A 57,671-nucleotide genomic window follows, 5' to 3' on the forward strand; every position below is an offset into this window, starting at 1 on the left:
ATGCAGCGTTTATATCCAAGCTTAACCTAGCAAAATTGCCTTGGCAGACTACTAGCTCAGAATATCCTCCTCAAGAGTTTGTTGAGTATTGATTCTGAAGACAAAATTTCCGAGATGAATCAAGCATGGGATACTGCTTACGAGTATCTTAGTAGTCAACTATGGGCAGTCTTCAAACTACCTCTATGGATACCCACACCGAAAAACCGCGCCTTTGTGCAAGCGATGGGAACACTAGATAGAATCGTCTATCGGATTATTCGCTCCCGCCGGGAAAATAGTAATAGTCCTGACGACCTGCTCTCTATGCTGATGGATACTTACGATGAAGAATCTGGTCAGAGAATGAGCGATGAACAACTGCGCGATGAGATTATGACCATCTTTACCGGTGGATTTGAAACGTCAGCAGCTGTACTTGCATGGACTTGGTACTTGCTCTCTCTTCATCCTCACGTCGAAAGTCGGCTCCAAGATGAACTCAAGAGTGTTTTAAATGGGCGTACTCCGACTCTTGAAGATTTACCAAACTTGAAATATACCAGGATGGTACTGGAAGAATCGATGCGGCTTTATCCTGGTGCATGGGTCTATACTCGTACTAACTTACAGGCCGACCAGGTTGGAGGCTATCACATACCAGCTAACTCTGTAATCATAATTAGCCCTTATGTCACCCATCGCCTACCGGCTTTTTGGGAGAATCCCGAAGACTTTGACCCTGAGCGCTTTACAAAAGAACAAGCGGCTGCGCGTCCCCGCTATGCTTACTACCCCTTCGGCGGCGGCCCACGCCAATGCATAGGTGAGATATTTGCGATGACTGAAATGCAGTTGATAGTTGCAATGGTAGCTCAAAAATATCGGCTGCACTTAGTATCTGGACATCCAGTTGAAGAGGAGCCAATGTTCACATTACGTCCCCGTTACGGCATCCTCATGACATTGGAACCACAAATCAGTTTTGGTGATGTTTACACACCAAATATTCAGAAAGGAATCACACTAAGATAAACGCAAACCTTGAATTTAACTGGCCTTTGGGTGTAGGGAAAAACATCACAATACTTGGCGCGGTAGTGCTTCACTTACACCCAGCCTTAGCAATGATTTTACTTTTGATTCGTGCCATTCTATTCCAAAAGTTTTGTTAACTTAATTTGTTGCCATACTCAGATGAAAGAGAGACTTTTAAGTTATGAATATCGCCAATCATATCGAGCGCGGTCATTTATTATTTCCTGAGAAAATCGCCCTGATTTTTGAAGATAAATCTTTTACTTACAGCCATCTAGATCGGTTAGTAAATCGAGTAGCTAATAGTTTACAAGGATTGGGAATAAGAAGAGGCGATCGCGTGGCCTTGTTTTTGCCAAATATTCCAGAGTTCATTACTTCTTATCTTGGCATTCTCAAAATTGGTGCGATCGCTGTTTCTGTAAATGTGATGTTGAAAAGTTCTGAAGTCAGCTATATTCTTCACGATTGTGCTGCTAAAGCCATCATCACCACAGAGTCAGGTAGTTTGGAGGTATTAGAGGCAGATTTACCCGAATTACAACACATTTTGATTGCAGAAGGTAGCGCCAAAAAGGGGATAATTTTAGCTCAACTAATAGAAACCTCTTCCCCAAATGCCCGCGCTGTGAAAATGGATCGCCATGCTCCTGCTAGCATAGTCTACACATCAGGAACCACAGGTTTTCCTAAAGGAGCTACTCTTTCTCACGGCAATATCATCTCTAATATGTATTCCCAAAATCGTTGTTGTGGAATGCAAGCTAATGACCAATTATTACTTTTTCTACCATTATTTCATTGCTTTGGTCAAAATGCAATTCTCAATGCTGCACTCAATACTTGTTCCACCCTCGTCCTGCAACGGCGGTTCGATCTGACACAAGTTTTAAATGCGATCGCTACTCATAAAATCACCATGTTCTTTGGTGTGCCGACAGTATTCATCAAAATCTTAAATAGCGACATACCTCAGCAAACCTTTGAGAGCATACGTTATTACTTTTCTGCTGCGGCACCTATGCCAATTGAAATAGCTCAAATTTGGCAGAAAAAGTATGGAAAAGTGATTCATGAAGGCTATGGTTTAACTGAAACATCACCATGTGCATGTTATAACCACGACTTGAAATACAAACTCGGTTCCATTGGCGCTCCCATTGAAAATGTAGAAATGAAAATTGTTGATGCTGACGATCATCAGGTACAGCCTGGTGAATTGGGTGAGATTGTCATCCGCGGCCCCAACGTCATGCTTGGTTATTGGAATCGCCCATTTGAAACTGCTGAAGTCATTAAAAATGGTTGGTTATATACTGGCGATATTGGTCGAATGGATGAAGACGGTTTTTTCTACATCGTCGATCGCTTAAAAGACATGATTAATGTCTCTGGATTTAAAGTATATCCAACTGAAGTTGAAAATGTCATTTATCAGCATCCAGCAGTTGCCGAAGTAGCTATTTATGGCATCCCTGATAGTTTCAAAGGTGAGATAATCCAGGCGAATATCGTAGCTAAATCTGGTAAAGAAGTTACAGAAAAGCAAATTATTGAATTCTGTCGGCAAAGGATGGCAGTCTACAAAATCCCCCATGTAATTAACTTCGTGGATTCAATTCCTAAAAATCCTACAGGTAAAGTACTCAAGCGAGTTTTACGTAAGCAATCAACATCTCAATTCGCCACTATTACCTATTAGTTGACAACCCAAACAAACTACCAAAATAAAAAAATAAATAGAGGTTTCATCGATGCGTCATACTAATGTTAGAACTAATCATAAGTCAGTTGAACATACAATAGCTGAATCTGCTATTGGATCGCAATCCACAAGCTCTTCTTTGCTATCCCCTCATGGAAAGCCCAGCTACTCAGAATCAACTGAAATAACAGTTGCAGCAGCTATAGTCAAAATGCTGGAAGATTTGGGAGTACGCCAAGCTTTTGGTCTATTTGGAGGTGGAATTACGCCACTGGTAGCTATGCTAGAGCAAAGCTCAATCCAGGTGCTGCAATTTCGTCACGAAACCGGAGCAGCCTTTGCAGCTATTGAGTCGTATTTTGCCAATGGTCGTCCTGTGGTAGTATTCACCACAACCGGGCCAGGAATTACCAACGCCCTGACTGGAATGTTTGCTGCACGCTGGGAAGGTGCAAAGGTAATTTTTCTCTCTCCTTCTACCTCAACACAGCAACGTGGACGCTGGGCTTTTCAAGAAACTAGTGCCTACACAATGTCCAATACAAGTATTTTTACTTCAGGAAAGCTTTTCCATTATGCAACGACTATTGAATGCAGCGATGAACTTCCAGTAACTGCTCGCAGACTTGCCCTCGGTCTAGGACAACCTGGTAGCTTTGTTGCACATTTAAGTGTCCCCCCGGTGATTCAGACAAGTTTTCTCAAGGCATCAATACCCCGTATAACTAGCTCACTAATTCTGCCATCTGCGGGAGAAGATACTGTTTGGAAATCTGTACAATTGTTATCTGAAGGGCCGTTTGCTATTTGGGTGGGCTTTGGTGCCAGGGATGCCGGAGAAGAAATCCGCCAACTTGCCGAGAGAACCGGATCTGCCGTAATGTGTTCGCCTCGTGCTAAGGGTATATTTCCTGAAGATCATCCTCAGTTTGTGGGTGTGACAGGCTTCGGTGGACATTCCTCAGTTCTGACATATATGCAATCACAAAGTCCTCTGCGCGTACTGGTTTTGGGAACAAAATTGAGTGAATTTACCTCATTCTGGAATCTGGAAATGATTCCCTCACGCGGTTTTATACATGTCGATATTGACCCAGAAGTACCTGGAGTTGCTTATCCATCTGTTGAGACAGTGCCTATTCAGTCTGATGTCGGAGAATTTGTTAAAGCATTATTGAAGCATTTTCCCAAGCGTTCCGATCGATTACCAGTCTCATCGCTGCCCCGACCCAAATTCGATCCGATTGATTCTCAGAATGATGGTTTAATTAGACCAGAAATACTGATGGATCGGATTCAACGTGTAATTGTCGAAAATAGTGATGCAATAGTAATTACCGAGGCGGGTAACTCCTTTGCTTGGGGAACCCACTGGCTACGGTTTAACACCTCTAGACGATATCGAGTCAGTACTGGTTTTGGCTCAATGGGTCATGCTGCCACAGGTGTTGTCGGTGCTGCACTGGCACGCAATAGTAAAGCTGTTGCTATTCTTGGGGACGGAGCTATGCTCATGAACAGCGAGATTAGTACTGCTGTCAAATACAAAATTCCTGCCGTTTGGATTGTACTCAACGATGGCCATTACAATATGTGCGACCAGGGGATGAACTTGTTGGGATTTAACGGTGTAGACGCAGAGATACCCAGTACCGATTTCGTCATGATTGCTCGTGGGATGGGAGCTGATGGCATCCGGGTGGAGCAGGAAGCCGATGTCGAAGCCGCTTTAGAAAAAGGGCTGATTTCAAATGTCCCCTTTGTGATTGATGTCGTAATCGATCCGACCAGACCTGCCCCCATTGGCGCTCGGATTCAAAGTTTGATTTCACAAGTTGCAAAAGAATCTTAATTTTCTTAATTTTAAGGAGTAATATCATGACACATCAACCAGTAGGTATTCGTTCAGTTGCCCTTAACTTCCCTAGCATTGTGCGTACCAACGATTATTGGCAACAGAATTACCCAGAATTGGTAACTGAGGCAGAGAGCAGAACCCTCGCGAAGCTGTTTAAACCTGCTGAACCTGCCGTTAACCAAAAAGAGCAAGACCTCCTCTGGTCTGAAGCTATAAGACCTTATCTGTCCGATCCCTTCCGAGGTACTGTTGAGCGGCGGGTGCTGGCTCCTGGTGAAACATCGTTAGCCTTAGAGTATGGGGCGGCTAGAAGTGCCCTGGAAGCGGCAGAACTTTCCACAGATGAAGTCGATCTGATGATTGTAACTACTCTGTTTCCTGAGCAAATCGCTCCTGGTAATGCTTCTTATCTCGCCCGTAAATTAGGATTGAACTGCCCCGCCTGGAATCTGGAATCAACTTGTTCGAGTGCTTTAGTGGCAATGCAGAACGCCTCGGCGTTAGTGCAAACCGGAGAGTACCGCAATGTCCTAGTAGTGATTTCGTGCATCTATTCGCACTTTGTTGATGAAGATGATACCCTTTCGTGGTTTATGGCCGATGGTGCTGGTGCATTTTTAGTTAGTACCCTCAAACCGAACCAAGGAGTCTTGGGTACGAAAATTGTTCACACTCAAGCAACTTGTGGTGCTTTCTTTAATGAACTAGTTACAGACGCGAATGGCTTGCCAAGGATGCGGATACAGACTGGTGAAAGCGCCAGTAAGCAACTAGGTGGCACATCTGTTCATCTTGTCCGTACTTGCTGTGAAGGTGCGATCGCATCTGCTGGTGTTAGTCTCGATGATATTAAGTTCTTTGCTTTCAATACACCAACTGCCTGGTACGCTAATCTGTGTGCCCGCTCACTAGGTATCGATCCAGACCGTACAATCAATCTCTACCCGTATTATGCAAACATTGGGCCTGTCCTCCCCATTGCCAATCTGTACTACGGCGCTCAATCAAAGAAAATTCGCGAAAACGATTTAGTGCTTGTTTATACTATTGGTTCAGCATCTACTGCTGCTGCCACCGTCATGCGCTGGGGTGAAGTCAAACTGGGAACCCTCCCTGCTTCCGCAGTCAATCTGAATAAGTCAGTTAGCAACATCCTGACTACTGTATAGCAATTAATCTCAAAATCATCCCACAGGAGTTTCTTTGAGAAACTCCTGTGAATGAACCAACAATTCCACAGTTTCTATTGGTGGAAAACTGAAAATATTTGCCTACATAATTTGCGATCGTTATCAGGAGAACAAAAATGTCTCAAGATCAGAAACAAAAACAAGCTCAAACTTCTACTAATTCCTACTTCCCTAAGACCTTAACTGCACCTGGTCAACTCTTTGGCACATTTGAAGACAATATACTGGTTGGTAGTACAGGCAACGATCAAATTTTTGGTTTGGCGGGCGACGATCTGATTTCGGGACGTGAAGGTGATGACTTCATCGTTAGTGGGACTGGAAATAAACTAGTGATTGCTGGGCCTGGAAATGATACTGTTGCGGCCACAGGAGGCAACCAATTCATTTTAGGTGGTGCCGGAAATGATGAACTTGCGGGTGCTAACGGCAATGACCTGATACTTGGTGAAGATGGCGACGATTTTATCAATGGTAAAGACGGGATTGATGATATTTCGGGTGGTACTGGCAACGATTTCATCTTGGGCGGTCTTGGGAATGACAAAATTTTGGGTGATGATGGCAACGACCGAGTTTTTGGTGGAGAAGGTGATGACGACATTTCTGGTGTCGCCGGAGAAGACTATATAGATGGTGGTTTAGGGAGCGATCGCGTCTTGGGTGGTTTTGACGACGATCGAGTTTTTGGTGGAGAAGGTAACGATATAGTTGTTGGTTCGGTCGGTAATGACTATGTAAATGGTGGTTCTGGAGATGATGTAATTATTGGCAGTAATCCATTTATCCGCATACCTGGACTGGACGGTATTGAAAGAGATGAGATGCTCGGTGGTTCAGGGCACGATACTTTTGTACTTGGGGATGTTGCTGAATCCTACTATGATAATAAAGGTGGCTCTGACGTTTCTGACGCTGGTTTAATTGTTGACTTCAACCCTGATGAGGATTTCATTCAACTGAAAAAGTTGACAGATGGTAGCACTTATGTAGTAGCTCCTGGGCCTAATTCGACTGCGGGAAATGAATACACCACAGACATACTCATCAGTCGGCCAAATCAGCCGCTAGAACTGATTGCTAGCGTGCAAAGCGTGAAAAATCTGGATTTAAACGATAGTTACTTCGTTTATGTTTCCGCCGATGCCGGATTAATTGTTGGCACAAATAGTAATGATGTTATCGGTGGCACTACGGGTGACGATAACATTTATGGTTTAGACGGCAACGATTTGATCGACAGCCGTGACGGCAACGATTCTATCTATGCTGGGGCAGGAAATGATTTGATTGTTTCTACTTCTGGAGATGATGTTGTCTCAGCTGGAACTGGTGATGACATCGTTGCCGCAGGTTTTGGGAATGACATTATTTCGGGTGGCGATGGTCTTGACCAATTATTAGGCGACGAGGGCGATGACTTTCTGGATGGTGGTTCTGGAACTGATGACCTTTTTGGGGGAGTCGGGGACGATGTTATTTTAGGTGGTGATGGCAACGATCGCATTTTTGGAGAAATCGGCAACGATCAAATCAATGGTGAAGATGGTAATGACGACCTCAATGGCGGAGATGGTAACGATACTATTTATAGTGGTTTAGGTAAGGATAGAGTTTTAGGTGGTGCCGGTAATGACCGGATATTAGGTCAAGAAGGTAACGACATCCTTGATGGTGATGTCGGGAATGACATCATCAATGGTGGAGATGGTGATGACTTCCTTAATGGTGCGGATGGCAAAGACAACCTCTATGGTGGTACTGGCAATGATATTATCGTCGGTGGGACAGAAGCAGACTTACTAGTTGGTGCATCCGGGAACGATTTTCTCTCTGGTGAAGCTGGAGATGATGTGATTGTTGGTGTTGACCCATTCGATCCGTTATTTGGGTTTGGTCGTGGTGAAGTTGATACGCTCACCGGCAATCAAGGCAGAGATACATTTATTCTGGGGAATAACGGTCATGTATTTTATGATAGTGGCAATTCTGATGTTTATGATGCTGCGATTATTACTGACTTCAAAAAGAATGAAGATTTCATCCAATTGCAAAGTGTAACGGATGCTAATTATGTTTTAGCTACAGGTTCTAGCTCTCCTTCAGGTGTAGCATCCACAGATATATTCTTACAAAGAGCAAATCAGCCTCTAGAATTAATTGCTACTGTCCAAGGAGTCACAGGTTTAAATCTGAGTGATAGCTATTTCGTTCGCGTTTAAAAAGTCTCAAGAAATTCCCAGTTAGTCGTTTTCTACGATAGGTTATTGGAAATTCCCAACATTGAGATTTGGCAAATAGAATCTGGGAAACTGGCTTTAGAGGATGTTTGAAAAGTCATGATTGATGTATCAAATATTTTTTTACCACTCCCTAACCCTGCTCGGATGTATTGGGGAGAGAATCGGATTTTTCTTGTTTCCCCCCTTTATAAGGGGGGACTAAGGGGGGTAAAAACGCAATTAAAATCACAGTTAACCACTTTTCAAACAACCTCTTAGCGCTCGCATATATTTTCAGCAGCAAAAAGATATTTTTTTTTGAAATTATTTCTTCATCGCTATGCCAGGTTCCTAGTATTTTGTAACTTAAATTTTTGGAAGTAATCAATTATGAAACTGCGTTATCAGCACAAATTATTAGGGTTTATACCACTTTTATTTACCTTGGGCTTAACTACTCCTGTAATTTCTTTTAGTAGTCCGGCTCTTGCTAGTGAATTCAGTTTGCAATCAGAACCTTACGACCCACTGAAAACCCATTTGGAATTGTTTACAGAACCTTGGTCTCAAAATCCCACAGTTAAGGCAGCCCTTCAAGCAGATAACGGCAACTTGCAGTTACTTACTGGAAATAAAAAAGTTTTTTATGACGAAATTTCTGTTTTGGTTGACAAAATGCCCCAAGGGCTAACCCCTACAGATTTTCTCTTAGAAATAGCTAAAGACCCAAATGGGGCAATAAATTATCAATCTTTTGATGATTATCTCTCTAGCGGTGATGATACGCTCAATCAGCTAATTCCCAGGAACACCTCCACACCACCAAAGGTAGGCGATATTTATGATATAAAATTACGCCTTTTTGCAGCACTGGGTCTTCCTAATTACGAAGATGATGTTTCTGTGATGCTTACAGATTTGACCGACGATCATTTTACCTTATCAACTATTACCAGTGGCGTAACGGGAAAACATCCAGTGAACGGCTCAAGAAAATTTGGGTTTAAAGAAAACCCAGATGGTACGCTGACATTTTATACTAACTCTGTCACACAGTTGACTAATGTATTTGGAGATTTTGGTGGTGATTTCGGGGGGCCTCCTGAAATGGGTTGGACAAACTATATCAAAGGTTTAAGTCAAGAAGTTCGTAATAGAGGCGGGGAATCTGAGGAAAGTACTCTGAGAAAATTCACCGCTACTTATCCTGGTTTACCAGTTTCTTCTATCGCTGTTCCAGAACCAACTTCTACATTGGTGATTTTGGGTTTTACTGCTTATATCGCTACAAATTTAGTACGGAAAACTAGACAAAAAAATAGAACTTTAATCAAGTCTGAAAAGTCAAATAAAATGTTTAGAGTTAAGGAGTTTAGATAATGCTTCAGCGTCAAGTTCTCGTAATTGGTGCAACTGGTTTGCTTGGCGGCAAAGTGGTTAAAGAACTGCTGCAAAAAGGTCATAGAGTCCGTGCTTTAGTTCGCCCTGGAACTGAAGCTTCTCACTTGCAAGCTCAAGGTGTGGAAATAGTTCGGGGCGACATAACCGAGTATGAGACACTTTTGCCTGCAATGCATAATATTGATGTTGTAATTACAACGGCTAACGGTTACTCACATAGAAAGAAAGGAGACTCTTTAGAAAACACTGACGACAAGGGAAATCGCAATCTGGTTGATGCAGCCAAGCAAATGCAAATTAAATTGTTCGTTTTTACAAGTATTTTGACGGCAGAAAAAGCAAAATCTGTACCTCACTTTTATCAGAAATCTGTGACTGAGGACTATATTGAGAAATCTGGAGTTCCTTTTGTATCGTTGCGACCAGGCGGATTTGTTGATACACTATTGGGCTTTAGTCTTAAAGATATCAAAAATGGTAAATTTCGAGCTATGGCTGATGCAGACGCGCCAGCATCGACGATTCACTCAGATGATGTGGCCCGGTATCTTGTCTTAGCTATTGAGACACCTGAAGCTGTAGGACATCGCATCGATTTGGGCACTGAACAGCCAACTAACCTTAGAGAGATTGCTAATTTACTCTCAGAAATAACTGGACAGAAAGTGCAATTGCAAACAATTCCACCTTTGGTCAAAACAATCTTGTTTAAGTTTATGGCAGTTATTAATCCTATGTTTCGGGGTACTGATAAGGCTATGGAATATGTTTCTTCAGGTAAATATGTAGCTGATACTACTTTGCAACGTCGTTTATTTGCTGAGGTTCCGTCTTTGAGAGATTCTATTAGACGTTGGGCAAACCAAAATGGGCTGGCGGTAACGAGGTAATTTATTAGCATCAGTTTGATCCAAACAATCTCATCCAAACTAGTTTGGATGGGAACAAAAAGAGTGGAATCTACATCTATTGAGGTTTTTATGGGCGATCGCAACCCTAAAAAATATAGGGTGAACTTAATAGCGATCGCAATTACTACAATATTGCTGCGATCCAAATTCTAAAGTGTTTTCTCAGACTTTTTGCGTAAATATCAAAGAAAGACGCGATAAATAAGTATCATCCGTAACTATTTCCTACCAAACTTGAATTTTGTAAGTCAAGTTCTAGATTAATAAATCCACATTTATTCGCAGATGCAGACATAGATGTTCAAAACTTGATTAAACAAGAAAATATTCAAGCAATAGAGCCGATGTCTGCGCTTACAACATCAAACTAAAACTAGCTCACCATCAATTCAGATCGAAAGGAGAACAAGAATGACAGAATATAATCGCTTTCAACAGACACCAGCCAACAAATCTAGTAAGTCATTGTGGGTGGTTGGAGACTTGGTTAAATTTATCTCCACTGGCGAAGATACTGGTGGTAAATACGATCTATTTGATGCTTATGTTCCATCAAATGTCGGGACTACACCGCATATCCACCTTCAGCAAGATGAAGGATTTTACATTGTCGAGGGAACTGTAAAATTTCAGTTGAACGATCGAGTTATTACCGCAACTCCTGGAACTTTTGTGAATGTGCCTAAAGGGCAAACCCACGCCTATCGCAATCTTGAAGATCGACCAGCGAGAATGATTATCCAAGGTATTCCCTCCGGGCTTGACAAATTGATTGAGGATACAAGTCGTCCAGGGACAGATATATCTGCGGCTTTTCCGCTATTTACAGATGAAGGACTTGATAAAATCGTGCAAGCCTTTAAGGACAACGCATCAGTACCCCTAGACTCAATAATTTTTGCTGGCACTGAATACAGCGTCAATGAAGATGGTTCTCCCATAGCAGCAGTAACTTTGATCCGCCCGTTAGATGATACAGGGGCAGTTGGCGCTACTATCACTTTAAAAGATGGTACTGCTAAATATCTCGAAGATTATAACGGTTCTCAGCAAATAAAGGTTAACTTTGCTGACGGAGAGAGAGTTAAAGTTGTAAACATTGCGATCGTTGATGATAATAATTCAATCGAGGCTAATAAAACTATCAACCTCACCTTGAGCGATGCTACTGGCGGTGCAATCATTGGGCTATTACAGAATACAGCTAGTTTGACAATTGTAGACAATGACGCTCGACCCAAAGGAAAAGACGGTGTTCTTCTGGTTGGAGATGATAGTGATAACATCCTTATCGGTGGGAAAAGCAGTGAAAACATTATTGGTGGAAAAGGAAACGACCTCCTTACGGGTGGTGGAAATATAGACTTGTTTACAGTTCAACTTGGTAACGGCATCGACACCATTACTGACTTTGGTGGTGTAGGGTCGGGATCTCGGCCATCTACAGACGTATCTGCTGAAATTGATACTCTAAAATTTGAGGGTAATGGGCTGACTGCTAGAAATCTGCTCTTAACTCAGAATCAAGACGATCTGCTCATAACCTTTGAGGGAGTTGAGAATACTGGGGTCGTCTTGCAAAAATTTGCCTTACAAAACCTAGATAACCTTCGCCAAGCCACAGGTGCATCGGTGGATATTGGCAATATTTTGTTTAACGGGCAGACGGGGTTTCAAGATAGCTTTGATGTCTTGAATGCGAATGAACAAAGAAGTAGTGTTTACAATCGTAACTCGGTAACATTCCTGAACGATCTTAATAATAATACTAGTGGCTTTGACAAATCTAATGATGTTATTAACGGTCAGGGTGGCAATGACTATCTGTTGGGGTTGAGCGGTGATGACTTGCTTCGGGGCGGTGCTGGCAATGATACCCTTGTAGGCGGCTTTGGTTGGGATACTCTGATTGGTGGTAGTGGCAAAGACACATTCTCCTTTACATCTGGATCGGGGATTGATACCATTGTTGACTTTACTGATGGGGAAGATTCTATTGGGCTTTTTGGTGGTCTGACATTTGCCGATTTAACAATCTATCAAGGTACTGGTGGTAGTGTAAATGATACTTTGATTAATATTACCAGCAGCAATGAGCCTTTAACGATCTTGAGTGGGGTACAAGTCAGTACTATAACAAGTGCTGATTTCTTGATTGTCTAGCTCTCTTTAACTAATCTGAGATTGCCAAATAAAACTATCAACAATTGAGATTTACAATTGGCAATTGCTGTGTACAGAAAAACTTAAATACGCAACCTTCAAATTAATATGGATAAGCTCACTTTTTCAACGCACATAGATCAACATTCCAGCGTGTCAAAGGTATCGGGAGAATGGCGAGTCCGAGGACTTCGAGGCGCAACGACAGTCAGCTACAACTCTATAAAAGCAATTACTGAGGCTGTAGATGAATTATTAAACGCCTTAGAAACAAACAATGTTTTAGATCCTGATGAAATCGTCAGTGTTACCTTTTCGGCAACTTCAGATTTGGATGCAATGTTTCCGGCTGCGGTAGCACGTCGTCGTCCTGGTTGGGATCGAGTTCCTTTGCTAGATGTGCAACAGATGCAGGTTGCCAATAGCCTCGATCGCTGCATTCGGGTGCTAATCCACTTAAACACTCCTCTACCCCAGAATGCATTACGCCCAGTCTATCTACACCGTGCCGCTCAGTTACGTCCAGATATAGCATTGTTACGTTAGGCGATCGCAAAACCTCATCCAAAAATTTAAGCTAGCACACAGCTTTTTACGAGAAGAAGTCAATGGTGCTGGCGAGGAAAGTACTTATGTGATAATGCCCTAAGGGACTTCCAAATAAAAAATAATCAATCGCTTTGGAAAGACTTGGGAGAGATATTGCTACCAAGTCTACCAAGTCTACCAAGTCTACCAAGTCTACCTTGTCCCCCCTGCTTTTATTGGATGCAAAAATTGAGTAATTTAATTTTTGGATGTCCCTAAGTGTATTACTGGCAGCCAAAGAAGTTGGACAAAAACAATCATCTTTTGTAATTCAGGAGGCAGGAGACGGAAGGGAACCCATATTTAAAAACGTGGGAGACATTGCAGTTTTGGCTGATAAATATCTCTGGATCTACCCTCTTGCGGTAAAGTTGCATAAGAATGTGCATCTAAAGCCAGGAGGAAAGAGTTGTGAAAGCAGTCTTGATGACAGCAGCTGGCAATCCCGAAGTTCTACAAGTGCAGGATGTGCCAAACCCTGCTGTTCCTGTCGGGAATACTGAACTTTTAGTGCGTTTGGTGGCGGCTGGCATTAACCCCATTGACACTAAACTTCGGAGTCGAGGCAGTTTCTACCCCGATCGCACGCCAACAATTTTAGGATGCGATGGTGCAGGGATCGTTGAAGCAGTGGGTGCTGGCGTTCAGCGTTTTCGCGCAGGTGAGGAAGTATATTTTTGCTATGGTGGCTTGGGCGCACACCAAGGAAATTACGCTGAATATACCGTTGTCGATGAGCGGTTTGTGGCACGTAAACCCGCCTCTATCTCCTTTGCCGAAGCCGCAGCAGCGCCTTTAGTATTAATCACCGCCTGGGAAGCTTTATATGAACGGGGACGATTAGAACCTGGGGAACGGGTTTTGATTCATGCGGGTGCTGGTGGTGTCGGCCATGTAGCAATTCAATTGGCGAAACTCAAAGGTGCTACTGTTTCCACGACAGTGGGTTCTGAAGAAAAAGCTAATTTTGTCAAAGAACTTGGTGCCGATAATGTAATTTTTTACAAACAAACAGACTTTGTGCAAGCGGTATTAGATTGGACTGGTGGCGAAGGCGTAGACTTGGCTTTTGATACCGTAGGCGGCGAAACTTTTCACAAAACCTTCCCCGCAGTGCGAGTCTATGGCGATATTGTCACAATTCTCGAACCAAATGCCAATACTGTTTGGAAAACTGCTAGAACTCGCAACCTCCGCATTGGTTTAGAATTCATGTTGGCACCAGCCTTGCTAGGATTACAAGATAGTCTCCACCATCATGCAGAAATTCTCGAACAATCTGCCACCTGGATCGATGAAGGCAAATTAAAAATCCATGTGAGTCACAAATTTCCCTTAAAAGAAGCAGCTAAAGCCCACCAATTAATTGAAAGTGGGTCTGTGACAGGTAAAATTGTTCTGCTGATTAGTGACGAACGATCGAAACAATTTGCATAATTTATCTTTTAAACGCAAAGGCACGCAGAGGTTAAACGCAAAGGTACACAGAGGAGTTTCTTGGCGTACCTCTGCGCTTCCCTTAGCGTTCCTTTGCGTTTTACTCTTCCTCCCCCTACCAGCTTCGGCAGCACAAACACAACCAGAACGCACACCCTTAACCCTAGAATTATTGCAAGAACGACTACGCACACCGATACTCCGCGAAGGAAATTTAACCGTAGATTTGCAAAAAATGGCGATCGATTTACGCCCAGAAAACGCCAGCTTTCGTGATGCTTTTTACCAACTACTGCGAAAAGAACTCGGTACAAAACCTTTGGGTTTAGACCTCAGCTATGCTTTGATTCTGGGGGATTTTGTCGGCAGCGATTTGGGTTTAAGAACACCATTATATGCAAAAGCGATCGCACCCATTTTCACCGCTACCGAACAAGAAAAACTAGAACGTTTGCGCTTTGTTTGTCTAGAGTCACTCGCCATCGCTTTACCCAACTCTAAAGATTGTCGATCGCTTCTGGGAACAGAGTCAACCCCAGCCAGTGAAATCGCCGTCTTTCGTGGTGTCTTAACACTGGTGCAAACTCGCTTCAACGGCGAAGTGAAGTTTTCCAATACTTTTTTTCTTCAGTCTGTTGATGCCCAAGGTGCAACTTTTCTCCAACCTATTGACTGGACTCAAACCAGATTTGCTCGTCCTGTTAGTTTTACCAGTGCTAACTTCCAGCAACCAAGCAATTTTCAGGGCAGTATATTTTTTGAAAAAGCTAACTTTAAAAAAATTAAATTTCGGGAACTGGCTGATTTTCAAGGTAGTATCTTTGAGACAACTGCCAACTTCAACCAAGCAACTTTTAAACAGTTGGCTAAATTTAGTAGTGTCCAATGGCAAGGAAATGCTGATTTTTCGGAAGTAGATTTTGCCAGTCAAGCCCAGTTTACTAAAGCCGATTTTAATCAGTTTCTTCTTTTAACAGAAGCGATTTTTGAGCAAGGTGTAAGCTTCCGAGAAGCGGAGTTTAACCTATTGATAAATCTGCAAGGTGCGAACATTCTTAACCTTGCAGATTTTAGTGATGCCAGGTTTGCTAAAGAGGCTTGTTTAAGCGTACCTGGTTTAAGTTTTAACTCTAACCAAGCGAAAATTTTAGGTAATCCCGGTGAGATTGGTCAGATGTTCTGCATCCCAACATTGCAAGGTAATCAAAACGTCTTGCGGAATTTGGGGCAAAATTTTCGTCAGCAACAGCAAGTTGCCGATGCTAATAAACTGGAATACACAAAACAACGATTGCGATTAATCGAGTTTGGGCATCGGTTGACGGCTACAAATATTAATAGTGCAACTGTTGCAAGTTTAATGAATTTGGGTTTTTCTGCAACTCAAGCCCAAGCGATCGCCCAGCGTCGTCTGGTAAAATCCTTTCGTAACAGTAGTGAGTTACTCACCATTGCAGACATCGATTTAGAAAAATATACCCAACTAAGCGATCGCTTAATTGTTGGCGAAACCCTTTCTATTGTTGGGTGGTTGCTGCAAGCTTGGAGTTGGTTGGCGTTGAGTGTATTGTTATTGTTGAGTGGCTATGGGACAAATTTTTGGTTAGTCTTTGGCGTGGGAGGATTAGCGATCGCTTATTTCGGGCTACTATTTTGGCTAGTGGATCGCTATCGTCGGCTGCATCCGGTACCAATTATTCCCACATATTACGAAACCATTTCGATATTAATCAGTTTTAGCGTTTTAGAATTCTTCAGCTTACTAGCGATCTTTCGCAATGCCGAACAACCTTGGCTGACATTGGGATGTCTGGTAATAATTCTTGTCCCCGTCCCAATGGCTTTATTAATCCGACTTTACCAACAAGGTCGTTATCATGACTTAATGGACGTTTCTTACTTCACAGAAGATGGCACATTTCGCCAGTTACGATTATTGATTGGACGTTTGCCAGTGATACCAAGGAATGAGACATTTCGGGAACGATATATGCCTCTGTTGGGCGATCGCCGTTGGAACTGGCTCAACTACTATGATTTTAGTCTCAACAATCTAGTGAAATTAGGATTTAACGACATTCGCTTGCGAGATGAACACCTACCAGGTATCATCTCTGCACTTGCTTGGTATCAATGGAGTTTGGGTTTAATTTACATCACCCTAGTTTTATGGACACTTTCCCGCACAATTCCGGGATTGAATTTGCTGATTTATCTGAAGTAATTCCTGCACTTTTTATTAGCGCTAATATGATACAACGTAGTGTATAATGCCAGCAATTATACTATTTCCTGCTATCAGTCTCGTAGTATATAGCGGTTATCGTTTATATAAAGAAGAGTGTTTACACGTTTCAAATACGGGATGAGGATATGACTGTGTTGCACCCAAGTGAAAACCACTATAACGTCAGATCAACCCAGATTAAATATAGCCGTAGTCACACATGTTAGGATATTTTGAAAGCATGAAAGTTAGGAATAGTAATACTTTTACCTCCTGCCTCTGGTCACTAAGCGTCTTGCCCTGACCGCAGTCGTTGGCGCAGCCTCTTGTAGAGAAGGGAGTCGAAGTGCTGCCTTCTGCCTCCTGCTATATCTAAAAATTTGGTAAATTTATCAAAAGATTGTTCATTGTAAATAAATAAGTCGGCATAATAAAACCAAACTATGTAAATAAATATAAACTAGGCTAAAACCCTTTCCTCTCCTGCCTTTTGACTTCTGTCTCTTACCTTATCCCAACGACAAATTTTTACACCAACCTACTTAATATTTAAACAAAATTAAATTTTATTATACAAATAAATCATTTATTTTTTCTAAATTATTATCTAAAAATATCTACAACTTTGATATTTTTATCAAAACATTTTTCATTGTTTTTGAAAATTAAATCATATACATTGTAAGTGTAAGTAGCAAGTGATGAAAAATTGATTATCTAATAAAGATAACAAAATAATTTAACAGCTACTAACTAGTTTTGCTAACAAAAAGATAACAAATAAGTCAAAAAAAAGACTTAAGTTTTGTCTATTTTAACGTGAATTCGACGGATCTCAAAAACCCCGTTTCCATTCCTTTCTCCCACAGCGAGAGAGGCTTTGAAACCATAATTTTCTCGTTGTCAACGAAGAATATTTCTGCCCATCTTTGCGTCGCAGAGGGGTTGGGGAGAGGTTTATCGAACTGACGTTATTTTATGTTGCGATGTTAGCAAGATTTTTATCCAAACAATAGGAGGATTAATCCTAATGGCAGAAGATTTGAGTAACGGTGGTAGCAGTAACTCCTCTACTAGTGGGAACAATCCGATTGAACAATCACCCTTCGGTCGCTTGGAAGAAGTTGTCGGTAAGGAAGGGGTCAAAAATCTATTCAGTGGTGTTGGTAAGGGAGAAGATGGCAGTAGCCCATTTGGTGGTAGTGCTGGTGGCGGTGGCAGTCAGCCTGATTTAGCCTACGGTGGTAATCCTTTCGCTGGCGACAACTTCTGGAATATCTTTGCAGGCGGTGTAAACCCATCTAAAGTTAGCGGTAGCCCATCCACAGGCGGTGGCAACCCATTCGGAGGCGGCAGTAGCGCATCCACAGGTGGTGGCAACCCATTCGGAGGCGGCAGTAGCACATCCACAGGCGGTGGTAGCCCATCCACAGGTGGTGGCAACCCATTCGGAGGCGGCAGTAGCGCATCCACAGGCGGTGGTAGCCCATCCACAGGTGGTGGCAACCCATTCGGAGGCGGCAGTAGCGCATCCACAGGTGGTGGCAACCCATTCGGAGGCGGCGGTAGCCCATCCACAGGCGGCAGTAGCGCATCCACAGGTGGTGGCAACCCATTCGGAGGCGGCAGCGATCCTTTGACTGGCGGCGGTAGCCCATCCACAGGCAGCAGTAGCGACCCTTTGACTGGTGGTAGCAGCCAAACCTATGGTATTAGCACAACCGAAATACCGGACGGGTTTACTTTGAGGGCTACTATTGACAAGCTAGTTAACTCAAGGCTTGACAAGGAAGTGGGTGGTGGACAAATCCCTTCATCTGGTGGTGGACAAATCCCTTCATTTGGTGGTGGACAAATCCCGTCATTTGGTGGACAAACCTCTTCATCTGGTGGTGGACAAATCCCTTCATTTGGTGGACAAACCTCTTCATCTGAAGGTGGACAAATTCCATCATTTGGTGGTGGACAAATTCCGTCATTTGGTAGTTGACAAAGCTCGTTTACTTAATACAATAGTTCCGAAAATCAGCAGATAAATAGAGCAGAACAATAATGAGTTCTTCAGTACATAGTATGCTAGTACAGCTTGGCGAAAATAAACATATCATTCGATAAACCTCAAAAGCGTGTATTATCGGTTATGTGCCTTCTGCCTCACTGTACTAGTTTGCTATTTTACGCCCTGAAACTCTTTAGAGATAAAAGTTTAAGCAATACTTTCTATTAATTTGATGGGAAGATTATTAAAGCCTTTATTATTAAAGAGATTTTGGGTTGAGCAAATTCATAATTTGTATAACAGGTACTGAAGACTCCATAAATTTTTAACTAATAAATAGGAGAATTAGTGCCAATGGAAGCGTCTGCTGTCAATCCCATTAATGGTGGAGTTAATCCCTTAAGTTCAGGTGGCGCTAGCAATCTGTATAGTGCTAATTCCTTTGCTGCCAATAGCAGTTTTTCTGCTGAAGGCAGCCTGTTAACGGGTAGTAGCAATCTGTTATTAGGTAACGGTAACAATCCCATTCCAGGTGGCGGTATTAACCCGTTTGCAGGTGATGGTGGCAGTGGGCTTCAGAAATTAATCTTTGAACGATTAAAGTTAGTTTTGGGTGATAACTATTTCAAGAATATTGACAAGACATTGGCAGGAGGTAGTAACCCGTTTGCAAGTAGTGGTTATCCCATTCCAAGTGGGGCTACCAACCCTTTTACAGGTAATAGCAATCCGATCGCAGGTGGGGCTACCAACCCATTTGCAGGTAGCAGCAATCCGATCGCAGGTGGCGCTGACAACCCATTTGCAGGCGGTGGTAATCCGATCGCAGGTGCTGGAGGTCTGCTTCAACAATCGCCTTTCGATCCGTTGAAAGAAGTCCTTGGTAACAATATACCTTTTAGTAACACTGGGAATACATCTAATTCAGGTAGCCAAACTTTTAATCAGAGCAACGCACCGGTTGGCAATGGTAACAAGGACTCTGGTAGTAATAACGCAACTATTGGTAATTTTAACTCGGATTCTGGCAGTAACAGTGCAACCATTGGTAATGGTAACTGGAACTTTAATAATGACAACACAACTATCGGAAATGGCAACTGGCTATTTGGAAAGGATAACACAACCCTTGGTAACGGCAACTGGTATTGGGACAAGGGAAGTAATAATGCAACACTAGGTAATGGTAATTGGCACTTTGGCAGCGACAACGCAACCATTGGAAACGGCAATTGGGATTTTGGTAAAGATAATACAATTATTGGTAATGGTAACTGGGTTTTTACCAATGGAAATGAAATTATTGGTAATGGCAATTGGTTAACAAAGACTGACAATACAACGATTGGAAACGTCAATAATCTCAGCAGTTTAAAGTTATCCCCACTAGGGATCAAAACTGACGTTAACAATCTGATTGACTCTCTGATAGGTAAAATAGGTCAAAATTTTCTTGGGTTCACAGGAAATTTTGATAAATCGAGTAGCCAAACCTTTAACCGCCTCATCTCTTCTAAAAGTGTTGGTAATGACACTAATATATCTAACGATATTGAGCAACTTTTGGCATCACTCAGCCCAATTCAAGGAAATTTCATCAATTATCAGCCTGTCCAAAACCCTCAACCTGTCCCAGAATCTGCTTCTTCTGTGTCGTTGGTAGTAATGGGAATGGTGTGTTTGCTGTTGTCACTGTTCAAAAAACAACAACACTGTTAACGTAAATTCAATCTTTCTCAGCTAATTGCGATCGCACTTCCTGTTTTATGTTTCTCTACCAGGTTAACTTACAGCAGTAATTAGCGAGAATTGATGCTGTCCAATAGGCAATAGGCGACAGGAAAGAAGGTTTCTTAGTTGTACTGAGTTTTTTCAGAAATCAAATACTAGTCCTATAGCTACGCTTCGGGCGCAGCCTCTTGTAGAGAAGGGCGCAGCCGAAGTGACGCACTATAGAGCAACTCATAATATTATGTCCACTTGATTGCTTATTAAATCCGAAGAACCCCACCCTCGCCAAAGCTACGCTTTATCTCCCCTCCCTGCAAGCGGGGAGGGGTTGGGGGTGGGGTGTAATGACTGTGGTTTGCATAACTAATTATGCGGACATGATATAAGTTAATTACAACAATTGTTGCAATGATTTAAACCTTTCTTATACATGAACAAGTAATTGTTGCAAAGCATGAAACCTTTGCAGCAACTACTTATACCTTTCTTGGAAATACTTAAACCTTTCTTATACATGAACAAGTAATTGTTGCAAAGTATGAAGTCTTTGCAGCAACTGCTTATACCTTTCTTGGAAATACTTAAACCTTTCTTATACATGAAAGAGCAATTGTTGCAAACGCTTCAATTTTGGCAACTAGTGTTCAAGGTTAAGCGAGTTACAAGTGTTGATACCAAGAAAAGGGGAGACAAAGCATAGCTTTGGCTCTTTGGGGTGCAATGATTGTAGGAATCATAACTAATTTCCGAACTTCCGCGCGGAGTTTTATGAGTCCTATAGCTGTATTTGCTAAATTTGATGGGCGATCGCTTAAAATTTAAAAGTTGGTGATTGTTATCTGCTCAAAAGAATGACAACTTGGGATACGTTGCCCAAGAGTTGCGGGAATACAACCAGGCACGGGATTATTATCAACAAGCCCTGGAAATCAAAATCGAATTTGGCGATCGCTATTCGAGTGCTGACACTTACCACCAGTTGGGAAGGGTTGCCCAAGAGTTGCGCCAATACGACCAGGCACGGGATTATTATCAACAAGCCCTGGAAATATATATCGAATTTGGCGATCGCTATAACTGTGCTAGCACTTACCACAACTTGGGATACGTTGCCCAAGAGTTGCGCCAATACGACCAGGCACGGGATTATTATCAACAAGCCCTGGAAATATATATTGAATTTGGCGATCGCTATGAGTGTGCTGGGACTTACCACCAGTTGGGAATGGTTGCCCAACTGTTGCGGGAATACGACCAGGCACGAGATTATTATCAACAAGCCCTGGAAATCAAAATCGAATTTGGCGATCGCTATTCGAGTGCTGACACTTACCACCAGTTGGGAAGGGTTGCCCAAGAGTTGCGCCAATACGACCAGGCACGGGATTATTATCAACAAGCCCTGGAAATATATATCGAATTTGGCGATCGCTATTCGAGTGCTAGCACTTACGCAGTATTAGGATTGCTTGCACAAGTGCAGGAGAATTACGCGGAAGCTAGGGCTAATTTGCAGACAGCGTTGGAGATATATGTTGAGTATCAGGATGAATATATGGCTGCGGTGACGCGAGAGAATTTAGAGGGTTTACCGGAGTAGAGGGATCTGGGCGATGTGCGATGTCTAACGACAAGCTGCGTTATGTCTACGCATTTGGGTTTTGTGGGGAAGGGGGTTAGCGAAGCTGTCCGCAGGAATCGCGTTTGCTTGATTGGTTTGGGAGAGCGATCCTTCTCCAGTTATCCTTAAAAGTTACAATGAGTATGGTGTCAGCAAGTCCAGCTTCAACCTGTCAAGCAATCATTCCCTTTTCGACGTTATCCGCATCAGTGCGAACCTCGCGTATGCGTTCCTCGTCGAGATTTTCCGGTAGAAATCCACCTGCTTGCATTTTCCATAATCTATAGTAAGCGCCGCCTAGTGCCAGCAGTTTGGCGTGGGAACCATCTTCGATAATCCGACCTTTGTCGAACACCAAAATCCGGTCTAGATGGACGATGGTAGATAGTCGATGAGCTACCACAATCACCGTTTTCCCATTCATTGCTAAGTCGAGGGTATCTTGGATCGCTTTTTCGGTAATTGAATCGAGGCTAGAGGTGGCTTCATCTAAAATCAGAATCGGCGCATCTTTGAGAATTACGCGCGCGATAACAATCCGCTGTCTTTGCCCCCCAGACAACTTGACACCACGTTCGCCCACCAGAGAATTGTAACCATCCTTACTTTGGACGATGAAATCGTGAGCATGAGCCTTTCGCGAAGCCTCGATTACTTCCTCATCGGTTGCATCCAAGCGTCCGTAACGAATATTTTCTAGCAAAGTGCGATGGAACAGAGATGGATCTTGGGGAATTAAGCTAATTTGAGCGTGTAGTGCATCCTGAGTCATGTCTCGAATATCGACCCCATCAATGATAATCTGTCCAGATTGTGGGTCAAATAAACGCAGAATCAGATTGACAAAGGTGGATTTTCCAGAGCCGGACAAGCCTACCAGTCCGACACGCTGTCCCGCTTGGATGGTGACAGAAAGGTTGTTGAAAACTTTCTTCTCTTCTGTGTAGTTGAAATTCACCCGCCGAAACTCAATCTTACCTTGAGTAATTGAGTGGGCGATCGCTTTTTCGCGATCGACTAATTCGTGGGGTTGAACGATGGTGAAAACACCATTGGCGACATTCCCAACATGTTCAAAAAATTCTAGAAAGCGGCGGCTCAAATTGCGGGCTTCACTGATGATCAACAGTGATAAGCTAGTTGCTACAACAAAATCAGCAGTAGCGATCTTTCCTTGACTCCAGAGAGAAAGCGAGTAATACAGTGTGCTGATTTTCAGAATGGCTGCTGAGATGAACTGAAACCAGCGAATGCGCTCTGAGTACCAGTTGGACTCTCTCACGTGTTTGAGTTCGTGCCTTAATTGCTCATTCAAATAACGTCGTTCAAAACCAAAGCGAGCAAACAGTCGGCTACTAGTGAGATTTGTGACTGTATCTACAATGATGCCAGTTGTCTCACTTCTGGCGGCTGCGGCTTTCCGGGAGTAAAATCGGCAGCGAGTTGCCAGCCAGAACGAAATACTGATGAAAAGAACTGCCCATATTCCCACGAGTGCAGCCAGTGGAGGATAGGCGCGATACAGTATTGTCGTGGCGACGGAATACACAACAATTACTGGCATAAATTCAGTAATCATCATTTGCATCGTTTGGGTAACACCCAGAGAAGTTTCGCTAATCCGATGTGCCAATGCGCCGGAAAAACTGCTGCTTAAGTAGCGATGCGAATGGTGTTGTAAATAGGCATATAGCGATCGCACTATGTGCTGTCGATGGATGGGATGGAGAATAGTTTGCAAGAGTCCAGCCGAGCGCCCAAATACCACTTCACCCACACTCAAGCCGATGAATAACATTAACGGTTGCTTCATGGCATCAAAAATGGGCTTGCTGTCGCCCGTCGATCGCGTCACGCCCCGAATGATCTCGCCAATAGCATAAGGCAACATAATGCCACAAGTTGCGTGTATTACCTCCAGGATTACCATTAACACATACCACCAGCGAAACTGATTAACAAAATAGCAAATGAACTTAAATGGAGTTGATGGCAAATCTGGTGCATCAGGGGCACGTTGAAAGGATTTGGATTGTCTAGCTTTTTTCGTCATGAAAGTCGATCTCTTAGCATCATTTTCACTTTTCTACCAGATAAAAATGGACGACTAGATAAGCCGCCCGATGGCATTAGAGACTTTTAGAAGTACTCCACTTTGAGTCATTTGTCATTTGTCATTTGTTATTCGCTGCGTCCCTAGTTTCTAACGAAGAGAATCTCCTCTTCGGTATTCGGCTGTTATGTCGTCTAACTTTTGTTTCAAATTGTCGTCAAGTTTTAGTTCTAGTGCCTTGAGGTTGTCAGCAAGTTGTTCGGGACGGCTAGCGCCAATGATGGGGGCAGTGATAATCGGATTAGATAAAACCCAAGCCACTGCTAGGGTGGTGAGGGAAAATCCGGCGAGATCCGCTACCGTGCGTAAATCTTCAACAGTATTAAATTCGCGATCGCGCCAGTAGCGTTCTTGATAACGTTCTGCGGCAGCACCTAACGTAAAACGCGTACCTGATGTGGGGCCTTGAGTAAAATTGTGTTTGCCTGTAAGTAGACCACCTGCCAAAGGATTGTAAGAAATTACACCCAATCCTTCTTCTTTGGCAAGAGGCAATAGTTCTCGCTCAATTTCGCGGAATAACAGGTTGTAACGGGGCTGAATTGAGACGAACTTGGTTAAATTGCGCGTCTCAGCACGACCCAAAGCACGGGCGAGTCGGTAGGCTAAGAAGTTGGAAACCCCGATGTAGCGCACCTTGCCAGCACGAACCACTGCATCCAGCGCTTCCAAAGTTTCATCAAGGGGAGTTGAAGCATCATCGGAGTGCAACTGATACAGGTCGATATAATCAGTTTCCAAGCGTCGCAGAGAAGCATCGATCGCATCCAAAATATGTTTACGCGAAGCCCCTTGATCCCAAGGTGCAGGGCCAACTCGACCAACGCACTTGGTAGCTAAAATAAAATGTTCGCGTTTGCCTTTGAGCCAGCGCCCAATGATTTCTTCGGTGCGTCCCGCAGTAGCAAGTCCGCCGCCCAGGGGATAAACGTCGGCTGTATCTAAAAAATTGATTCCGCCATCGGCGGCGGTGTCGAGGATTTGCCTAGAAGTTTCTTCGTCGGTCTGCAAACCAAAGGTCATAGTGCCGAGACAAAGACGCGAAACGGTCAATCCAGTTTTACCGAGCTTAGTGGTTGGTAAAGTCATAAAGATGTTGTTAATTGAGAAAGTTTTGAAATTTTTAAATAGAATGCGACGTGCGTTCCGCTTCGCTAACGCAAAACTAAAACCCTGACACATCGACCAAGCCATGATTTTTAAGGTGTGAACCAATTTAACCAACCTTCCCAGTTTTGGACGATCGCAGCAAATTCTGCATAACCATCAGCTTTTGGGTGAGCGCCGTCATTGGCTTTTGCTTCTGCTAGCCAGATTGGTGACTTCACCAAACTAGAAAACACATCAAGATACGGAACATCTAGTTCATTACAAACCAACGCGAATTCCTCTGACAGATTTGCAAGAATTTGATTTCTTTTTTCTTGATCGACATCACCACAGGGTGGCGGACTAACCATCAAAATCGGATAGAGTTGCTTTGCTTGGCTTAAGATACTGCGAGCATTTGCGATCGACTCTGGAAGTTCGATTCCTTGTTGTTTTCCCGCCCATCCTGAATCGTTTGCCCCAAAGGAAAACACTACTCGACCATCAGATTCTTTTGGGAGACGATAGGAGACTTCCGAGTACCAACGTTGTTTGAGATACCGACTTGTCTCTGCCCGCACCCCCAAGTTGTAATGGGTGATAGCGTATCCTCTTGACTCAGCATTGCGGCACACTCTACCTGTCCAACCCAGAAACTCTGGATCGCCTGTGCCATTGACAAAGGATTCACCAATAAAACAAATTCTGATTTCTTTGCGAGAATCTGACATAACTAAATTTTGCCGAAAAAGTTCGGCTTTGACTTGAGAAGAAGCATTATGTTCATGATTCTAGAAGATATTAATATATTGTTATGTTAGGCAGGCAGGACGCTGCCTACCTCAGAGAATATTGCAAGTTAGTTTTTGAACATTTCACCTCAAGCAACTACAGAAATTTCACGCCGATTCTGAGAAATTAGCCATTGCTGTAACTTCGGATCGCCGTATACCTCATCTGCAATAAAATGATCGCCTTCCGGTAGCACTGTCAAATCGACTTTCCCCCCGACTTTGCGTAAGCGCTCAACAAAATGCTCTGTATCCTCAATCGGCAGATTTTTATCCTGTCCACCTTGAAATATCTGAACGGGAATGTTTTTGAGTGCAACTAGTTCGCTTTCTGCTAATGTTTTTGGTACGCGTCCAGACACAGGAACTAAACCTGCAAAGCGATCGGGATGTAAAGCAGCGATATGCCAGATACCTGCCGAGCCTAAGCTGAACCCGGCTAATATCACCCGCGCTGGATCGACAGGCTGAGAAACGATCAGTTCATCAAGCAAAGTAAGCACATCATCTGCTCGATCTGCCCAAGTCTGTTCAGCCAGAATTTGGGGTGCAGCAAAGACATAAGGTAACGAGTCGGATAAATCCACGAAACGAGGTAAACCCCATTTTAGTAGCACATTCAAATCCGTCCCGCGATCGCGTCCTCCATGCAGAAAAAGTACTAAGGGTGCAGGTTGCTTGGCATTGTTAGAAACAGGTGAGAACAGATAAGGCAAGGAACCATTGTTAGTGTCATGAGAGCGTTGTTCAACAGGCATTGTTATGACTCCTAATTTAATTGGGAATTGGGAATTGGGCATGGGGCATGGGGCATTGGTAAAAGACAAGGAAGAGGGGGGAGATAAGGAAGAAACTTGTTTAATAATTCTCCCTTGTCCCCCTTGTCCTCCTCATCTCCCTCATTTCCCCCCACTCCCCGATCTCACCTTTTACGCCACTACTAAACTCTTGTCCACTTGTTGAAATTCGCTGTTACCTACTTTGGATTCGATCGCTGTACCCTTGAAGAAATCGGGGTTAGCTTGGGTGTAAAACTTGTAGGGATTAGCGAATACATAGGATTTGAAGTCGGCTTCGGTCAGGACGCCTTCTTGTACGAGATCCCAGCTTTCAGCCAAGGGAGAAGTTAAGTCTGGTACATCCCAGTGACCAACATCGGAGGAATAGATAGCGTTGATCTTGACTCCCAAGGGATTGGCTTTGTCGTTGAATGCCGTAGCGATCGTGCGATCGTCGGACTCGGAACCAAAGAAGAAACTGTTCACCCAGCGATCGTGGATGTCTTCAATTGTTTCAATACCTGCGGCGGCAAAATCGTCCAATTCGCTACCAATCGGCGCACGGCTATGACGGCTGAATGAAGCTCCTAGTACAGTCTTGGTCAATTCGTCCTTATCGAGGGAATGCCCTTGAGTAACTTCTGCACCGTAGCGCTCAAATATCTCAAACAACTCATCAGAATTCGTCAACGCTGGATTGTAGTTTTCCAGTGCCTTGATATTGCGCTTGGAGAACCGATCTACCAAATGAATGTAGACACGCGCACCCCAATCTGCCCCACCTTCCAGCATCGCTACGCGCAACTGCGGAAAACGCTTGGTAACACCGCCGAAGAACAGCGCCTTCGCAAATGCTTCCGAACCATCGGCGAAGTGACCGATATGGTTGTTCATGTAGTTACTGATGGAGGAGCGGCCAGTCCAACCCTGACTGCCGTAATGGGTGGTGACAGGTACGCCAAGTTCCACGACCTTTGCCCAGAAAGGATCGTAGTCGTATTCACTATCTAGTCCGTAAAAGTCGATATAAGAAGCATACTTGGCGATTTCGGGGAATTTATCAGCTGGATATTTATCAGCGATCGCTTTGATTGGCCGTTTCACACCGCCAGTGATATTAATCACCTTTAAGCCCAGTGTTTTCACAGCGAACTCTAGCTCCTCAATGCCTTCTTGGGGAGTAGTTAATGGGATACCAGCTACCGGTGTCAAGCGATCGCTATATTTCCGGTAAATATCAGCATGATAGTGATTAACCGCGCGTTGCAGTGCTTGACGATTCTCTGCACTCGCTCCAGCCGGTGCTAAAACATTGTTGGGAAACAGCACCGAATAGTCCGATCCTTGCTCCGCCTGACGCTCATAGAGCAGTCCGGGAAGGGTGTAAGTAGCGAGATCCAATGTGTTTTTAGTAACTCTAGCCCACCAAGGCGATCGGATTGTGCGGTTGTATTGACGTTCTTCAGGAGTTTGTTGATACCAGTCTTTACCGTTGCTCTTGGAGTTAAGACGAGAAGCTTCAGTCTTACGTAACTCATCTACAAGTTTCACACCACCGTACTTAGCGATGTAATCCTCAAAAGCTGGCGTGAAATCATTGGTATGAACATCGGTGTCGATTACTGGATAATCAAGGGTTGCTCTGATTGCGGCGGAGCGTGAGGTCTTCAATCGGCTATATTCAGTCATGTTTTTTTCCTTCCCTACAACAAAAATTACAGGTTTTTTCAGCATCCAATGCTGCTATTGACAAATACATTTCCTGTAGAGACGGCGATTTATCGCGTCTCTCCACAATTGTCTGTAGGTGGCGATCTACAGAAAGTGCAATTTAAAAGGTATGGCATAAGCATCCGTGAAAAATTCATTTACACTACAGCACTGTAAACACAGTGCAGACATGAAAAGTCATTTACGCCAACACCAATCTTTCATCTAGTTGTTTAGCAGTAAAACGATTGGCCGGACGACGCAATCCCAGGTTTTCACGCAAAGTACTGCCTTCGTATTCAGTACGGAACAGTCCGCGTTTCTGGAGAACGGGAACAACTAGGTTAACGAATTCATCCAATCCTGTGGGAAGGATTGGCGGCATGATATTAAAGCCATCGGCTGCACCGTTGTTGAACCATTCTTCTAGCTGGTCGGCAATGGTTTCGGGAGTACCGAGTATGGTGCGATGACCTCGTGCAGTAGCAAGAGAGAGATACAACTGACGCAGTGTGAGAGTCCCACGAGTAGCCAAATCTCTAACTAGTTTGAGACGACTTTTGTTAGTGTTGGTGTCGCTGGGTAGTTCGGGAGCCACATCATCTAAAGAATATTTCGACAAATCCACACCCTTGTAATAGTTCTTTAAAATTCCCCAGGCCACATCGGGATGGATTAACGATTGCAAGAATTCGTACTTCTCTTGAGCTTCTGATTCAGTCCGGCCAATGATTGGGAAAGCACCAGGCATGATTTTGAGATCGTCTGGCGATCGCCCATATTGTGCTAGCCTACCTTTGACATCAGCATAAAACTCTTGGGCATCGGCTAGGGTTTGATTGGCGGTGAAAATCACCTCAGCAGTGCGTGCAGCTAAGTCCCGTCCCGATTCGGAGGCTCCAGCCTGAACAATCACCGGATAACCTTGGGGCGGACGACCAACGTTTAAAGGGCCTTTTACAGAGAAATATTTGCCCTTGTGGTTCAATGTATGCAGTTTATCAGGATCGAAATAGACACCAGACTCTTTGTCACGGATGAAAGCATCGTCTTCCCAACTATCCCATAGACCTTTCACCACTTCCACAAACTCTTCAGCTCGTTCATAACGCTGGCTGTGTTCTGGGTGATGCTCAAGTCCGAAATTACGTGCAGCATTCTCATTGCCTGTTGTGACTACATTCCACCCGGCCCGGCCTTTACTCAAGTAGTCTAGGGAAGCAAACTTACGTGCCAGGGTGTAGGGTTCTTCATAAGTGGTCGAAGCGGTGGAAATGAAGCCGATGTTTTGAGTTACAGAGGACAAGGCCGAGAAGAGGGTAACAGGCTCAAAATGAGCAATTTTCCCATTGCGATGCTGAGTTTCTGGAGCGCCGCCCCAGACTCCTGGACTATCTGCTAAAAAAACTGCATCGAATAAGCCGCGTTCGGCGGTTTGGGTAATTTCTTTGTAATGCTCGAAATTCAGCCCTGCATCTGCTTGTGAATCGGGGTGTCGCCAAGCAGAGACATGGTGTCCGGTGGCTTGAATGAATGCACCTAAACGAATTTTGCGTGTTGTACTCATATATTTTTCTTTGCTTATAGTGCGTTAGCGGAGCGTCTCGTGGAGAAAGCTTAGGCTCGGTATGGCTGATTTGCGCTACGCCAGTTATGATTACTACTGCTACAAAAGGTAGGCATTCACCTCTTGCTAGACACTGAATGTCGTCATGCAAAGCTTTTCTAGTAACTTGCCGTTCAGTTACCTACTAATTGCTCAAAAATCAAATAACCGAACTGTAAGTCAGGTTAATACCACAGCAGAATTAGGAATTTTGCTGTTTGGCGCTCTAATCACCATAAATTTATCTAGTAATTTTACTTACCAGATAGAGCCTACACAATAAATACAAAAAAAGATGTGCTGGAAATCACAATAACACGAAAAACTAATTATTAGTTTTTCAAACATTAAGTATTGCAAATTAATTATTTACTGAGTATATAGTTATTTATGGTATTGAAAGGTTATTGCACAATTCTCTAGGTTTCTTTGACTGAATGACACTAAGGTAAGATATAGCCCTAGCCATGACTGGTTCTCAGGCTCCAGGCTGGGAATCCATTCTGGGAGGGGAGGCTCTGCTGAAAGTGGCTATGATTGCATAATGAATCAATGCATTCACGTCGCTAAGTGTCGGGGTAGCATGGCGAGTCGGGGTTTGATAGTGGTGCTTCCCATCGCCATTGCTACACTACCCGTTATCCAACAAGCATGGGAGGGTATTAGTGTAGAACGAAAATTGAATATTGACTTTTTGGATTTGATGGCGATCGCGATTACTAACTTCTAAGGGTAATTTCTCACACCATCGCTGATGCTCGGTTCAATTGAAGTCGGTGAAAATATCCGCGATCGCACGGCTCGTTCTTCTGCTCAACAAACTCTAGATTTACTTAGTTCTCTAGGGCAATTCGTCTGGGTGGAACGCAATGGCGACAAGCAACAAATTCCCATTGCATTAATTTTCAGGTTTTGGCTACAAAGTTTAGTTACTATTAGAAAACAGAGGCTCAAAGGTTCACTAAATCCAAGTTTCAGAATCTTGCTTCAATTATTTTCCAAGAGTGACAAAACAGGGCTAAACCAGTAGTGATAACACATTAGGGGAACTTCTATATCCACTAGCTGTAACAACAAAGAGTAACTTTTAACTGATTACTCCTGAAAGTGGGTGCAGTATTGTTAAATGAAAACTATGTCTGGTTTCAGTTTTAAGATACCGTTCTTGCAAAGGTTGCCACTGCTGCCACGACTGATAACGATTTTCAGTTAATAAATTAGCAAGGGTGGGCAACTTAGTGTGAATTTCTGATTTATATATATCTCCAAGCCAGTCAGTTAAAACGGCACTATCTTGCATCGTACCCAAAATTTCTTGGATATTTTTCACTTCTGTAATATAAGCTTCGTAAGACTCGCCATATAAGTCAGTAAATAACTCCATTTGATAGCGTATACGTTTAGCTTCTTTTCGCAAACTATGAATATTTTCACCTTCTGTTGTCAATTGTTTTTCTATCTTTTTTGGTTTCCAGTTTTTCTGGATCTTCACTTCTGATTCTACAATTTCAGTACCAACTAGCCAACCTGGATGCAATAAGAAGTTACTCACTTCTGGTAAAAGTAAGTCTGGTAGTACTTGCTGAATGGCAATAGATGCCAAAGGTTGATAAGTAGGTTTTTCTAACCACTTATCTAATGCATCTTTTAAAGACTTGTAAGATTCATCGTTTAATGTTTTCTGTACGCTCGATTCTACATCTTCACGTTGTTTTGCCAAAGCTATAAAAGCTGTTTGCAGAGATTCTTGTTCTTTGCGGGGTAAGTTTGGTTTATAATTGTTTTCCAAACTTTCTTTAAGTACGTCTAAATCTCGCAGATTACCAAGACGACGAGCTATTTTACCAATATTTTTATCGCTGACTGGTTTCGACAGATCCACTGCTAGCCCAAACCGAGTTACCGCTGTCCGTAGGCGGCGCATTCCCACTCGCATTTGGTGCAGCGCTTCTGGATCTTCATCTTTCTTTACTGATTTTTCCCACTTCAAGGTTTTCTTAAAGTGTTTTTCAATCGCTTGGTAGGCATAGTCACCGAGAGTTTTTACTGTAGTTTGTGTAGCTAATTTCATAATTTATCTCAATTATTACCTCACGAAGTTATTGCATAATAACAACATTATTAAAAAAAATGCATCTACTTTTGATATTTTTTTAGCTATGAGGATTGCCAGGTATGCTTATGACTATTGATAGTTGCATATTATCTTATAAATATGCAATATCTATCAACGGATTACAATCATCTCATCTCCCTTAAGTTGAGATGAGATATATAGGACTCATATTTGATTGCGTGAAAAAAACTCAGTACAGCTTTATTCCTTCTTCCCAGTCCTCAGTCCTCAGTCCCTAGTCCCTACGATTAATTCAGAAATCAAATCAGATTGCTATAGTTTGGATAACAAAATTTTACGATAATCAAACCATATATTATAATAGCATGGCTAGTATTTTTGTAAATATCAATATAATTTAAAATGTCAAACTTACATCATTTGCTAAATCAAGTTTTATTGACTTTTGTAGATTCTTTTAAAGAGCATAGAGAAGATTTATCAGCACTGCTACTAACACATCAGAAGTATTTATGGTTAGGGTCAGATGAAACTTCAACTATTGAGCGTCTTTCTTTGATTGATACTGAGAAATTTACAGATCATCAACAATTTCGTGTAGCAGAATTTATCGATTTACCTGCACCAGAAGAAGAAGAAATTGATATAGAGGGACTAGCTTACACGGATAATTACTTATGGTTTGTTGGTTCTCACAGCTACAAACGTAAAAAATCCAAACCCGAAAATACAGATGCCAAGAACTTTAAAAGGCTAGCAAAAATTGAATCAGAACCTAACCGTTACATTTTAGGACGAATTCCTCTGATAGACGGTAAGCTATTCTCATCTTGCCCACATCCCGAAAAGCCAGATGTGCAATTGACTGCCAGTAAATTAGAGGTGACGAATCAGGGTAATTTGCTGATGACAGCTTTGGCAGATGATGCCCATTTAGGCTTGTTTATTAAGGCAGGAATTCCCGGAAAGGATAATGGCTTTGATATTGAAGGAATAGGCATTTATCAAAACCGCGTCTTTCTGGGTTTGCGCGGGCCTGTATTGCGAGGTTGGGCTGTGGTGCTGGAAATAGAGTTAGAAGATTCTACCCCTGGACTGATGAAACTAAAGCAAATTGGAGAATTGCAGGAGTTATATAAAAAGCATTTTATCTGGTTGAATGGTTTGGGAATTCGAGATTTGTATGTAGATGATAAAGATTTGTTGATTTTAGCTGGGCCAACGATGGATTTAGATGGGCCCGTGCAAGTTTATCGCTGGGTAAATGGTGTGAATATGCGAGAAAATGTCTTCAGCAATCCCGATTTTGTGCAAGATATTCCTTATGGGAATCGGGAAGAACACGCTGAAGGAATGACGCTGTTTCAGGATGTAACTGGCATACCTTCGCTATTGGTAGTTTATGATTCTCCAGCAAAAAGTAGGCTGGTGGGTGATGATAGTGTAATGGCGGATGTGTTTAAGTTGGGCTAACTTCAATCTTGGTTTTGGGATTTTAGATTGTTAAATGTTAGTAGAAATTGCTTGTACGGGACAGGTGGGGATACACTGCTCGCAGACAATACAGCGCGATCGCGTGAATGTCAACTTGTATGTCTCTGGCTGGAGGGTGAGGGCTTCGGTAGGACAAACCCCAGTACACAAGCCACAGTGGACACACACATCCTCGTCGATCGCAATTTCGCCTAACGTCGAAGAAACATTAACATTACGCGATCGCATCCACTCGATCGCCGCATCTAATTGATCGATGTCTCCCGATAATTCCACTACCAATTTGCCAATTTGATTTGGGGCAACTTGAGCGCGGATAATATTAGCGGCGACGTTGAACTCTTTAGCCAGTACGTAAGTGACTGGCATTTGCACGGCGCGTTTCGGGAAGGTGAGTGTTACTCGTTTTTTCACAGGTTTAGCAGAGGGTTTTTTCTGTTGTAACGTATTGAGAGTTTTATCGAAACAATCGGGTCTAAAACCTCGCCTTTTAAGGCAAAAGTTTGGCAAGCGGGGTATAAATCCCCGTTACAAAAACGGCCTCCTACCTCCTGCCTTCGTTAACAGTCCTTTCCTACAGTAAGTTGCACGAACGAGCAAGGCATCTGCTCCTGGGCAGGTAGCTAGAAAATCCAATTAAAATTAATCAATATTGATATTTGTTAATATTGGAAACCGCAAATATAGACCTTTTGGAAGATGCTTTAAAAATCAGTATTGATACTATATTAAACTTGCTATTTAAATTTATTACTTGTTATCTGTTATATCCATTTTAACTTGGAAAGCTTTTAACATGAAAATTTTAGTTGTCGAAGATGACGAGTTAAGTGCATATTCACTCACCTGCGTTTTAACTAACCAAAACTACGCGGTTGAAGTTGCCACTGATGGTGATACTGCTTGGAATTTTATTCAAACTTATGATTATGATTTAATCCTTCTAGATGTAATGTTGCCCAAACTGGATGGCATTAGTCTTTGTCGTCAAATTCGGTCTAGTGGTCTGCAAATGCCAATATTATTATTGACAGGGTGCGATAGTAGTCATGAGAAAGCGATCGGACTAGATGCAGGCGCAGATGACTACGTAGTTAAACCCTTTGATGCAGAAGAGTTAATTGCTCGTGTTCGGGCACTGTTGCGTCGCAGAGGTGTAACCTCACAACCTGTACTGGAGTATGGTGGATTGCGGCTAGACCCTAGTAGCTGTGAAGTGATGTATGCTGGAAAGCTGCTGGCACTTACTCCCAAAGAGTATGCTCTTTTAGAACTATTTTTGCGAAATACTCGTCGGGTGTTTAGCTGCGGCATGATTTTAGAACATCTGTGGTGTTATGAAGACACTCCACAAGAAGAAGCTGTTCGCACCCATATCAAAGGGTTACGACACAAACTCAAAGCTGTAGGAGCGCCCAGTGATTTGGTTGAAACAGTTTACGGTATTGGCTATCGGCTGAAATCACTGGCAGAGGGGCAGGGGGGCAGCACTTCGGCTACGCTCAGTGACCGGGGGGCAGCACTTCGGCTACGCTCAGTGACCGAGGGGCAGAGGAGCAGCACTTCTCTACGAGAGGCTGCGCCAACGGCTACGCTCAGTGACCGAGGGGCAGAGGAGCAGAGGGACAGAGGGAAATTAGATTGTGAAAAATCCTTGGTTCCTAATCTCAAATCACAACAGCAAACATTAATGGCAGTTGCGGAAATTTGGCAACGATTTCAAAAGCGGGTAAACGAGCAGGTGAGGGTGCTGGAGGAAGCGATCGCAACTTTAAACCAAAATAGTTTAAATCCCGATTTGCGATCGCTTGCAGCCAAAGAGGCGCATAGCTTGGCGGGATCTTTAGGCACTTTTGGCTTGCCTCTTGGCTCTAAATTAGCACGCAATATCGAACTGTTACTGAGTTCTGGTCAAACCCTGAGTCAATCTGAAATTAGCAACCTCGAAAGTTGGGTAAAGTTATTGCGTCAGGAAATTGACGGAAACGAAGTAGCAGCAATATCTGCATCACCAACGCCACAGGTTTTAGAAACAGTCACACAACCACTGGAAAATGACCTTCATGCAGAAACTAAAATATTGGTTGTGGATGACGATCCGCAAATTCAGGCATTTTTACAAACCTTACTTAGTCCTTGGGGACTAAAAGCGATCGCTCTTGAAGATCCGCGTCAGTTCTGGGAAATCTTAGAAATAATTACGCCAGACATGCTGATTCTGGATGTGGAATTACCTTATACAAATGGTATAGAACTTTGCCAATTAGTACGCAACGATTCGCGCTGGTGTGAGTTACCGATTCTATTCCTGACTGTGCATAGCGATGCCGAAATGGTAAATCAAGTGTTTAGCGTTGGTGCTGATGACTTTGTAAGTAAGCCCATTGTTGGGCCAGAACTAGTAACCCGGATCGTCAATCGCTTAGAACGGATGAAATTGCGGCAGCGCGTCGTGCAGGGAGGCAGGGAGGCAGGGAGGCAGGAGGGCAGGGGGGCAGGGGGGCAGAGGGGCAGAGGGGCAGGGGAAGCAGGGGGAGCAGGGGAAGATAGGGTAGTGAATTCTTCTTTGCCTCGCTCATCTCTTAATTTACAAGCCATCAACGAACTGGAATTGCGAGTAGCAGAGCGCACTGCTGAGTTAATTCGGGTGAATCAACAGTTGCAGTCACAACTTGATGAACGTCAACGGACACAGGGAGAATTACGGTTCTCTCAAGCTCGATTTGCACGAATTTTAGATATTGCTGATGATGCAATTATTTCCATTAACGGGTTCCAAAGCATCACTTTGTTTAATCAAGGAGCAGAGAAGATTTTCGGTTACTCGGCCCAAGAAGTGATTGGACAAGGACTTGATTTACTCTTACCGCAGCGTTTTTTTCAAGCGCATCGTCAACATGTGGTTGACTTTGGTCAATCTCCCAATGTTGCCCGTCGGATGGGAGAACGGCGTGAAATCTACGGACGCCGCAAGGATGGTACTGAATTTCCAGCCGAGGCTTCTATCTCCAAAATAGAGATGGCTGAGGAAATATTTTATACGGTTATTTTACGAGATATCACAGAGCGCAAATTAATTGAACGCATGAAAGATGAATTTGTCTCTGTTGTTAGTCATGAACTCCGCACACCTTTAACTTCGATTCACGGCTCTCTAGGAATGCTAGCCAGTGGTTTGCTAGCAACAAACTCAGAGTAGGGAAAACGCCTATTGCAAATTGCCACTGATAGCAGCGAACGCCTAGTACGTTTAATCAACGACATCCTAGACATTGAGCGCATCGAGTCGGGTAAGGCGAAGATGGAACCAGAAATCTGCAATATTGTTGACTTGATCGTTCAAGCAGTAAATGTCATGCAGCCTTTGGCTGACAAAGCAGGAGTGAAAGTATCCGTTTCTGCCGAATCTGGGCAAGTATTGGCAGATTGCGATCGCATTGTCCAAACATTGACCAATCTATTGAGTAACGCCATTAAATTCTCGTCTGCTGGATCTACGGTTTGGTTGGGGGCGCAACCACAAGAGAATGAAGTTTTGTTGACAGTCAAAGATATCGGACGCGGTATCCCAACAGACAAACTTGAGAGTATCTTTGAGCGCTTTCAACAAGTTGACTCTTCAGATTCACGTAACCATGACGGAACTGGTTTAGGTTTGGCAATTTGCAAGAGCATTATGCAACAACACAGCGGACGCATCTGGGCTGAAAGTGTATTAGGTGAAGGTAGCACTTTTTACGTCACTCTGCCATTATTTCGGGCTTTCCAAAATCCTGATTTAGAAGACTCTTCCAACATTCTCTTAGTTCATAGTAGTTACGAGCCAACTACAAATAGCCAACAAAGTCCAGATGCAGAATTTTTGAGCAACGGGCGTGTGACTACTAAGGAATTTGAACAACGGGTGATGAAATTACTTCAGAGCATTACCCCGAAGCAACAAGAGGATAGCAGCGATGACAACAAAGCAAATTCTAGTGGTTGATAACGAACAGTATATTCAAGAAGTTGCCAAGATTTGCTTAGAAACAGTCGCAGGCTGGAAAGTAGTGACTGCGAGTTCTGGTCAAGAAGGCATAATTAAAGCTGAGACTTACCAACCAGATGCAATTTTACTAGATGTGATGATGCCAGAGATGGATGGCATCACAACCTTTGAAAAGTTACAAGCCAATCCATTAACCAAAGCGATTCCAGTAATTTTGTTAACTGCTAAAATCCAGGCTTCCGATCGCCGTCGCTATAATCAGATGGGAATGATTACCGCGATCGCAAAACCATTCAATCCTCTAGAATTAGCTGCTGAAGTAGCCGTAGCCTTGGGCTGGAGCCTAGAAAAGTAGAACAAAATCTATAGCAAATTAATTTATAAAAAATAGACGTAGGCAAAAGTCAATACAGTTAAGATCGGGCCAAAACACTTGTAGAGACGGCGATTTATCGCGTCTCCAAAACCCAAAATTTTTGCTATTAGCCCTTAACCCAAGCGTATTGAGGGAAAAGTGATTTAAAAATTTTTTAGGTGTTAAAGAACACAATGAATAAAAATATATTCAATTGTTGTTGAAATATATAATATAAACAAACAACTTAAATAAATTGTAACTAAGTTACAAAATTAGCTATTTACTACAATTTGAGTCAACCAAGAACCTTTTTTTATGAATAGTAATAATTTATATTTATATATGCAATAAAATTAGTTCAATTTTTATTATAAAAATTAATATATATTATCTGAACTACTTGATGCTGTAAAATAAGCAGTGGATTTTGTCGATTAACAAATTAAATCTTAATTTGGTTATTTTTGGTAATGAAGACCAAAAAAATCAGACATAATCAGCATTTTCATTTCACCAAATTAATCTTACGGATGGGTCTAATTGACGAACCACTCATTTTGGTATTATTGCTTTTTCTTCTTCGGCATCACTCTTGCCCGATACTTTCTGATTGCCGGCGGAGCATACTTGCTCTTTTATTTAGTTTTAGGAACGTCTCTTACCAACAAGAGTTTGCGTTTGAAACCGTTGATGAATTGTGCCATTAAAAAGGATATTGAATTATCAGTAATCTCCACAGTAGTTTTTGCTATTTCTGGAGCATTTATGATCTCAGAGTATAATTTGGGAGCAACCCTGCTATACGCTGACATCTGGAAATACGGACTGTGGTATTTAATAGTTAGCTTTATTGCAGTACTAATTCTTCAAGATACCTACTTTTATTTTATCCATCGGATGTTTCACCATCCTCGAATTTTTAGATGGATGCATTTTGGACACCACCGTTCAGGAGAGCCAACACCCTGGAGTTCTTCTGCTTTCGACTTACCAGAAGCAATTGTACAAGCACTTTTTTTTGTAGGTGTAAGCTTCATAGTTCCCCTGCATTTCGTCACTTTAGTTGCCGCACTTATAACTATGACAGTATGGGCAGTGTTTACTCATCTCGGATTTGAGCTATTTCCTTCCTCATCTAAAAGTGACTGGATTGGAAAGTGGCTTATTGGTTCTATGCATCATTCCATACATCATCGTAAGTATAAAGTACACTACGGTTTGTATTTTACGTTTTGGGATAAACTGCTTGGTACTGAAGATCCTAATTATGAAAACGAAATCCACATAAGAGAGTTTTAACTACAGCAGTCCTAAATCATTTTTTTCTGTTGGCTGTTATTAGTCATTTGTCCTTTGTAATCACAAATGACAAAGGACAAAGGACAAATGACTACTGACTATTTAATTTTTGTCGAATTCTCAAGCTTGTTTGGATTCACCCAACGATTGACAAATTCGTTGTTAGGTTTGTACACCTTGATTTGCACTTGCTTGGAACTTAACTTGACTATTTCGGCAGGAATTCTTTGGACATCGCTAGAATCAGTGCGGGGCTTGTAAAGCCAAATGACTTTTTGCCCAACTTGAAAGTTGTTAAGATGATTAGTTAAAGAAGGCGTACTGTCTGCCCAAGATGGGAAAGCAATTACTAAGTTGATTAAAAGTACTAAGACCACTAAAGTGATTTGAAAAAGCTTCATAATCATTGCACTTGTCTTAGGCTTGATGGGGCTATCAATCTGCTGCTCTAGCATTTAGTTATTATCCTTGTTTAGATTCTCAGAGTTGAAAGATCGGTATACTAAAATTTCTTTGGGCAATTTAGTAAAAGTTAAAATATCTACTGATTTCAGGATAAAACGACTTAGAGAATAAAATCAAATAGTCTTATTTGTTAAAACGATAACTTATATTTATATAGAGGAATCCGGTTTGATTCCTATAGGAGTTATATATAGAAGATTGTGTTGTAAAAATACGTTTGAGAACAAATGGAATAGCTGGAGTAACAAGTTTATTTTACGAAAGCGATCGCTGTTTGCCGTCAACCCAAAATAAATCTTTTGGCTGAGATATTGAAGCGATCGCCGTTTGCTGAAATTTAAGCCGCCCAAAAAATCGGGGCAGGTGACAAACCCGCCCCAACATCTGATATACTCCGTCCAACGGCTGTAGCTACAAGCTTTAAACTATTAACTAAATGCACCATATCTTCTAAAGAAAGTGCTTGACGGGCATCAGAAACAGATTTTTCTGGTTCTGGGTGACATTCAATAATTAATCCATCTGCACCGCAAGCGATCGCAGCCCTAGCTACAGGTGCGACCAACTCCCGTTTGCCGACGGCATGGGAAGGATCTACAATTACAGGCAAGTGAGTTATTTGCTTGAGTGCTGCCACTGCTCCTAAATCTAGGACGTTACGGGTGTAATCGTCGAAACTGCGAATACCTCTTTCGCACAACACCACATCAGGATTCCCGTGACTAAGGATATATTCAGCAGCCATGACGAATTCTTCAATAGTTGCTGCTAAACCACGTTTGAGCAGTATTGGTTTACCAGCTTGTCCCAAAGCTTTGAGCAAATCAAAGTTTTGCATATTGCGGCTACCAACTTGCAGCATATCAGCGTGGGCGGCGACTACTTCAATTTGGGAAATTGACATCACCTCCGTGACAACTGGCATATTGTAATGCGATCGCACCTTGGCTAAAATCTCTAATCCTGACTCTCCCATACCTTGGAAAGCGTAGGGAGATGTGCGAGGTTTGTAGACACCGCCACGCAACCCCTGTACTGATGCATTAGATAGCTTTTGAGCGACTATCTCCATTTGTTCTAAGCTTTCAACAGTGCAGGGGCCGCCGATAATTACCAGTTCTTTACCGCCGAAAGCGACTTCTTTCGAGATTTTAACGATTGTCTGGTGGTTGAGATGGGCTTGTGCAGCAAGTTTGGCATTAATCATGATTACATTCTCCTGAAAAGTTAAGTATTGGGGATTGGGGATTGGGGATTGGGGATTGGGGATTGGGCATTGGGGATTGGGCATTGGGGATTGGGCATTGGGGATTGGGAATTGGTTATTAATTCTTCTCCCTCATTCCCTCATCTCTCCCTTGTCTCCGTTGTCCGTCTATTCCCCATGCCCCATCCCCAATGCCCCATTCCCATTCCCAAATAATAAAAAAGCCCGAAACCTTTAAAAGTTCCGGGCGCGTTCTGATTCATTGGCATGACGCTATTTACCCGGAATTTATTCTGGGCCAAAAGTAAAAGCCATAAAACCAACTAATGAAATAAGTCATGACAATGAAATTCTCCTTAAAAAAACAAAAACCGCAGAGTTTGCTCTGCGGTTCACCGGGCGGTTTCCATTAGGAAACTTAATTCACCCCCGGTGAACCACCCTAAACCAAAAATAAAAATAGGAATTTGTGTTAAGCATTTGCGGGCTTTTTACTAGAAAACTTAAGAAATATACCTATCTAATGTAAACGTAGCAGCAAGAGTGGGCTTTGTCAAGACCTGCACAAACTATAAAAAAACGATAGACTCAGTACAACTCTGGGGATTAAGACTATAACGCTTTGCACAATTCAAAATCACAGTCTGTTCTGATTGTACTAGTTGCTTATTTGCGTAGACGAAAAAAGCGGTGAGGGGGTCGCAGTCTTGGCGGTTCCGTCGATTGCGAACCTCCGAACCCGTTGGCGCAGCCTCTCGTAGAGAAGGGCTTGTCATTAAAGATCGCAATAGTTACAGCAGTTTGCAACTAAATAAGGTACATAACCAAGGATTCACAAATCAAATTATTCTTCTGCCTCCTGCCTTTTGCCTCCTGCCTCCTGCCTCCTGCCTCAAAACCAGTGGCTTTATACCTTATGCAAAAGAAAACTGCTGTATATAACCTCAGAAGAAAAATTCAGGATTGAGAAGTTAAAATATATAATTCTCCTGACTTCATCTTACGAAAGCTTATTGCAGGAAATTGACAACCGCCATACCGCCATACATTATTACCCAAGTTCTCATTGACCAGATCAATTTTTTAGGATCATCTGTCTCATTATGCCCAGTTCCAAAATCTTAACCCAATCTTTCGACTATTATGGAGCTTACCCCTGCCCAGTCTGTCGAATAGGTAAGATTTCTCACATGCCATTGATGGAAGCTATGGCTTGTGACTTTTGCCAAGAGATTTTTACAGTCAACTTAGAGCAACAGCAAATCAAGATGCCTTCTAGGCAACCACCTTTAACTTGGCGTTGGAATGGGTTTAATTGGACAGAAGGCCAGTTGGAAGGTATGGAATTAGGTTGGGGTTATGGATTAGCAGCAGCAGTTTTTATAATTCTTCCCACTACTCTAATTGGCATAGTAGCTTACTATTTTCCTGCTAATCTGAAAGAACCCATTACCTGGATGCCATATATTTGGACAATATTAACTTTCTTATCACATTTATCAATTATTGTTTGGATTTATATTGAAGTTTATCAGATTCCAATTGCAGCATATTTTCGAGCGATCGCTCGATGGAGAAATGGAGAGATGGGGAGATGAGAAATCAATTAAAAATTAAAAATTAAAAATTAAAAAACTTCTGCCCCCTGCCCACTGCCCAATGCCCCATGCCCCATGCCCCATAATCCATAACAAATGATGCAGCGTATAAATGACTCCATCACTCATAATTAAGTTGATTGTCCACCAAAATATCGTATGAGCGATCTGGAGCGGTACTATAGAGTTTTGGAATTAGAGCCTGGAGCAACACTTGAAGAAGTGAACCAGGCTTACAAAGATTTAGTTTTTGTTTGGCATCCCGATCGCATTCCCAAAGACAATCTCCGTTTACAGCAGAAAGCACAAGACAAGCTGAAAGCTATAAATGAAGCTCGTGAAAAGTTGCGCTCTCTAAAAACCAAACCTCAAACCACACATCAAACTACATATCAAACCACACATTACTCACCGTCACCTCAACAGGAAAAACCATCTCAACCAACCCAGAAACCACCAAAACAAAACTCAGATTTAAGCGGCAAAGACTACAGTCGGGCAAATTTGAGCAATAAAGACTTATCTGGCAGAAATCTGAGTTATGCCAATTTGAGCGGTGCTAATCTCAGCGATACTTTTATGCACAAAGTCAACCTCAGAGGTGCAAATTTATCTGAAGCAAATTTATTTCGGGCAAATCTACTTTTAGCCGATCTCAGGGAAGCGAATTTACGCGCCGCTAATTTGATTGGAGCGGATCTCAGTGGAGCCGACTTGCGAGGAGCCGACTTGACGGGAGCGCGGATTCGCTCTGGTGAGCGGCTTCTGGTTAAATTAGTTGGGACTAACTTAGCAGGGGCAATTATGCCTGATGGTTCAATTTATCAATAACTAAGGTGGCGCCATAACACCAAAATCCTCATGTAGAGACGCGATTTATCGCGTCTAAAAAAACCAATTATCCACACTAATAACCCTTAACTGAAACGTATTGGTGCATAAATGACTCCTATGCAATGCAATTGAAAACTGCTATATGCCTGTTTGCTTGCCTAAAACACTACAATGAGTACGCGATCTACCCAAATGAGAAAGCAATATGCCTTTTTGCTTGCTGAATTTACCGAAATGAGAAAGCAATCAAGCATTTTGAGAAAGCAATATGCCTTTTTGTTTGCTGAATTTACCGAAATGAGAAAGCAATCAAGCATTTTGAGAAAGCAATATGTCTTTTTGCTTGCTGAATCTACCGAAATGAGAAAGCAATCAAGCATTTTGAGAAAGCAATGTGCCTTTTTGCTTGCTGAATTTACCGAAATGAGAAAGCAATCAAGCATTTTGATAAAAAATCTATGATTTTTTTTCACAAATCGGTAATTTGACTTAGCTTTATTAATCCCTACAACCTGCGTGTAAAATTGAATATGATACATCAAGGCTTTTAGGCATTGTGAACTTTTTTATCGGTTGTGCTGTTTGGGCATATAAAGGTTGGGTAGGCGAACTCTATCCCCAAGGTACTCGCACTGCTGATTTTCTCCATGTCTATAGTCGTCGCTTCACCACTGTAGAAGGTAACACGACCTTTTATGCCGTGCCTAACCAAGAGACTGTAACTCGTTGGGCTGCCGAAACACCAACAGATTTTGATTTTTGTCTAAAATTACCGCGAGATATTACCCATCAAGGATTGCTGAAACCTTATATACCAGCTGCTTTAAAATTTCTGGAGGCGATGCGCCCTTTAGGTAAGCATCTTGGCCCAATGTTTGCCCAGTTACCACCGGGCTATGCACCTGCATTACTTGATGATTTGTCCAACTTTCTGGAAGCTTGGCCGCGTACAGAAGCACCCCTAGCAGTGGAAGTTCGGCATCCCGACTGGTTCAAGGAACCCCATGCTAGTAATTTGACGGCGCTTTTAGAAAATTTAGGTGTCGGACGAGTACTGTTAGACTCGCGCCCCATTTACACTGGAGATGATGACCCCCAGTTACAATCGGAACGGCGCAAACCGAAATTACCGTTGCAATTGAGTGTGACAGCACCTTTTATTCTGATTCGGTTTATTTCTCATCCGAATTTATCAGTGAATCAGCCATTTATGGAAGAGTGGGTAAGGCAGATTCAGCAATGGTTACAGATGGGAGTGCGAATTTATTTCTTTGTCCATTGTCCAATAGAAGCGCGATCGCCCAATACGGCTCGTCATTTCCAACAGCTATTGGAACAAAGTGGTACATTAATTCCACCCCTACCTTGGAATAACCTTGAGCATCCCCCCAATCAACTCAGTTTATGGTGAGCGTATTTAGTAGATAATTGGGGTTGTAATACTTTTCTGTTAAAGAAAAAACTTTCAGAGCAGTTCTACCAAAGGAGGTTGAGATGAGTCGTCTTCTTTATGAAAACTCAGTTTCATATAAAGGATATCTCATAATTCCATTTGTTTTTGGCAAGGCGGATAATTACGAAATTTATTCGTATAAATTGTTATCTGAAATTGGGCACAAAAGCAAATTTCACAAAGCAGAAAATCCAGCAGGAATCTATGGAAGTGGCGTTAGTAACATTATTGATATTGCTAAAGAGCATATCGATCAAAATTCCGAGTTTGTTCATCGGGGGGATAGTTTTAAGTCTCGCTATGTTTATCGGAACAATTTGATTATCATCTTCCAAGAAGGAGACAAATATTTTTATGACCATTATCCACCAGAGTTATTAAATAATATTGCAGCTCCAAAGTTATTCAAATCTGAATATGAATGTCTGAATTGGATTAAGCAAGGGTTTGATGGGCGACATCTATGGCAAAGAGCTATTTGAAGAAGGTAGGAGTATTTGCATTTGTGTATTACAGCAGTTTTCATGTATTTGAACCACACTTGTGTAGAGGCGCAAGGCCTTGCACCCCTACCGCGTGGTCTATTTACTTGATAAATAGCTGTAATTTGTAATTTTGCCTTGCAGTATTATTTAAATGTCTGCAATCAACCTTGATTTATTGCGCTTGGCTCCATGTAGATAATTTCCCAAATGTGGCCATCTAAGTCAGCAAATCCATGTCCATACATAAAACCGTGATCTTGCGGTTTATTGTAGGTTGTTCCACCAGCAGCGACAGCCTTGCGAATCATTTCATCAACTTGTTCTCGGCTATCAGAAGATAAACACACAAGCACTTCTGTGCTTTTGGTGGCATCACAAATTTCTTTGGGAGTAAACGTCTTAAACTTTTCATGAGTCAAGAGCATGACGAAAATGTTTTCGGACACAATCATACAAGTGGAAGTTTCGTCAGTGAATTGAGAATTAAACTCAAAGCCGAGTTGAGTAAAGAACTCGATCGATTGATTGAGGTTTTTAACTGGCAGATTAACAAAAATTTGAGTACTCATGGGTTCTTCTTTGGAATTATTTCACAGTAAAGGATCGGCGAAAAAGCGCTGAGGTTTTACTCTAGGGAAGACGCCTATAAGCGCCTCCCCACAAGTCAAGGAGTTTTCTGGCAGTTGACCATCCAGGGAATGCCGAATTGATCGACCAACATACCAAAGCGGACAGACCAAAAGGTTTGATCGATCGGCATCTTCACTTTTCCGTTTTCTGCTAAGGTATGAAAGATGCGTTCTGCCTCCGCTGGCTCGTCAACGCTGATTTGCACGGAAAAGCCTTGGGGTGTTTCAAAATACCCAGGCGGACTGTCAGACCCCATCAAGAGGCGATCGCCCAGTTCGAGGCAGACGTGCATGATTTTGTCATGCCATTCGGCAGGTATATGCTCGGCTGAGGGTGCATCCCCGTGGGTCATCATCATGACAATTTTGCCACCAAGACAGTGTTCGTAGAACTTGAACGCGGCTTCACAGTTACCGTTGAACATGAGATAAGGATTGAGTTTCATGGTGTTGGCTCAGTAGATTAGCCTATGGGTTGAGCGTGAATACAGCTTGAGAAGTCTCTGGATCGAATGGAACCGAGAGATGTTCGTGTAATATCTGCCATTCGCCTTGATTTTTCTGGCAGACAGAGGTGACGCGCATCCAGGTCTGCATTGCTGGATGGTCTTGGCTTCCTGTGAAGCGAAATAGCCAATGTGCAACTGCTAAGTCTTCACTGGCGGTAATTTTGAGGTCTCGTGTTTCAATCTCAAAGGTGTCGGGGAAGTAAGGCAAACATTCTTTCCACACTTGACGCCAAGCATCTTTTCCTTGGGTTTGGAAAGGAGGTTTAACATCGAAGACGATAATCTCGTTGGCATAGTGGGACATAATTTGCTCAACATCCTTGGCGCAGATAGCACGTTGTTGCTCGGCAATTAGTTGGCGAATCTGAACTTCATTAGTGGCGATCGCGTTTTTGGTTGTCATCGTCATCTCTCCTTTTGGGTTGAGGTTGAGTGCAGTTACGAATTCTCTGGCAAACCTGCAACTTCAATCACAGGTCGAATTTCAACAGTGCCGACGTGCGCGCCTGGAATCCGCGCGGCGATCGCGATCGCTTCGTCGAGATCCTGAGCATTAATCAGAAAAAAACCGCCTAATTGTTCGCGAGTTTCTGCAAACGGCCCGTCAGTTATTAATGGTTTGCCCTCGCGCACCCGAATGCTGGTTGCAGTTGCCACAGGGTGGAGTGGGGCGGTTGCGAGATACTGCCCCTTCGAGTTGAGTTGTTGTGCCAGTTGCGCGGATTCTACATAACAATGTTCCCGTTCAGTTTGGCTCAGGGCATTTTCCTCCAGGTAAATCAGCAGCAAATATTTCATCAGGTTGCCTCCTTTATTTCCCGTTGTTACTTCCCTTTGTTAGTAAGTCGAACGGTGCTGACTCAAATCGACACTCCACCAAAAATTTTTATCGTTTAGTACGATCTGGGTATACCTCCCTTGTTTCCCTTTGTTAGTAAGTCGAACGGTGCTATCTCAAATCGACACCTCGCCAAAAATTTTTATCGAAGAAAAGAGAAAAACTGCCCCCTGCCCCCTGCCTCCTGCCTCCTGCCCCCTGCCTCCTACCTCCTGCCTCCTTCAATTCAGGTATGATCCCAAACGCAAAAACAGACGTAAACCAAGCGATCGCCTCCCTTTATCAGGCTGAATGGGGGCGGATCGTCGCCATCCTCATCCGCTTGGTGGGAGATTTCGATGTGGCTGAAGAAGCAGTACAGGAAGCCTTTATCGCTGCCGTGAATCAATGGCAGTCTAGCGGCGTGCCCGATCTCCCCCGTGCGTGGATCGTCAAAACAGCCCGATACAAAGCCATCGATCGCCTCCGACGGCGGACACGACTGACGGAAAAATTGGAATGGTACGCCGCCTCCGGGTTAATCCCAACCCGTGAGGAGCCAACTTACGATACAGACGAAATTCCAGACGATCGACTGCGGCTGATCTTTACTTGCTGCCACCCAGCACTAGCGATCGAGGCACAGGTTGCTTTGACGCTGCGGTTGCTGGGCGGACTTGAAACAGATGAAATTGCGCGGGCGTTTCTCGTGCCCACGGCAACGATGGCGCAACGACTGGTACGCGCCAAACGCAAGATTCGGGATGCAGGTATTCCCTATAAAGTGCCGGACACAACCGATCTGTCTGTGCGAGTAGACGCAGTGCTGACGGCGATCTATTTGATTTTCAATGAGGGCTACGCGACGACTAGGGGCGAGACGATGGTGAGGGCTGACCTCTGCACAGAAGCGATTCGGCTGGGTCGTCTCGTGAGGACGTTGATGGCACCCCAACCGCCCTCAGAAGTGACTGCACTGCTGGCGCTGATGTTGTTGCACGACTCCCGGCGCGATGCCCGTTTGGATGAGGCAGGCGATCTGGTGTTGCTCGAAGATCAGGATCGTAGTCGCTGGAATCAACAGCAGATTGCTGAGGCGCTACCGCTCGTTGAAGAGGCATTGCGGGGCGAAATTGGTTCGTTTGCAGTGCAAGCAGCGATCGCGGCACTACATTGTCAGGCAGCACAAGCAAAAGAAACGGACTGGTTACAAATTGTTCGCCTCTACGATTTACTCGAACGTTTGCAGCCCTCACCGATTGTTTCGCTGAATCGGGCGGTGGCGATCTCAATGATAGAAAGTCCTCAGATGGCTCTCCGACTGATTGATGGGCTTGCCCCTCAACTTAATGACTATCATCTATTTCACGCCACCCGTGCCGAGATGCTGCGCCGCATCGGAGCCTCAGCATCAGCCGCAGAGAGCTACGCGATCGCGCTCATGCTGGTTACTAATGACAGCGAACGTCGCTTTCTGGAACGTCGGCTGCGCGAAGTTCAGCCTTAAGGATAGGGGAATTTTACCAAGAAGCGATCGCACAGTAGAGATATATACAAATCTAAAGACTTTATTAAATAGCTACCCAGGTAAAAAATGGGTAGTTCTCCGCTATCTTTAAGCAAGCGATTCAGGGATAATTATTTCTATAGAAAAGCGCCAGCAAAAATTTTAGGCTGGTATTTAATAAACCGTATATAAAGCAAAGCCCTGAACTTTTATCAGGGCTTTTTAAATCTAAGCAGAGCGATCGCAGCCTTTTAAATCTGATTATTTCGTTGAAGCGATCGATTATTTATATAGTAGTGCTAGTACTAAAACGACTGATGGCAAGACTGGGGAAATTGATGCTGCGGGAAAACCGTGATTTTCATGTCTTCTCAAAATAGAAGCTGCTTTGCATGAGTATTCTTTCCTTGGTCAAGGCATTTGCATTTTAGCCTCAACCACTCTACAAAAATTGCTCTATAAATAATCCACATAATAAACTACGATAAAGCTATCGGAATAGTGCTTTTAAAGATTATGAGCAACACTAAAAAAGTTAGTGACGACTTGAGCGCTGCTCCCCAACTAAATTCTGAGGAGTTAAAACAGGCAGCCCAAGAGGGATTTAAGTCAGTGCTAAACCTGCGTTCTCCCGATGAAGCAGGTTTTCTCAGCGACGAACAGCAGCAAGCTGAAGCGGCTGGACTGCAATATGCTAATGTGCCATTAAAGCCTTCAGAAGCAAATCAAGAGCAAACAGAGTTAGCAATTCAGGAAATTGAGAACTTACCCAAACCAATTTTAATTCACTGTGCTGCTGGAGCAAGGGCTGGTGGTATCGCCTTGATTGCCAATGCGATTAGTGAAGGTCTGACTTATGAGGAAATTAGTCAGAAAGCTCTTGAGCTTGGTTTAAATTTAGAACAACCTCACCTTAAGCAATTCCTACTTGAAAAGTATATTGCCAAGCAAAAATGACTAACTCAGCACCAAGTCGTTTGGGTGAACTCGCCAACCTGTTTTTTAAATTGGGCGTCATCGGCTTTGGGGGCCCGGTTGCCCATATTGCCATGATTGAAGATGAAGTGGTTAAGCGGCGTCAGTGGTTGACAAGGGAGCATTTTCTAGATCTGTTGGGCGCAACTAACCTAATTCCTGGGCCAAATTCCACAGAAATGGCTATCCACATAGGATACATCTATGCAGGATGGCTGGGGCTGATTGTGTCAGGCGTGTGTTTCGTCTTACCTGCGGTTCTAATTACTGGTGGGTTTGCTTGGGTTTATGTTGCCTACGGTACTCTACCCCAAATTACTCCTTTGCTTTATGGAATTAAACCGGCCGTTTTAGCAATCATCATCAATGCCCTGTGGGGCTTGGCCAAAAAGGCTGTGAAAACTCGCCAATTATTAGCGATCGCTTTCGCTGTGGCATTGCTGACATTGTTATTCAAATTAAATGAAGTAATTGCCCTATTAATTGGGGGATTGCTGGGGATGGTTTGGTTACATTCTGGCGATAAAAACGATAAACCAGGAGATAAAGCCAACTTTCTGATTGCTAGTCTCAGTACAGGTGTAACTTTGAAAGCATCGGCTGTACTTGCTACATCGGTAGCGGCTGCATCTACTGTAGCCAATGTTTCTTTATGGCAATTGGGTTGGTTTTTTCTTAAAGTCGGTAGTGTCTTGTTTGGTGGTGGCTACCTTTTGGTGGCTTTTCTGCAAGGGGGATTAGTTCAAGAATACGGCTGGCTGACACAACAGCAGTTATTAGATGCGATCGCAATTGGTCAATTTACCCCTGGGCCAGTACTTTCCACTGCTACGTTTATCGGTTATGTGATTGCTGGCATACCTGGTGCAATTGTTGCCACCATTGGAATTTTTCTACCTTCTTTTGTTTTTGTTGCTGCCCTGAATCCTCTAATTCCACGCTTACGAGCTTCTTCTTGGACTAGAGCATTTTTGGATGCTGTGAATGTTAGTGCTGTAGCCTTAATGGTTGTGACTACTCTGCAACTGGGGATAGTAACTTTAACATTACCACAAGCCCCATTTGTAGATTTTCTCGGCTTGGCGATCGCGATCGTCTGTGCCATTTTAGCCATTCACTTTCGCATCAATGCTGCATGGTTAGTCTTTGGTAGCGCCTTCATTGGATGGGGTGCTTCACTCTTGGGCTACACTCGATGAAATTGCAAGTATAGCAAGGGACTGGGGACTGGGGACTGGGGACTGGGGACTGGGTGAAAAGCCTTTTTGTGTCTAAGTTTTATCGTCTGTTGATGTCCTAACCACCTTGCCTGTTGCTATATTTGAGATTACTCATAGCTTTTAGCTTGACTTTATATTATTAGCGATCGCATTTCCAATCCATTAGACATCTAATATAAAAGAATGTAGAGACGTAGCAGTGATACGTCTCTACAAAGGTTTTAGATGGAGATATGTTAGCGATAATCTTGACTTTGAATGCTCCCTAAACGAGCAGCATCACGAATGTTGTAGTCAGCACGGGTAAAGCGATTTAGCTGCATTTCAAAAAAGTCTCGATTAGCTTGTAAATGCTTGGGATTTTGGTCATCTAATGGATATAAAAGTGCAGTTCGCAAGGCTTGAATTACCGCAGAAGTGACACAGTACATTGAACGTTGAAAACTCACTCCCAACTGAATCAACATATCTTCTTCACCCCGGCAATGTTGGCTGTAGTAATCCACAAGATAGGGTGGTAAAAAATGCAACATATCTTGCATTAATAATGTTGGGGGAATGCCAGCAGTACCCACTGGGAATACATCAGCGTAAAGAATGCCATAGTGAAAGTCTTTTTGGTTTTCTGGCACTTGACGCGCTTGAGCATTATAAGATTTTGTTCCTCTAAAGGGTGAAGTGCGGTAGAAAACTGCTTCTACATAAGGTAATGCAGCTTCGTATAGCCACATAAAACCTTTAGATTTGGGGATAATTTCATAGCATTCACCACGAATATAAACATGATGGTAAATGGGACGACCTGCGATCGCAAATATACCATTAACTATGAAGCTCATCGCCTCTGGGACGCTGCTAATGGTACCTTCATCATAGCGGTCTGACATTTCAAAGAATACTGGGGCCATGATTTCCCAGAATAAGCCCAGATTAGCGTAGTATGACATCTGGCGGCACTGTTCCAAAAACATATCGGGGAACAGCGTGTAAAGCCCCAGCATCACGGGGTTTCCTTGGAAGTAAGCTTTAATTGCCCTGTCGGCGTTGGCTTTGTATTCGTCTGAATCTAGGTAAGGGTCAAATTGTCCACCCATCCCTCTGTGCCACAACATCGCCCGCATACAAGCTTCCGCAAATTCCATGTTAATGCGATCGTGCAACAAGTGATGCAACAACTTCGGCATTTTGAAAGTTTCACCCTTTTCGATAAATGCCAAAAGTTCTGGATGTGCAGTAGCTTCGCCGCGCCAAATTCGTAAATCGGCATCATCACCAGCATAATGATTATGCAGTTCTAAATACTCTTTGGGTAAGAAGTATTTAAAGAAGGGAAGCGGGTTTAAAAATTCGCGTTCGGCAATATAAAGTAGGTCACGCCAGTAGAAATCCATCGGTACAGCATAAGCTTTGTATAAACCGATGATTTGCATCAAATTTTCTGGAGTATCGGGTAACATTGCACCGCCAGCTTCTAAGCGGTGAATTACTTCGGCAAATTCGTGTGTGGAAGGAGGTAATTTAATTGCTGTTTTAATTGCTGTCATGGTAATCGTAAATTGGTAGAGACGCGATTTATCGCGTCTGTGGGATGGATTTTGAGACGCGATAAATCGCCGTCTCTACAAGTGTTTTTATCTATTTACTATTTCAGCGCAACTTCGGAGACTACGGTTTTTTCTAAGGGGGGAATTGCAGCCACCATTGTTGTAGTTGTGGATTCACTCCAACGCACTAACCAAGTGGGTTGTACTCCTAAAAAGATGATGAAAGCTGCCAAAATTAAAGCGGGGATTTTTTCAGACCACAGAACTTTGGGATAGTAGGCGAAGTTATCGAGTCTGCCAAAACAAGTGCGATTGAGGAGGATGAGAAAATAAACTGCGGTTAATCCACTAGCCACTATACACAAAATTGTTGGAATGGGGAAGGCAGAGAAACTACCTTGAAAGACGATAAATTCCGCGATGAATCCTGTTAAACCGGGAATACCTGCGCTAGCCATTCCGCTTAAAACTAGTAAGGCGCTAATTAGGGGTAAACCGCGTATGGGACTCATTAAACCATTGAGTTTATCTAACTCGCGAGTGCCAACTTTGGCTTCCACGACTCCCACCAAGTGGAAGAGAATTGCCAAGATGAGTCCGTGGCTGAACATTTGGGCGACTGCACCAACGAGTGCTAAGGGAGTACTAGCAGCACCAGCTAACAAAATATAGCCCATGTGACCGACGGAACTGTATGCTACCATGCGCTTGATATCTGTTTGAGCGATCGCAATTACTGCCCCATAAATAGCGCCGATTGCTCCCCAAATCGCTAGAGTCGGTGCAATAATACTCCAAGCATGAGGAAACATACCCAACCCAAATCGCAACAATCCATAAGTTCCCAGCTTTGCTAACACGCCACCGAGAAGAATGGCAATTGGTGCTGAAGCCTCAACGTAAGCATCGGGTAGCCAAGTATGGAAGGGAATTAAGGGAATTTTAATCCCAAAACCTAATACTATTCCTGCTAGTAAAAGGATTTGCTTTGTGGTTGAGAGGTTTTCTGTAGAGACTGCATCAAAAGCAAAATTGGTAGAACCACTAAGCCATACCATACCCAAGAATGTCGCCAGAATTAAGGCTCCTGAAACAGCAGTATAAATCAGGAATTTCATCCCAGCATAACCCCGTTTTGCCCCTCCCCAAATGGAAATTAGCAAATAGAAGGGGATTAATTCTAGTTCGTAAAATAGGAAAAATAGCAGCAAATTCTCTGCTAAAAAAGCACCTGCAACTCCTCCACTAACTAATAAAATCATGGAGTAGAATAGCCGGGGACGTTCAGTTTCTTGACTACTGCTGTAAATAGCAATCCAGGTGAGCAGGCTATTTAACACCAACATCAAGATAGAAAGCCCATCAACACCTATTTGATAGCTCAAACCAAGGGTTTCATTCCAGGGTAAATACTCTTTAAATTGCATTCCTGGATTGCTGATATCAAATTTTAACAAGATAAACAGGTTCCAGAACAGAACTATTCCCGAAAATATTAATGATATTAAACGAATGCGATGCTTAGGTATACTTCCAGGTAATATTGCTATGATAATAGCAACAAAAATTGGGAGCCAAATCAAGACACTTAACATGGGAATTTTGTCCTTTGTTCTTTGTCATTTATCATTTGTCATTTGTCATTTGTCCTTTGTCCTTTATGACTCAATACGCTTTAGTTAAGAGAATAGTAGGTTGGATTGAGTATAAGCGTTACCCAAGTAAAGTCCGATTGTGTAGGTTTACTTTTCTCCTTTAGAGACGCTACGCAATAGACAGCAAGCTAAGTTGTTCAATCCAAGATACATCAGTATAATTTTCAGGCTTAACTGAACTGTATTGCTTTATGACTTACTCTTAGCCAATGACTAATGACTAATGACAAAGGACAAAGGACAAAAAAGCTAACTTACTAGACTGATTTTTCCACTATCTAAATCGTAATAACCTCCGACTATTTTCAGTTTTTCTGCCTTGATTAACTCAGATAAAACTGTCGATGATTTCAATGTTTCAATTTGCGCCAAAATATTTGCTTTACAAGCATTTTCTAACTTATCTCCTGATTGATCTTTTGAGCTTTCTACACTTGGTTTAATTGCTTCAAGCAAACTTCCAATTCGCCCTGGCACTGAAGCACCTTTAATTGCCGCCTCTACCGCACCACATCTTTCATGTCCCACAACCATGATAACTTTAGTACCTAACACTAAGCTACCAAATTCTAAGCTACCAATTTGCTGTGTTGTGGCAATATTACCAGCTATCCGGCAGACAAATAAATCTCCAAGTCCTTGGTCAAAAACAATCTCTGAAGGAACCCGTGAATCTGCACAACCTAGAATAGAAGCAAAGGGCTTTTGACCTTTGGCAATTTCGACTAAACGTGATTTAGTTTGGTTAGGATTGCGCCGTCTTGCTTTAACAAACCGATCGTTTCCATCTAATAATTCTTGCAATACCTTGTCAGGTGTAAGATCATCTGGTGCTGATTTTGTTTCGACTGCAAGTAAGTTGGAACTAAGTCCGGCTGTCAATACACCTGTACCGATCGCACCTGCACCAAACTTCAATAAACCTCTTCTAGAAACATTGATTTGGGGATGTTGTCTGCTCATGAAATTCTCCTCACAATATCAAACTATTAACTTTTAGTAGGATAGTTACTGCTATCCAATTGTCGAGATTTGAAAAACCAAATTTAAAAACTGCATTCCCCAAAATTGCCAAGTTACCCACATTCCTAAAAGACTCACTCCTAGAAGAACAGTGAATGCATAAAATTGGGTTTGTCCAGAGGTGCTGTATTTCAGACCTTCGCCACCTAATAGCGAAAATAAACCAACGAAGTTAACAATGCCATCGACTACAAACCGATCAATCATATCGGCAAGTTGGGAAATTTTGGCAACTCCAAAAATAATGGTCATTTTATAGAGTTTAGGGGTGTAAAAGTCGTATGCAAACAAATCTTGCAAGCCTTTCCAAGGGAGGCGAATTGGTTTGGGAATATTGCTTAAATAAATCACGCCAGTGATGCTACAACCGAAAATACTCGACCAAATTAACAGCAGTGCAACATCTTTATTTAGGCTTACCCAATCTGGTAAAAGTGATAAGCTTTGCAACACCAAAGGAAGATGTAGACTGACACCAAGTAAAATCATGGTTGGCAAAATCATTGGCCAGTGAGCTTCAGGCGATCGCTGACTCATTTGTGTAGGTTTACCGCCGAAAATTAAAGCGAATTCTCTGGTTAAACTCACGGCTGTTAAAGCATTTACTGCAATAACTACTCCTACTAACCAAGGTTGAGTTTCCCATAACCCATCTGCTAGTTCCATCAGCGCCCAAAAGCTACCCAACGGTGGAAAACCAATTAATCCCAATGTCCCGACGATAAAAGCGATCGCAGAAATCGGGCGGCGCTTCCACAATCCGCCTAATTGAGTAACATCTTGGGTAATGCTATTCCAAATAATTCCCCCGGTACTCATTATCAACAAAGCTGCGGATATGGCATGGGTGAGTACTAATAATAGCGCCGCTTCGTATTGTTGCGCTCCCACAGCAATGAATACTAAACCCATGTATGCGCTGACAGAATAAGATTGACAGCGTTTAATATCGATTTGAGCGATCGCAATTAAAGAAGCACCCACAGCTGTCACCGCACCAATGGCAATCATCGCCGAAGAAGCTATGGGCGAGATGGTTAACACCGGTTGCAATTTAATCAGCACCCATGCACCACTAGCTACTACTACCGAGTTCCGCAAAATCGTACTGGGAACCGGGCCTTCCATCGCTTCATCTAGCCATAAATGCAGGGGAAATTGGGCACATTTACCCATAGGCCCAGCAATTAAAGCTAAACTTACCAGTGCCATAGTTGTCGGGTTGACGTTAGCAGTAGCCGCCCATTCGGCTAATTCTGTATAATTCCAAGTTCCAGCTAAAGGCCATAATGCCAACACGCCTATTAGCAAGAATAAGTCTCCCACCCGCTTGGTTAAGAAAGCGTCTCTTGCACCTGAAACTACCAAAGGCTGGCTAAACCATAAGCCGACTAGTAGATAGGTTCCCAGCGTCAAGACTTCCAGAATTACATAGCTGAAGAACAAGTTATTACACAAAGCAAGGGCACATAATCCCGCTTCAAATAATCCCAATAATGAATAGAAGCGTCCCCACCCCCAATCCATTTCCATGTAGCCGAGCGCATAAATTTGCGCCAGAAAGTTCATACCAGTAATCACCACCAAAGCGCTGATACTGACTGAGGATATATCCAAAGCAATAGTTAAATCTAAACCAGCCGTAGATAACCAAGGAATAAATACTTCTTGGGCTGGGTAATTCCAAGTTGCTTGTAAGGCGATCGCACTATGTACCAACGCCAAAAATGTCATCACCAAGTTTACATAACCTGCCGGTCTTGGCCCTGTTTTCCGAATGATCCCTGGCGACCAAGGTACGGCTAACAAACCACCTATTAAGGCATAGCACGGAACTAGCCAAACAGTCTCTAGTAGAAACTGAGCCATCAACTCACCTCTAAGATTTGGATCAAAAATTATGGGTTTTTAGTCAACTGGCGTTGATCCCAGTTAATCTAGCGACGATCTACGACGGACGACGCCTACGCAGAACATACAAATTTATGTTTATTTAATTTTGTTAGAAACAGCTTACCGTTATATCTGTCAAAATGGAATTAGTTAAATAAATAAATTTAGGATAATAACTCTAATTATTTCTTATATAATCAACTATTTCAACAAGAAATAATAGGTATTTATTCTTATCTATGTATCGAATCAGGGATGAATCAATAGTTATCATTAGTTTTATCAATTTATATAAATAACAAGAGACGCAATTGATTGCGTCTCTACAAATCGAATAAATGTAAATTATATTTTGGTGATTTTGTCAACCTGCCAGTGAGAGATAGTAATGGCAGGTGGGGAGTCAACTTGGCTGATGGGGGCGGGTTTCATGTCTCGGTAGTCCAGGAGTTGGACTACGATGAGGTAGGCGATCGCTAAAAT

General features: G+C 42.9%; 48 protein-coding genes and 1 pseudogene (1 of these 49 running past the window's edge). 30 read left to right on the top strand and 19 right to left on the bottom strand.

All coding sequences use genetic code 11. The annotated features are described in order from the left end of the window. Positions 1-81: 81 nt before the first annotated feature. From RMZ42_RS27720 to RMZ42_RS27785, 14 genes are all read left to right on the top strand, one after another. Positions 82-1,014: a cytochrome P450 gene (locus RMZ42_RS27720; protein WP_322674434.1), complete on the top strand. Its 933-nt coding sequence runs from the start codon at positions 82-84 to the stop codon at positions 1,012-1,014. Between the two features lie 184 nt (positions 1,015-1,198). Next, positions 1,199-2,719, top strand: a complete 1,521-nt coding sequence (locus RMZ42_RS27725; RefSeq protein ID WP_322674435.1) for a long-chain fatty acid--CoA ligase — start codon at positions 1,199-1,201, stop codon at positions 2,717-2,719. Positions 2,720-2,771: 52 nt separating this feature from the next. Continuing rightward, the gene (locus tag RMZ42_RS27730; protein ID WP_322674436.1) at positions 2,772-4,574 is read left to right on the top strand and encodes a ScyA-related TPP-binding enzyme; all 1,803 of its coding nucleotides are present in this window, start codon (positions 2,772-2,774) and stop codon (positions 4,572-4,574) included. A 26-nt stretch (positions 4,575-4,600) separates the two neighbouring features. Then, positions 4,601-5,749 (top strand): 3-oxoacyl-ACP synthase III family protein, encoded by a 1,149-nt coding sequence (locus RMZ42_RS27735; protein ID WP_322674437.1) that lies wholly within the window; start codon positions 4,601-4,603, stop codon positions 5,747-5,749. A 137-nt stretch (positions 5,750-5,886) separates the two neighbouring features. Then, positions 5,887-7,992, top strand: a complete 2,106-nt coding sequence (locus RMZ42_RS27740; protein ID WP_322674438.1) for a calcium-binding protein — start codon at positions 5,887-5,889, stop codon at positions 7,990-7,992. A 390-nt stretch (positions 7,993-8,382) separates the two neighbouring features. Next, positions 8,383-9,372: a hypothetical protein gene (locus RMZ42_RS27745; RefSeq protein ID WP_322674439.1), complete on the top strand. Its 990-nt coding sequence runs from the start codon at positions 8,383-8,385 to the stop codon at positions 9,370-9,372. Continuing rightward, complete coding sequence (locus RMZ42_RS27750) at positions 9,372-10,283, top strand: SDR family oxidoreductase (RefSeq protein ID WP_322674440.1); 912 nt, start codon at positions 9,372-9,374, stop codon at positions 10,281-10,283. Before RMZ42_RS27745 ends, RMZ42_RS27750 begins: the two co-directional genes overlap by 1 nt. 432 nt (positions 10,284-10,715) lie before the next feature. Then, positions 10,716-12,467 (top strand): cupin domain-containing protein, encoded by a 1,752-nt coding sequence (locus tag RMZ42_RS27755; RefSeq protein ID WP_322674441.1) that lies wholly within the window; start codon positions 10,716-10,718, stop codon positions 12,465-12,467. Positions 12,468-12,620: 153 nt separating this feature from the next. Then, entirely contained in the window at positions 12,621-13,013 is a 393-nt protein-coding gene (gene aroH / locus RMZ42_RS27760) for a chorismate mutase (RefSeq protein WP_409882178.1), read from the top strand. Positions 13,014-13,466: 453 nt separating this feature from the next. Continuing rightward, entirely contained in the window at positions 13,467-14,492 is a 1,026-nt protein-coding gene (locus RMZ42_RS27765) for a zinc-dependent alcohol dehydrogenase family protein (RefSeq protein ID WP_322674443.1), read from the top strand. Further along, positions 14,485-16,716 carry a pentapeptide repeat-containing protein gene (locus RMZ42_RS27770; protein ID WP_322674484.1) on the top strand — a complete coding sequence of 744 codons (2,232 nt, stop codon included), beginning with the start codon at positions 14,485-14,487 and terminating at the stop codon, positions 16,714-16,716. The genes RMZ42_RS27765 and RMZ42_RS27770 overlap by 8 nt, the downstream gene beginning before the upstream one ends. 1,033 nt (positions 16,717-17,749) lie before the next feature. Next, positions 17,750-18,709, top strand: a complete 960-nt coding sequence (locus RMZ42_RS27775) for a hypothetical protein (protein ID WP_322674444.1) — start codon at positions 17,750-17,752, stop codon at positions 18,707-18,709. 363 nt (positions 18,710-19,072) lie between these two features. Then, positions 19,073-20,437, top strand: coding sequence for a hypothetical protein (locus tag RMZ42_RS27780; RefSeq protein WP_322674445.1), 1,365 nt, complete (start codon positions 19,073-19,075; stop codon positions 20,435-20,437). Positions 20,438-21,281: 844 nt separating this feature from the next. Beyond that, positions 21,282-22,049 (top strand): tetratricopeptide repeat protein, encoded by a 768-nt coding sequence (locus RMZ42_RS27785; RefSeq protein WP_322674446.1) that lies wholly within the window; start codon positions 21,282-21,284, stop codon positions 22,047-22,049. Between the two features lie 193 nt (positions 22,050-22,242). On the opposite strand, the gene RMZ42_RS27790 is transcribed toward RMZ42_RS27785, so the two are convergent. From RMZ42_RS27790 to RMZ42_RS27810, 5 genes are all read right to left on the bottom strand, one after another. Further along, positions 22,243-24,123: an ABC transporter ATP-binding protein gene (locus RMZ42_RS27790; RefSeq protein ID WP_322674447.1), complete on the bottom strand. Its 1,881-nt coding sequence runs from the start codon at positions 24,121-24,123 to the stop codon at positions 22,243-22,245. Between the two features lie 150 nt (positions 24,124-24,273). Then, positions 24,274-25,272, bottom strand: a complete 999-nt coding sequence (locus tag RMZ42_RS27795; RefSeq protein WP_322674448.1) for an aldo/keto reductase — start codon at positions 25,270-25,272, stop codon at positions 24,274-24,276. A 110-nt stretch (positions 25,273-25,382) separates the two neighbouring features. Continuing rightward, positions 25,383-26,003 carry a GDSL-type esterase/lipase family protein gene (locus tag RMZ42_RS27800; RefSeq protein ID WP_322674449.1) on the bottom strand — a complete coding sequence of 207 codons (621 nt, stop codon included), beginning with the start codon at positions 26,001-26,003 and terminating at the stop codon, positions 25,383-25,385. A gap of 149 nt (positions 26,004-26,152) precedes the next feature. Next, positions 26,153-26,821 (bottom strand): dienelactone hydrolase family protein, encoded by a 669-nt coding sequence (locus tag RMZ42_RS27805; RefSeq protein ID WP_322674450.1) that lies wholly within the window; start codon positions 26,819-26,821, stop codon positions 26,153-26,155. Between the two features lie 171 nt (positions 26,822-26,992). Then, complete coding sequence (locus RMZ42_RS27810; RefSeq protein ID WP_322674451.1) at positions 26,993-28,531, bottom strand: amidohydrolase family protein; 1,539 nt, start codon at positions 28,529-28,531, stop codon at positions 26,993-26,995. A gap of 48 nt (positions 28,532-28,579) precedes the next feature. On the opposite strand from RMZ42_RS27810, the gene RMZ42_RS27815 reads away from it, so the two are divergent. Next, entirely contained in the window at positions 28,580-28,729 is a 150-nt protein-coding gene (locus tag RMZ42_RS27815; protein WP_322674452.1) for a hypothetical protein, read from the top strand. Positions 28,730-28,754: 25 nt separating this feature from the next. On the opposite strand, the gene RMZ42_RS27820 is transcribed toward RMZ42_RS27815, so the two are convergent. Beyond that, entirely contained in the window at positions 28,755-30,119 is a 1,365-nt protein-coding gene (locus tag RMZ42_RS27820) for an LLM class flavin-dependent oxidoreductase (RefSeq protein ID WP_322674453.1), read from the bottom strand. A gap of 145 nt (positions 30,120-30,264) precedes the next feature. Here RMZ42_RS27820 and RMZ42_RS27825 point away from each other — a divergent pair, with 145 nt between their 5' ends. Both RMZ42_RS27825 and RMZ42_RS27830 read left to right on the top strand, forming a co-directional pair. After that, the gene (locus RMZ42_RS27825; protein WP_322674454.1) at positions 30,265-30,441 is read left to right on the top strand and encodes a hypothetical protein; all 177 of its coding nucleotides are present in this window, start codon (positions 30,265-30,267) and stop codon (positions 30,439-30,441) included. Between the two features lie 333 nt (positions 30,442-30,774). After that, a pseudogene (locus RMZ42_RS27830) lies at positions 30,775-31,053 on the top strand (heavy metal translocating P-type ATPase); the annotation flags it as partial. 192 nt (positions 31,054-31,245) lie between these two features. On the opposite strand, the gene RMZ42_RS27835 reads toward RMZ42_RS27830, so the two are convergent. Next, the gene (locus RMZ42_RS27835) at positions 31,246-32,229 is read right to left on the bottom strand and encodes a CHAD domain-containing protein (protein WP_322674455.1); all 984 of its coding nucleotides are present in this window, start codon (positions 32,227-32,229) and stop codon (positions 31,246-31,248) included. Between the two features lie 408 nt (positions 32,230-32,637). On the opposite strand from RMZ42_RS27835, the gene RMZ42_RS27840 reads away from it, so the two are divergent. Beyond that, on the top strand, positions 32,638-33,708 hold the full coding sequence (locus RMZ42_RS27840; RefSeq protein ID WP_322674456.1) for a DUF3616 domain-containing protein: 1,071 nt from the start codon (positions 32,638-32,640) through the stop codon (positions 33,706-33,708). Positions 33,709-33,738: 30 nt separating this feature from the next. Here RMZ42_RS27840 and RMZ42_RS27845 read toward each other — a convergent pair whose 3' ends face one another. Then, positions 33,739-34,143, bottom strand: coding sequence for an NIL domain-containing protein (locus RMZ42_RS27845; protein ID WP_094347724.1), 405 nt, complete (start codon positions 34,141-34,143; stop codon positions 33,739-33,741). 382 nt (positions 34,144-34,525) lie between these two features. Here RMZ42_RS27845 and RMZ42_RS27850 point away from each other — a divergent pair, with 382 nt between their 5' ends. From RMZ42_RS27850 to RMZ42_RS27865, 4 genes are all read left to right on the top strand, one after another. Beyond that, on the top strand, positions 34,526-36,928 hold the full coding sequence (locus RMZ42_RS27850) for a response regulator (protein ID WP_322674457.1): 2,403 nt from the start codon (positions 34,526-34,528) through the stop codon (positions 36,926-36,928). Between the two features lie 12 nt (positions 36,929-36,940). Continuing rightward, complete coding sequence (locus RMZ42_RS27855) at positions 36,941-37,714, top strand: HAMP domain-containing sensor histidine kinase (protein WP_322674458.1); 774 nt, start codon at positions 36,941-36,943, stop codon at positions 37,712-37,714. After that, a complete protein-coding gene (locus RMZ42_RS27860) occupies positions 37,686-38,072 on the top strand; it encodes a response regulator (protein ID WP_322674459.1) in 387 nt (128 codons plus the stop codon). The genes RMZ42_RS27855 and RMZ42_RS27860 overlap by 29 nt, the downstream gene beginning before the upstream one ends. A 543-nt stretch (positions 38,073-38,615) precedes the next feature. Beyond that, the gene (locus tag RMZ42_RS27865; RefSeq protein WP_322674460.1) at positions 38,616-39,374 is read left to right on the top strand and encodes a sterol desaturase family protein; all 759 of its coding nucleotides are present in this window, start codon (positions 38,616-38,618) and stop codon (positions 39,372-39,374) included. 98 nt (positions 39,375-39,472) lie between these two features. On the opposite strand, the gene RMZ42_RS27870 is transcribed toward RMZ42_RS27865, so the two are convergent. Both RMZ42_RS27870 and aroF read right to left on the bottom strand, forming a co-directional pair. After that, a complete protein-coding gene (locus RMZ42_RS27870; protein WP_322674461.1) occupies positions 39,473-39,829 on the bottom strand; it encodes a hypothetical protein in 357 nt (118 codons plus the stop codon). 347 nt (positions 39,830-40,176) lie between these two features. Continuing rightward, on the bottom strand, positions 40,177-41,046 hold the full coding sequence (gene aroF, locus RMZ42_RS27875) for a 3-deoxy-7-phosphoheptulonate synthase (RefSeq protein ID WP_322674462.1): 870 nt from the start codon (positions 41,044-41,046) through the stop codon (positions 40,177-40,179). A gap of 1,103 nt (positions 41,047-42,149) precedes the next feature. Here aroF and RMZ42_RS27880 point away from each other — a divergent pair. The 5 genes from RMZ42_RS27880 (at position 42,150) to RMZ42_RS27900 (ending at position 45,413) form a co-directional block, all read left to right on the top strand. Next, positions 42,150-42,644, top strand: coding sequence for a hypothetical protein (locus RMZ42_RS27880; RefSeq protein WP_322674463.1), 495 nt, complete (start codon positions 42,150-42,152; stop codon positions 42,642-42,644). Positions 42,645-42,803: 159 nt separating this feature from the next. Continuing rightward, positions 42,804-43,475 (top strand): pentapeptide repeat-containing protein, encoded by a 672-nt coding sequence (locus tag RMZ42_RS27885; RefSeq protein ID WP_322674464.1) that lies wholly within the window; start codon positions 42,804-42,806, stop codon positions 43,473-43,475. Between the two features lie 195 nt (positions 43,476-43,670). Then, a complete protein-coding gene (locus RMZ42_RS27890) occupies positions 43,671-43,940 on the top strand; it encodes a hypothetical protein (protein WP_322674465.1) in 270 nt (89 codons plus the stop codon). A 94-nt stretch (positions 43,941-44,034) separates the two neighbouring features. Beyond that, positions 44,035-44,889: a DUF72 domain-containing protein gene (locus RMZ42_RS27895; protein ID WP_322674466.1), complete on the top strand. Its 855-nt coding sequence runs from the start codon at positions 44,035-44,037 to the stop codon at positions 44,887-44,889. Positions 44,890-44,972: 83 nt separating this feature from the next. After that, positions 44,973-45,413 carry a hypothetical protein gene (locus RMZ42_RS27900; protein ID WP_322674467.1) on the top strand — a complete coding sequence of 147 codons (441 nt, stop codon included), beginning with the start codon at positions 44,973-44,975 and terminating at the stop codon, positions 45,411-45,413. Positions 45,414-45,577: 164 nt separating this feature from the next. Here RMZ42_RS27900 and RMZ42_RS27905 read toward each other — a convergent pair whose 3' ends face one another. The 4 genes from RMZ42_RS27905 to RMZ42_RS27920 all read right to left on the bottom strand — a co-directional run bounded on the left by RMZ42_RS27905 (position 45,578) and on the right by RMZ42_RS27920 (position 47,352). Then, a complete protein-coding gene (locus tag RMZ42_RS27905; RefSeq protein ID WP_322674468.1) occupies positions 45,578-45,985 on the bottom strand; it encodes a VOC family protein in 408 nt (135 codons plus the stop codon). 95 nt (positions 45,986-46,080) lie between these two features. After that, entirely contained in the window at positions 46,081-46,491 is a 411-nt protein-coding gene (locus RMZ42_RS27910; protein WP_322674469.1) for a VOC family protein, read from the bottom strand. A gap of 22 nt (positions 46,492-46,513) precedes the next feature. Then, on the bottom strand, positions 46,514-46,957 hold the full coding sequence (locus tag RMZ42_RS27915; protein ID WP_322674470.1) for a YybH family protein: 444 nt from the start codon (positions 46,955-46,957) through the stop codon (positions 46,514-46,516). Positions 46,958-46,992: 35 nt separating this feature from the next. After that, positions 46,993-47,352 (bottom strand): YciI family protein, encoded by a 360-nt coding sequence (locus tag RMZ42_RS27920; RefSeq protein ID WP_322674471.1) that lies wholly within the window; start codon positions 47,350-47,352, stop codon positions 46,993-46,995. A gap of 272 nt (positions 47,353-47,624) precedes the next feature. Here RMZ42_RS27920 and RMZ42_RS27925 point away from each other — a divergent pair, with 272 nt between their 5' ends. The 3 genes from RMZ42_RS27925 to chrA all read left to right on the top strand — a co-directional run bounded on the left by RMZ42_RS27925 (position 47,625) and on the right by chrA (position 51,052). Then, the gene (locus RMZ42_RS27925; RefSeq protein ID WP_322674472.1) at positions 47,625-48,878 is read left to right on the top strand and encodes an RNA polymerase sigma factor; all 1,254 of its coding nucleotides are present in this window, start codon (positions 47,625-47,627) and stop codon (positions 48,876-48,878) included. Positions 48,879-49,394: 516 nt separating this feature from the next. Continuing rightward, complete coding sequence (locus tag RMZ42_RS27930; protein ID WP_322674473.1) at positions 49,395-49,835, top strand: beta-lactamase hydrolase domain-containing protein; 441 nt, start codon at positions 49,395-49,397, stop codon at positions 49,833-49,835. Then, positions 49,832-51,052, top strand: coding sequence for a chromate efflux transporter (gene chrA / locus RMZ42_RS27935; protein ID WP_322674474.1), 1,221 nt, complete (start codon positions 49,832-49,834; stop codon positions 51,050-51,052). The genes RMZ42_RS27930 and chrA overlap by 4 nt, the downstream gene beginning before the upstream one ends. Before the next feature lie 257 nt (positions 51,053-51,309). Here chrA and RMZ42_RS27940 read toward each other — a convergent pair whose 3' ends face one another. From RMZ42_RS27940 to RMZ42_RS27960, 5 genes are all read right to left on the bottom strand, one after another. After that, the gene (locus RMZ42_RS27940) at positions 51,310-52,617 is read right to left on the bottom strand and encodes a CO2 hydration protein (RefSeq protein ID WP_322674475.1); all 1,308 of its coding nucleotides are present in this window, start codon (positions 52,615-52,617) and stop codon (positions 51,310-51,312) included. Positions 52,618-52,715: 98 nt separating this feature from the next. Then, positions 52,716-54,212, bottom strand: a complete 1,497-nt coding sequence (locus RMZ42_RS27945; RefSeq protein ID WP_322674476.1) for an NADH-quinone oxidoreductase subunit M — start codon at positions 54,210-54,212, stop codon at positions 52,716-52,718. A gap of 309 nt (positions 54,213-54,521) precedes the next feature. Continuing rightward, the gene (locus RMZ42_RS27950) at positions 54,522-55,235 is read right to left on the bottom strand and encodes a carbonic anhydrase (protein ID WP_322674477.1); all 714 of its coding nucleotides are present in this window, start codon (positions 55,233-55,235) and stop codon (positions 54,522-54,524) included. A gap of 51 nt (positions 55,236-55,286) precedes the next feature. After that, the gene (locus RMZ42_RS27955; protein ID WP_322674478.1) at positions 55,287-57,164 is read right to left on the bottom strand and encodes an NAD(P)H-quinone oxidoreductase subunit F; all 1,878 of its coding nucleotides are present in this window, start codon (positions 57,162-57,164) and stop codon (positions 55,287-55,289) included. A 369-nt stretch (positions 57,165-57,533) separates the two neighbouring features. Beyond that, positions 57,534-57,671, bottom strand: the 3' portion of a protein-coding gene (locus RMZ42_RS27960; RefSeq protein WP_322674485.1) for a hypothetical protein. The gene runs 48 nt beyond the window's last position; only the last 138 of its 186 coding nucleotides appear in the window; the start codon falls outside the window, past its right edge — the gene reads right to left on this strand; the stop codon is at positions 57,534-57,536.

The sequence above is a fragment of the Nostoc sp. DedQUE05 genome, assembly GCF_034530955.1.
Classification (GTDB): domain Bacteria; phylum Cyanobacteriota; class Cyanobacteriia; order Cyanobacteriales; family Nostocaceae; genus Nostoc.

Bases quoted from the DNA above. Each gene is read 5' to 3' on its own strand.
- RMZ42_RS27780 (WP_322674445.1), top strand. From the start codon at position 19,073: ATGGAAGCGTCTGCTGTCAATCCCATTAATGGTGGAGTTAATCCCTTA.
- RMZ42_RS27885 (WP_322674464.1), top strand. From the start codon at position 42,804: ATGAGCGATCTGGAGCGGTACTATAGAGTTTTGGAATTAGAGCCTGGA.
- RMZ42_RS27860 (WP_322674459.1), top strand. From the start codon at position 37,686: ATGACAACAAAGCAAATTCTAGTGGTTGATAACGAACAGTATATTCAA.
- RMZ42_RS27840 (WP_322674456.1), top strand. From the start codon at position 32,638: ATGTCAAACTTACATCATTTGCTAAATCAAGTTTTATTGACTTTTGTA.
- RMZ42_RS27925 (WP_322674472.1), top strand. From the start codon at position 47,625: ATGATCCCAAACGCAAAAACAGACGTAAACCAAGCGATCGCCTCCCTT.
- RMZ42_RS27740 (WP_322674438.1), top strand. From the start codon at position 5,887: ATGTCTCAAGATCAGAAACAAAAACAAGCTCAAACTTCTACTAATTCC.
- RMZ42_RS27735 (WP_322674437.1), top strand. From the start codon at position 4,601: ATGACACATCAACCAGTAGGTATTCGTTCAGTTGCCCTTAACTTCCCT.
- RMZ42_RS27805 (WP_322674450.1), bottom strand. From the start codon at position 26,821: ATGCCTGTTGAACAACGCTCTCATGACACTAACAATGGTTCCTTGCCT.
- RMZ42_RS27825 (WP_322674454.1), top strand. From the start codon at position 30,265: ATGCAAAGCTTTTCTAGTAACTTGCCGTTCAGTTACCTACTAATTGCT.
- RMZ42_RS27795 (WP_322674448.1), bottom strand. From the start codon at position 25,272: ATGACTTTACCAACCACTAAGCTCGGTAAAACTGGATTGACCGTTTCG.
- RMZ42_RS27945 (WP_322674476.1), bottom strand. From the start codon at position 54,212: ATGTTAAGTGTCTTGATTTGGCTCCCAATTTTTGTTGCTATTATCATA.
- RMZ42_RS27950 (WP_322674477.1), bottom strand. From the start codon at position 55,235: ATGAGCAGACAACATCCCCAAATCAATGTTTCTAGAAGAGGTTTATTG.
- RMZ42_RS27930 (WP_322674473.1), top strand. From the start codon at position 49,395: ATGAGCAACACTAAAAAAGTTAGTGACGACTTGAGCGCTGCTCCCCAA.
- RMZ42_RS27730 (WP_322674436.1), top strand. From the start codon at position 2,772: ATGCGTCATACTAATGTTAGAACTAATCATAAGTCAGTTGAACATACA.
- RMZ42_RS27955 (WP_322674478.1), bottom strand. From the start codon at position 57,164: ATGGCTCAGTTTCTACTAGAGACTGTTTGGCTAGTTCCGTGCTATGCC.
- RMZ42_RS27755 (WP_322674441.1), top strand. From the start codon at position 10,716: ATGACAGAATATAATCGCTTTCAACAGACACCAGCCAACAAATCTAGT.
- chrA (WP_322674474.1), top strand. From the start codon at position 49,832: ATGACTAACTCAGCACCAAGTCGTTTGGGTGAACTCGCCAACCTGTTT.
- RMZ42_RS27790 (WP_322674447.1), bottom strand. From the start codon at position 24,123: ATGACGAAAAAAGCTAGACAATCCAAATCCTTTCAACGTGCCCCTGAT.
- RMZ42_RS27820 (WP_322674453.1), bottom strand. From the start codon at position 30,119: ATGAGTACAACACGCAAAATTCGTTTAGGTGCATTCATTCAAGCCACC.
- aroF (WP_322674462.1), bottom strand. From the start codon at position 41,046: ATGATTAATGCCAAACTTGCTGCACAAGCCCATCTCAACCACCAGACA.
- RMZ42_RS27900 (WP_322674467.1), top strand. From the start codon at position 44,973: ATGAGTCGTCTTCTTTATGAAAACTCAGTTTCATATAAAGGATATCTC.
- RMZ42_RS27905 (WP_322674468.1), bottom strand. From the start codon at position 45,985: ATGAGTACTCAAATTTTTGTTAATCTGCCAGTTAAAAACCTCAATCAA.
- RMZ42_RS27915 (WP_322674470.1), bottom strand. From the start codon at position 46,957: ATGACAACCAAAAACGCGATCGCCACTAATGAAGTTCAGATTCGCCAA.
- RMZ42_RS27880 (WP_322674463.1), top strand. From the start codon at position 42,150: ATGCCCAGTTCCAAAATCTTAACCCAATCTTTCGACTATTATGGAGCT.
- RMZ42_RS27815 (WP_322674452.1), top strand. From the start codon at position 28,580: ATGCTGCTATTGACAAATACATTTCCTGTAGAGACGGCGATTTATCGC.
- RMZ42_RS27835 (WP_322674455.1), bottom strand. From the start codon at position 32,229: ATGAAATTAGCTACACAAACTACAGTAAAAACTCTCGGTGACTATGCC.
- RMZ42_RS27910 (WP_322674469.1), bottom strand. From the start codon at position 46,491: ATGAAACTCAATCCTTATCTCATGTTCAACGGTAACTGTGAAGCCGCG.
- RMZ42_RS27800 (WP_322674449.1), bottom strand. From the start codon at position 26,003: ATGTCAGATTCTCGCAAAGAAATCAGAATTTGTTTTATTGGTGAATCC.
- RMZ42_RS27750 (WP_322674440.1), top strand. From the start codon at position 9,372: ATGCTTCAGCGTCAAGTTCTCGTAATTGGTGCAACTGGTTTGCTTGGC.
- RMZ42_RS27890 (WP_322674465.1), top strand. From the start codon at position 43,671: ATGAGAAAGCAATATGCCTTTTTGCTTGCTGAATTTACCGAAATGAGA.
- RMZ42_RS27940 (WP_322674475.1), bottom strand. From the start codon at position 52,617: ATGACAGCAATTAAAACAGCAATTAAATTACCTCCTTCCACACACGAA.
- RMZ42_RS27775 (WP_322674444.1), top strand. From the start codon at position 17,750: ATGGCAGAAGATTTGAGTAACGGTGGTAGCAGTAACTCCTCTACTAGT.
- RMZ42_RS27725 (WP_322674435.1), top strand. From the start codon at position 1,199: ATGAATATCGCCAATCATATCGAGCGCGGTCATTTATTATTTCCTGAG.
- RMZ42_RS27810 (WP_322674451.1), bottom strand. From the start codon at position 28,531: ATGACTGAATATAGCCGATTGAAGACCTCACGCTCCGCCGCAATCAGA.
- RMZ42_RS27870 (WP_322674461.1), bottom strand. From the start codon at position 39,829: ATGCTAGAGCAGCAGATTGATAGCCCCATCAAGCCTAAGACAAGTGCA.
- RMZ42_RS27745 (WP_322674439.1), top strand. From the start codon at position 8,383: ATGAAACTGCGTTATCAGCACAAATTATTAGGGTTTATACCACTTTTA.
- RMZ42_RS27920 (WP_322674471.1), bottom strand. From the start codon at position 47,352: ATGAAATATTTGCTGCTGATTTACCTGGAGGAAAATGCCCTGAGCCAA.
- RMZ42_RS27850 (WP_322674457.1), top strand. From the start codon at position 34,526: ATGAAAATTTTAGTTGTCGAAGATGACGAGTTAAGTGCATATTCACTC.